Source organism: Paraburkholderia sp. Ac-20336 (assembly GCF_017105025.1).
GTDB lineage: Bacteria > Pseudomonadota > Gammaproteobacteria > Burkholderiales > Burkholderiaceae > Paraburkholderia.
The window spans coordinates 1-57,671 of sequence record NZ_JAAGPS010000002.1 but is presented as its reverse complement, the minus strand read 5'-3'; the positions used below and the strand labels follow the sequence as shown (position 1 = coordinate 57,671).

45 protein-coding genes and 1 pseudogene (1 of these 46 running past the window's edge) are annotated in these 57,671 nt (G+C 63.5%); 33 read left to right on the top strand and 13 right to left on the bottom strand.

All coding sequences use genetic code 11. The features are described 5' to 3' along the window. Window positions 1-1,052, top strand: the 3' portion of a protein-coding gene (locus tag GXB81_RS02135) for a hybrid-cluster NAD(P)-dependent oxidoreductase (RefSeq protein WP_205988188.1). 109 nt of this gene lie to the left of the window's left edge; 1,052 of the gene's 1,161 nt are visible here — the last part of the coding sequence; the start codon falls outside the window, past its left edge; it ends in the stop codon at window positions 1,050-1,052. Window positions 1,053-1,149: 97 nt separating this feature from the next. Continuing rightward, on the top strand, window positions 1,150-2,352 hold the full coding sequence (gene fdhA, locus GXB81_RS02130) for a formaldehyde dehydrogenase, glutathione-independent (RefSeq protein WP_167048208.1): 1,203 nt from the start codon (window positions 1,150-1,152) through the stop codon (window positions 2,350-2,352). Window positions 2,353-2,466: 114 nt separating this feature from the next. Here fdhA (GXB81_RS02130) and glyA read toward each other — a convergent pair whose 3' ends face one another. Beyond that, complete coding sequence (gene glyA, locus GXB81_RS02125; protein WP_205988187.1) at window positions 2,467-3,714, bottom strand: serine hydroxymethyltransferase; 1,248 nt, start codon at window positions 3,712-3,714, stop codon at window positions 2,467-2,469. Window positions 3,715-4,133: 419 nt separating this feature from the next. On the opposite strand from glyA, the gene GXB81_RS02120 reads away from it, so the two are divergent. From GXB81_RS02120 to purU, 7 genes are all read left to right on the top strand, one after another. Beyond that, on the top strand, window positions 4,134-5,519 hold the full coding sequence (locus GXB81_RS02120; protein WP_167048214.1) for an L-serine ammonia-lyase: 1,386 nt from the start codon (window positions 4,134-4,136) through the stop codon (window positions 5,517-5,519). A gap of 16 nt (window positions 5,520-5,535) precedes the next feature. Continuing rightward, window positions 5,536-6,780 carry a sarcosine oxidase subunit beta family protein gene (locus GXB81_RS02115; RefSeq protein ID WP_167048217.1) on the top strand — a complete coding sequence of 415 codons (1,245 nt, stop codon included), beginning with the start codon at window positions 5,536-5,538 and terminating at the stop codon, window positions 6,778-6,780. Between the two features lie 35 nt (window positions 6,781-6,815). Beyond that, window positions 6,816-7,124, top strand: coding sequence for a sarcosine oxidase subunit delta (locus GXB81_RS02110; RefSeq protein ID WP_167048220.1), 309 nt, complete (start codon window positions 6,816-6,818; stop codon window positions 7,122-7,124). Beyond that, on the top strand, window positions 7,121-10,129 hold the full coding sequence (locus tag GXB81_RS02105) for a sarcosine oxidase subunit alpha family protein (protein ID WP_205988186.1): 3,009 nt from the start codon (window positions 7,121-7,123) through the stop codon (window positions 10,127-10,129). The genes GXB81_RS02110 and GXB81_RS02105 overlap by 4 nt, the downstream gene beginning before the upstream one ends. Before the next feature lie 13 nt (window positions 10,130-10,142). Then, on the top strand, window positions 10,143-10,763 hold the full coding sequence (locus GXB81_RS02100) for a sarcosine oxidase subunit gamma (protein ID WP_346777768.1): 621 nt from the start codon (window positions 10,143-10,145) through the stop codon (window positions 10,761-10,763). Then, complete coding sequence (locus GXB81_RS02095; protein WP_167285683.1) at window positions 10,760-11,215, top strand: dihydroneopterin aldolase; 456 nt, start codon at window positions 10,760-10,762, stop codon at window positions 11,213-11,215. The genes GXB81_RS02100 and GXB81_RS02095 overlap by 4 nt, the downstream gene beginning before the upstream one ends. Before the next feature lie 150 nt (window positions 11,216-11,365). After that, window positions 11,366-12,235 carry a formyltetrahydrofolate deformylase gene (purU, locus tag GXB81_RS02090; protein ID WP_205988184.1) on the top strand — a complete coding sequence of 290 codons (870 nt, stop codon included), beginning with the start codon at window positions 11,366-11,368 and terminating at the stop codon, window positions 12,233-12,235. Window positions 12,236-12,266: 31 nt separating this feature from the next. Here purU and GXB81_RS02085 read toward each other — a convergent pair whose 3' ends face one another. Next, complete coding sequence (locus tag GXB81_RS02085) at window positions 12,267-13,301, bottom strand: GlxA family transcriptional regulator (RefSeq protein WP_205988183.1); 1,035 nt, start codon at window positions 13,299-13,301, stop codon at window positions 12,267-12,269. A gap of 514 nt (window positions 13,302-13,815) precedes the next feature. Between GXB81_RS02085 and GXB81_RS02080 the strand changes: the two genes are divergently transcribed. Next, window positions 13,816-14,793, top strand: a complete 978-nt coding sequence (locus tag GXB81_RS02080; RefSeq protein ID WP_346777767.1) for a choline ABC transporter substrate-binding protein — start codon at window positions 13,816-13,818, stop codon at window positions 14,791-14,793. Window positions 14,794-15,002: 209 nt separating this feature from the next. Continuing rightward, window positions 15,003-16,589: pseudogene (locus tag GXB81_RS02075) on the top strand (APC family permease); the annotation flags it as partial. Between the two features lie 269 nt (window positions 16,590-16,858). Here the strand turns inward: GXB81_RS02075 and betA are convergent. Genes betA through betI form a run of 3 tightly spaced genes read right to left on the bottom strand, consistent with a single transcriptional unit; the run spans window position 16,859 to window position 20,678 of the window. After that, complete coding sequence (gene betA, locus GXB81_RS02070; RefSeq protein WP_205988180.1) at window positions 16,859-18,550, bottom strand: choline dehydrogenase; 1,692 nt, start codon at window positions 18,548-18,550, stop codon at window positions 16,859-16,861. 11 nt (window positions 18,551-18,561) lie between these two features. Beyond that, window positions 18,562-20,043 carry a betaine-aldehyde dehydrogenase gene (betB, locus tag GXB81_RS02065; protein ID WP_205988179.1) on the bottom strand — a complete coding sequence of 494 codons (1,482 nt, stop codon included), beginning with the start codon at window positions 20,041-20,043 and terminating at the stop codon, window positions 18,562-18,564. 20 nt (window positions 20,044-20,063) lie between these two features. Beyond that, on the bottom strand, window positions 20,064-20,678 hold the full coding sequence (gene betI, locus GXB81_RS02060) for a transcriptional regulator BetI (protein ID WP_205988178.1): 615 nt from the start codon (window positions 20,676-20,678) through the stop codon (window positions 20,064-20,066). A gap of 369 nt (window positions 20,679-21,047) precedes the next feature. Between betI and GXB81_RS02055 the strand changes: the two genes are divergently transcribed. Together GXB81_RS02055 and fdhA (GXB81_RS02050) are read left to right on the top strand one after the other, a co-directional pair. Then, window positions 21,048-22,193, top strand: coding sequence for a porin (locus tag GXB81_RS02055; RefSeq protein ID WP_167048241.1), 1,146 nt, complete (start codon window positions 21,048-21,050; stop codon window positions 22,191-22,193). A gap of 171 nt (window positions 22,194-22,364) precedes the next feature. Further along, window positions 22,365-23,561 carry a formaldehyde dehydrogenase, glutathione-independent gene (gene fdhA, locus GXB81_RS02050; protein WP_167048242.1) on the top strand — a complete coding sequence of 399 codons (1,197 nt, stop codon included), beginning with the start codon at window positions 22,365-22,367 and terminating at the stop codon, window positions 23,559-23,561. Between the two features lie 142 nt (window positions 23,562-23,703). On the opposite strand, the gene GXB81_RS02045 is transcribed toward fdhA (GXB81_RS02050), so the two are convergent. Then, window positions 23,704-24,759: a GlxA family transcriptional regulator gene (locus GXB81_RS02045; protein WP_240162962.1), complete on the bottom strand. Its 1,056-nt coding sequence runs from the start codon at window positions 24,757-24,759 to the stop codon at window positions 23,704-23,706. Between the two features lie 386 nt (window positions 24,760-25,145). Here GXB81_RS02045 and GXB81_RS02040 point away from each other — a divergent pair, with 386 nt between their 5' ends. The 12 genes from GXB81_RS02040 to GXB81_RS01985 all read left to right on the top strand — a co-directional run bounded on the left by GXB81_RS02040 (window position 25,146) and on the right by GXB81_RS01985 (window position 39,659). Next, window positions 25,146-26,126, top strand: a complete 981-nt coding sequence (locus GXB81_RS02040; protein WP_205988177.1) for a dipeptidase — start codon at window positions 25,146-25,148, stop codon at window positions 26,124-26,126. Between the two features lie 99 nt (window positions 26,127-26,225). Then, window positions 26,226-26,759 carry a DUF5943 domain-containing protein gene (locus GXB81_RS02035; RefSeq protein WP_205988176.1) on the top strand — a complete coding sequence of 178 codons (534 nt, stop codon included), beginning with the start codon at window positions 26,226-26,228 and terminating at the stop codon, window positions 26,757-26,759. Window positions 26,760-26,821: 62 nt separating this feature from the next. Continuing rightward, entirely contained in the window at window positions 26,822-28,885 is a 2,064-nt protein-coding gene (locus tag GXB81_RS02030; protein WP_205988175.1) for an NADH:flavin oxidoreductase, read from the top strand. 3 nt (window positions 28,886-28,888) lie between these two features. Continuing rightward, window positions 28,889-30,817: a (Fe-S)-binding protein gene (locus GXB81_RS02025; protein WP_167050476.1), complete on the top strand. Its 1,929-nt coding sequence runs from the start codon at window positions 28,889-28,891 to the stop codon at window positions 30,815-30,817. 4 nt (window positions 30,818-30,821) lie between these two features. Next, window positions 30,822-31,991: an electron transfer flavoprotein subunit alpha/FixB family protein gene (locus GXB81_RS02020; protein WP_205988174.1), complete on the top strand. Its 1,170-nt coding sequence runs from the start codon at window positions 30,822-30,824 to the stop codon at window positions 31,989-31,991. Beyond that, a complete protein-coding gene (locus GXB81_RS02015; protein WP_205988173.1) occupies window positions 31,988-32,806 on the top strand; it encodes an electron transfer flavoprotein subunit beta/FixA family protein in 819 nt (272 codons plus the stop codon). Before GXB81_RS02020 ends, GXB81_RS02015 begins: the two co-directional genes overlap by 4 nt. 50 nt (window positions 32,807-32,856) lie before the next feature. After that, window positions 32,857-34,098, top strand: a complete 1,242-nt coding sequence (locus tag GXB81_RS02010; RefSeq protein ID WP_205988172.1) for an aromatic ring-hydroxylating dioxygenase subunit alpha — start codon at window positions 32,857-32,859, stop codon at window positions 34,096-34,098. Between the two features lie 42 nt (window positions 34,099-34,140). Further along, entirely contained in the window at window positions 34,141-35,298 is a 1,158-nt protein-coding gene (locus GXB81_RS02005) for a hybrid-cluster NAD(P)-dependent oxidoreductase (protein WP_167050468.1), read from the top strand. 112 nt (window positions 35,299-35,410) lie between these two features. Then, window positions 35,411-36,271, top strand: a complete 861-nt coding sequence (locus tag GXB81_RS02000) for a glycine betaine ABC transporter substrate-binding protein (protein ID WP_205988171.1) — start codon at window positions 35,411-35,413, stop codon at window positions 36,269-36,271. A gap of 282 nt (window positions 36,272-36,553) precedes the next feature. Further along, window positions 36,554-37,723 (top strand): glycine betaine/L-proline ABC transporter ATP-binding protein, encoded by a 1,170-nt coding sequence (locus GXB81_RS01995; RefSeq protein WP_167050464.1) that lies wholly within the window; start codon window positions 36,554-36,556, stop codon window positions 37,721-37,723. After that, entirely contained in the window at window positions 37,716-38,612 is an 897-nt protein-coding gene (choW, locus tag GXB81_RS01990; RefSeq protein ID WP_167050462.1) for a choline ABC transporter permease subunit, read from the top strand. Before GXB81_RS01995 ends, choW begins: the two co-directional genes overlap by 8 nt. Window positions 38,613-38,663: 51 nt before the next feature. Further along, window positions 38,664-39,659, top strand: a complete 996-nt coding sequence (locus GXB81_RS01985; RefSeq protein ID WP_345889953.1) for a GlxA family transcriptional regulator — start codon at window positions 38,664-38,666, stop codon at window positions 39,657-39,659. Between the two features lie 65 nt (window positions 39,660-39,724). Here the strand turns inward: GXB81_RS01985 and GXB81_RS01980 are convergent, their stop codons facing one another. The 7 genes from GXB81_RS01980 to GXB81_RS01950 all read right to left on the bottom strand — a co-directional run bounded on the left by GXB81_RS01980 (window position 39,725) and on the right by GXB81_RS01950 (window position 47,701). Continuing rightward, entirely contained in the window at window positions 39,725-40,315 is a 591-nt protein-coding gene (locus GXB81_RS01980) for a dimethylsulfonioproprionate lyase family protein (RefSeq protein WP_205988170.1), read from the bottom strand. Window positions 40,316-40,351: 36 nt separating this feature from the next. Then, a complete protein-coding gene (locus tag GXB81_RS01975) occupies window positions 40,352-40,924 on the bottom strand; it encodes a PAS and helix-turn-helix domain-containing protein (protein WP_205988169.1) in 573 nt (190 codons plus the stop codon). Window positions 40,925-41,011: 87 nt separating this feature from the next. Then, window positions 41,012-41,536: a DUF5943 domain-containing protein gene (locus tag GXB81_RS01970; RefSeq protein WP_167050456.1), complete on the bottom strand. Its 525-nt coding sequence runs from the start codon at window positions 41,534-41,536 to the stop codon at window positions 41,012-41,014. Window positions 41,537-41,561: 25 nt separating this feature from the next. Beyond that, window positions 41,562-42,533 (bottom strand): dipeptidase, encoded by a 972-nt coding sequence (locus tag GXB81_RS01965; protein WP_205988168.1) that lies wholly within the window; start codon window positions 42,531-42,533, stop codon window positions 41,562-41,564. 86 nt (window positions 42,534-42,619) lie between these two features. Next, window positions 42,620-43,975: an MFS transporter gene (locus GXB81_RS01960; RefSeq protein WP_167050454.1), complete on the bottom strand. Its 1,356-nt coding sequence runs from the start codon at window positions 43,973-43,975 to the stop codon at window positions 42,620-42,622. A 137-nt stretch (window positions 43,976-44,112) separates the two neighbouring features. Continuing rightward, entirely contained in the window at window positions 44,113-46,503 is a 2,391-nt protein-coding gene (locus GXB81_RS01955; RefSeq protein ID WP_205988167.1) for a PAS domain S-box protein, read from the bottom strand. Between the two features lie 58 nt (window positions 46,504-46,561). Further along, window positions 46,562-47,701 (bottom strand): EAL domain-containing protein, encoded by a 1,140-nt coding sequence (locus GXB81_RS01950; protein WP_167285745.1) that lies wholly within the window; start codon window positions 47,699-47,701, stop codon window positions 46,562-46,564. 804 nt (window positions 47,702-48,505) lie between these two features. On the opposite strand from GXB81_RS01950, the gene GXB81_RS01945 reads away from it, so the two are divergent. The 8 genes from GXB81_RS01945 to GXB81_RS01910 form a co-directional block, all read left to right on the top strand. Next, a complete protein-coding gene (locus tag GXB81_RS01945; protein WP_167050447.1) occupies window positions 48,506-49,003 on the top strand; it encodes an RNA polymerase sigma factor in 498 nt (165 codons plus the stop codon). A gap of 47 nt (window positions 49,004-49,050) precedes the next feature. Then, window positions 49,051-50,097 (top strand): FecR domain-containing protein, encoded by a 1,047-nt coding sequence (locus tag GXB81_RS01940; RefSeq protein WP_205988166.1) that lies wholly within the window; start codon window positions 49,051-49,053, stop codon window positions 50,095-50,097. Window positions 50,098-50,285: 188 nt separating this feature from the next. Continuing rightward, window positions 50,286-50,684 carry a hypothetical protein gene (locus tag GXB81_RS01935; protein ID WP_205988165.1) on the top strand — a complete coding sequence of 133 codons (399 nt, stop codon included), beginning with the start codon at window positions 50,286-50,288 and terminating at the stop codon, window positions 50,682-50,684. 71 nt (window positions 50,685-50,755) lie between these two features. Further along, window positions 50,756-50,950, top strand: a complete 195-nt coding sequence (locus tag GXB81_RS01930; protein ID WP_167050441.1) for a hypothetical protein — start codon at window positions 50,756-50,758, stop codon at window positions 50,948-50,950. Continuing rightward, entirely contained in the window at window positions 50,950-51,261 is a 312-nt protein-coding gene (locus tag GXB81_RS01925) for an H-NS histone family protein (RefSeq protein WP_167050439.1), read from the top strand. Before GXB81_RS01930 ends, GXB81_RS01925 begins: the two co-directional genes overlap by 1 nt. A 103-nt stretch (window positions 51,262-51,364) precedes the next feature. Further along, the gene (locus tag GXB81_RS01920) at window positions 51,365-53,809 is read left to right on the top strand and encodes a DUF3772 domain-containing protein (RefSeq protein ID WP_205988164.1); all 2,445 of its coding nucleotides are present in this window, start codon (window positions 51,365-51,367) and stop codon (window positions 53,807-53,809) included. A gap of 25 nt (window positions 53,810-53,834) precedes the next feature. Next, window positions 53,835-54,638, top strand: a complete 804-nt coding sequence (locus tag GXB81_RS01915) for a dienelactone hydrolase family protein (RefSeq protein ID WP_167050435.1) — start codon at window positions 53,835-53,837, stop codon at window positions 54,636-54,638. A gap of 707 nt (window positions 54,639-55,345) precedes the next feature. Beyond that, window positions 55,346-57,671, top strand: a 2,326-nt coding sequence (locus GXB81_RS01910) for an ESPR-type extended signal peptide-containing protein (protein ID WP_346777766.1), incomplete at its 3' end; no start/stop codon positions are given.

The following is a 57,671-nucleotide window of genomic DNA, read 5'->3' as shown; positions in this document are numbered from 1 at the left end:
TCAATTGCTGTCGTGTGACGCGGGAAACGCATGACGTGAACAGCTTTGAGTTTCAAACCGGCGACGGTTTGCCCGTGCGTTTTGAGCCGGGCCAGTTCCTGACGGTATCCGCCGTCGTGAACGGACAAGCGGTGCAGCGCTGCTATACCCTTTCTTCTCCCCCGACGCGCCCGTATCTGATTTCGATCACCGTCAAGCGGGTGCCGGGCGGTGTCATGTCCAACTGGCTTCACGACAACATGCGGCCGGGGGGCCAGTTGCGTGCGTTCGGGCCGTCCGGCGTATTTACGCCGACGGTATCATCCGCGCCCAAGTCGTTGTATTTGTCGGCGGGTTCTGGCGTGACGCCGCTGATGTCGATGACTCGCGCGAGCATCGACCTCGGGCTCGACCGCGATATCGCGTTCGTTCATAGCGCCAGGACGCCTGCCGATATCGTTTTTCGCGAGGAATTGCATCGGCTCGCGACGCTATCGCCACGTCTTCGTCTTTTCTTCGTTTGCGAGGGCATCGGAGAAGAACAGGACTGGACGGGCGCGACGGGGCGACTGAGTTTGCCGCAACTCGCGCAATGGCTGCCCGACTTCAAGGAACGCGAGGTCTTCACCTGCGGCCCTGCCGGCTATATGAGTGCGGTACGGCACATGTTGCGCGAGGGCGGTCACGACCCGGTGCGGTATCACCAGGAGAGCTTCGATATTAGCGAAGGGGTTGCATCTGCGCCGGTATTTGAGCCTGTATCTGAGCCCGCACCCGAGTCCGTGCCTTCCGAAAGCTCTGTCGAGCAGGACACTTTCACCGTGAGACTGTCCCGCTCTTCGAGATCTTTTACGATGCACGCGTCCGAAACGGTATTGGCCGCGGCGAAGAAGAACGGCGTGATGATTCCATCGTCCTGTAGTCAGGGGCTTTGCGGCACCTGCAAGACAAAACTGCTCGACGGCACCGTCGATATGAAACACAACGGCGGCATTCGCGAACGGGAGATTCAGAAAGGGTTCCGTCTGCTGTGTTGCAGCCGGCCCATGTCGGATCTCGTTCTCGAGTTGTGAGATCGCAAACGCGCATTGACACCTGGACTGACACCCGCATTGACGTTGTACGGCTTCGAAACCGTGAACGGTTTGGCACACCCAACTGGGAGGCACTATGTCAGGAAATCGTGGAGTTGTTTATATCGGACCGGGGAAAGTCGAGGTTCAGAACATCGCATTCCCCGAATTGATCGACCCGGCCGGTCGCAAGGCCAATCATGGCGTCATTCTGCGTGTCGTCGCGACCAATATCTGCGGCTCGGACCAGCATATGGTTCGTGGACGGACAACGGCACCGGCCGGCCTCGTCCTCGGCCATGAAATTACCGGCGAGGTGATCGAGGTCGGCTCGGATGTCGTGACCCTGCAGAAGGGCGATCTGGTGTCCGTGCCGTTCAATGTGGCATGCGGCCGCTGTCCGATGTGCAAGTCGCAGAACACCGGTGTCTGCCTCACGGTGAATCCCGCGCGTGCCGGCGGTGCCTATGGCTATGTCGACATGGGCGGCTGGATTGGCGGCCAGGCCGAGTTCGTGATGGTGCCGTTCGCCGACTTCAATCTGTTGAAGTTCCCCGATCGCGATCGCGCCATGGCGAAAATCCGCGACCTCACCTGTCTCTCCGACATTCTTCCCACGGGCTATCACGGCGCCGTCACCGCGGGCGTGGGTCCGGGGGCCAGCGTGTATGTGGCGGGCGCGGGGCCGGTGGGGCTGGCCGCGGCGGCTTCGGCGCGTCTTCTCGGCGCGGCGGTGACGATTATCGGAGACGTGAATCCGGTGCGGCTCGCACATGCACGGCGCGTCGGGTTCGAAACCGTCGACCTCTCGAAGGACGCTTCATTGGCGGACCAGATCGCCGGGCTGGTCGGCGAGCCCGAGGTGGATTGCGCGATCGACTGCGTCGGCTTCGAGGCCCGAGGCCACGGTCATGCGGGTTCGCAGGTCGAGGCGCCCGCCACCGTGCTCAATTCGCTGATGGAAGTCACGAGAGTCGCGGGGAACATAGGCATCCCAGGTTTGTACGTCACCGACGACCCGGGTGCCGTCGATGCCGCTGCGCGGCAAGGCAGTCTGTCCGTGAGATTGGGCTTGGGCTGGGCGAAATCGCACTCGTTCTTTACGGGGCAGACTCCGGTCATGAAATACAACCGGAATCTGATGCGGGCAATCTTGTGGGACCGCCTGAACATTGCCGAGGTCGTCAACGTCACGGTCATCAAGCTCGATGATGCGCCGTCCGGTTATGCCGAATTCGACTCGGGGGTGCCGAAGAAATTCGTCATCGATCCGCACGACAGTCTGAAGGCGGCTGCATAAGGACTACCTGAGACTACCTGAGGCAGCGCTTGACAGCCATGCAGGCATGACCGGAAACGAGGGGGCGCGAGCGCGTATAAAGCACGCTCGCGCCCCTCTCGTTTCGCCCGGACCTTAGCGATACACCGGGAAACGCTGCGTCAACTCGGCGACCTGCCCACGCACGCGCTCGATCGTCGCGGCGTCTTCCGGGTTGTCCAGCACGTCGGCGATCAGGTTGCCGACCTGCTCGGCTTCCTTCACGCCGAAGCCGCGCGTGGTCATCGCCGGCGAACCGAGGCGCACGCCCGAGGTCACGAACGGCTTTTCCGGATCGTTCGGGATCGCGTTCTTGTTGACCGTGATATGCGCGGCACCGAGCGCCGCTTCCGCCGCCTTGCCGGTGATCTTCTTCGCGCGCAGGTCAACCAGCATCACGTGGCTTTCCGTGCGGCCCGAGACGATACGCAGACCGCGCCTGACCAGCGTTTCGGCGAGCACACGCGCGTTCTCGACGACCTGCTGCTGATACGCCTTGAACTCCGGCGACAGCGCTTCCTTGAACGCGACGGCCTTGGCGGCGATCACGTGCATGAGCGGACCGCCCTGGATGCCCGGGAAGATGGCCGAGTTGATCTGCTTCTCGAACTCGGCCTTCATCAGGATCACGCCGCCGCGCGGGCCGCGCAGGCTCTTGTGCGTGGTGGTCGTGACGAAGTCGGCGTGCGGCACCGGGTTCGGGTAGACGCCCGCAGCGATCAGCCCGGCGTAGTGCGCCATGTCGACCATCAGGTACGCGCCGACCGACTTCGCGATCTTCGCGAGGCGCTCGAAATCGATGCGCAGCGCGAACGCGGACGCGCCCGCCACGATGAGCTTCGGCTTGTGTTCCTGCGCGAGCTTTTCGGCCGCGTCGTAGTCGATGTCTTCGGCTTCGTTCAGGCCGTAGCTGACCACGTTGAACCACTTGCCCGACATGTTGACCGGCGAACCGTGCGTGAGGTGGCCACCATGCGCGAGGCTCATGCCCATGATCGTGTCGCCCGGCTTGAGCATGGCGAAGAACACGCCCTGATTGGCCTGCGAACCGGAGTTCGGCTGCACGTTGGCGGCTTCGGCGCCGAACAGCTGCTTCACGCGGTCGATCGCCAGTTGCTCCACCACGTCCACATATTCGCAGCCGCCGTAGTAGCGCTTGCCCGGATACCCTTCGGCGTACTTGTTCGTGAGTTGCGAGCCCTGTGCGGCCATGACCGCGGGCGAGGTGTAGTTTTCCGACGCGATCAGCTCGATGTGTTCTTCCTGGCGGCGGTTCTCGAGTTCGATCGCCTTGAAGAGTTCGGGATCGACGTTTTCTACGGTGCTCGTTGAACGGTTGAACATGTTGAGGTCCGGTTCGTTGAAGGATGCGTTGGAGGAATCTCGTACCGATTGCGTCGCGATGCGCGAGCCTGACGTGATTCTGGTAATTCGAAATTCGTGCGACTAGAAGAATTGCGACAGCGCGCTAGTACGCCGATACCGGCGATGAAAACGACCGACCAGGGCTTTCCCGGAGTGCACACGGCTCAAGCATACGGTCCGCATGTGGCTTGCGTGTGGCCTGCGCGTTGCCTCTGTATACGGCCTGCATGCGGTTTTCCACGCGCGCCCGGCGGCACACCGGAACGAAGAGCGTCCACGCCACGCGCCCAATCGGGAAAGTTACACGCGCATGTCGTTTTCCTTCTATCGGAAGTCTTTTGGCGTTGGTGTACTACGCACACTGTCATTAACCGCTGAGTCCACGAGGGGAGCGTCGCATGAACGTCAGCGTTTTCGATCTGTTCAAGATCGGCATCGGTCCGTCGAGTTCGCACACGGTCGGCCCGATGATCGCGGCCTGCCGCTTCGTTTCGCACATTGACGAAGCGAATCTGCTGCGCTTCGTCTGCCGCGTGAAAGTCGAGCTGTACGGCTCGCTCGGCGCGACGGGCAAGGGCCACGGCACCGACAAGGCAGTGCTGCTCGGCCTCGAAGGCCATCTGCCCGACACCATCGATCCCGACCAGATCGAGCCGCGTCTCGCCGCGATCCGCGCGCAGAAGTCGCTGTCGCTGCTCGGCCGGCAGACGATCCGCTTCGAGGAAAAGGAGTGCATCGGCTTCTACCGCAAGCTGATGAGCGGCACGAGCATCGTGCATCCGAACGGCATGCGCTTCCAGGCCTTCGACGAGAACGGCCAGTTGCTGGTCGAGAAAGAGTATTACTCGGTGGGCGGCGGCTTCGTCGTGAATCGCGACGGCGAGCGCGTGAACGGCCAGCGCGGCGCGCACGACGTGCCCTGGCCGTTTCGCACCGGCGACGATCTGCTGCGCGTGTGCAAGGAGAGCGGCCTGTCGATCGCGCAGATCGCCCACGCGAACGAATGCGCCTCGCGTTCGCCCGAAGCCGTGCGCGAAGGGCTGATGACGCTCTGGCACACGATGGCCGCATGCGTCGAGCGCGGCTGCCGGATGCACGGCGAGTTGCCGGGCCCGATGCACGTGCGCCGCCGCGCCGCCGATCTCTGCGCGCATCTGCGCGCGCGCTCCGAAGAGTCGCTGCGCGATCCGCTCTCGATGCTCGACTGGGTCAATCTCTACGCGATGGCCGTCAACGAGGAGAACGCGGCGGGCGGGCGCGTCGTCACGGCGCCGACCAACGGCGCGGCCGGCGTGATTCCCGCCGTGCTCCATTACTACGTGAAATTCGTGCCGGGAGCGAACGAACAGGGCATTGCCGACTTCCTGCTGACGGCCGCCGCGATCGGCATCATCTACAAGGAAACGGCCTCGATTTCCGGCGCCGAAGTGGGCTGCCAGGGCGAAGTGGGCGTCGCGTGCTCGATGGCTGCCGCCGCGCTCGCGGCCGTCATGGGCGGCACGCCGTCGCAGGTCGAGAACGCCGCCGAGATCGGCATGGAGCACAACCTCGGCATGACCTGCGATCCGGTGGGCGGCCTCGTGCAGATCCCGTGCATCGAGCGCAACGCGATGGGCGCGATCAAGGCGCTGAACGCGGCGCGCATGGCGCTCAAGGGCAACGGCCAGCACTACGTCACGCTCGACAACGTCATCAAGACCATGCGCGAAACGGGGGCCGACATGAAGACCAAATACAAGGAAACGTCGCGCGGCGGTCTGGCCGTGAACGTCATCGAATGCTAACGAAGGAAACCGCGAAATGAGCCGCTATTCGATATTCAGTCTGTTCCGCAACGGGTTGTCGTATCACGAGAACTGGGAGCGGCAATGGAAGAGCCCGGAGCCGAAGAAGGAATACGACGTGGTGATCGTCGGCGGCGGCGGCCACGGTCTCGCGACCGCGTATTACCTCGCGAAAGAACACGGCGTGAAGAACGTGGCGATTCTGGAGAAAGGCTGGATCGGCGGCGGCAATACCGCACGGAATACGACGATCGTGCGCTCGAACTATCTGTGGGACGAGTCGGCGGCGCTCTATGAAAAGGCCATGAAGCTCTGGGAAGGGCTCGCGCAGGACCTCAACTACAACGTGATGTTCAGCCAGCGCGGCGTGATGAACCTCGCGCACACGCTGCAGGACGTGCGCGATACCGAGCGCCGTGTGAATGCGAACCGCCTGAACGGCGTCGATGCCGAATTCCTCACGCCCGCGCAGATCAAGGAAATCGAGCCGACCATCAATCTCAACAGCCGTTACCCGGTGATGGGCGCGTCGATCCAGCGGCGCGCGGGCGTGGCGCGTCACGATGCGGTCGCGTGGGGCTTCGCGCGCGGCGCGGACCGTCTCGGCGTGGACATCATCCAGAACTGCCAGGTAACCGGCATTCGCCGCGACGGCGCGCGCGTGACGGGCGTCGATACCGTGAAGGGCTTCATCAAGGCGAAGAAGGTCGCCGTGGTGGCCGCCGGCAACACCACGACGCTTGCCGACATGGCCGGCGTGCGCCTGCCGCTCGAAAGCCATCCGTTGCAGGCGCTCGTGTCCGAGCCGATCAAGCCGGTCGTCAATACGGTCATCATGTCGAACGCGGTGCACGCCTATATCAGCCAGTCCGACAAGGGCGATCTCGTGATCGGCGCGGGGGTCGATCAGTACACGGGCTTCGGCCAGCGCGGCAGCTTCAACATTATCGAAGGCACCTTGCAGGCGATCGTCGAAATGTTCCCGGTGTTCTCGCGCGTGCGCATGAACCGGCAGTGGGGCGGCATCGTCGACGTGTCGCCGGACGCCTGCCCGATCATCAGCAAGACCGACGTCAAAGGGCTCTATTTCAATTGCGGCTGGGGCACGGGCGGCTTCAAGGCGACGCCGGGTTCGGGCTGGGTGTTCGCGCACACGATCGCGAACGACGAGCCGCATCCGCTGAACGCAGCGTTTTCGCTCGACCGCTTCTATACCGGCCATCTGATCGACGAGCACGGCGCTGCCGCCGTCGCGCACTGAGTGCCGCACGCACCCGCTTACCAGGAGAAAACCACATGTTGCTGATCGAATGTCCGTGGTGCGGCCCGCGCGCCGAAGCGGAATTCACCTGCGGCGGCGAAGCCGAGATCGCGCGCCCGCTGGAGACCGAACAACTCACCGACAAGGAATGGGGCGACTACCTGTTCATGCGCCATAACCCGCGCGGCGTGCACAAGGAGCAATGGCTGCACGCGCAGGGTTGCCGTCGCTGGTTCATGGCGACGCGCGACACCGTCACGTACGAAATTCTCGGCTACGAGACGTTCCGGCGCGGCGGCGCGACGGGCGACTCGACCACGCCGGCGCAAGGAGACAAGGCATGAGCCAGAAGAACCGACTCGGCACGGGCGGGCGCGTCAACCGCGCGATTCCGTTGAACTTCACGTTCAACGGCCGCACGTATCAGGGCTATCAGGGCGACACGCTGGCCTCGGCGCTGCTCGCCAACAACGTGCATTTCGTCGCGCGCAGCTTCAAGTATCACCGGCCGCGCGGCATCGTCACGGCCGACGTCGCCGAGCCGAACGCGGTCGTGCAGCTCGAACGCGGCGCGTATACCGTGCCGAACGCGCGCGCGACCGAGATCGAGCTGTATCAGGGGCTTGTCGCGACCAGCGTGAACGCGGAGCCGTCGCTCGAACAGGATCGCATGGCGGTCAACCAGAAGTTTGCGCGCTTTCTGCCCGCGGGTTTCTACTACAAGACCTTCATGTGGCCGCGCAAATGGTGGCCGAAGTACGAGGAGAAGATTCGCGAGGCGGCGGGTCTTGGCAAGGCGCCCGAGGCGCTCGACGCCGACCGCTACGACAAGTCTTTTGCGCATTGCGACGTGCTGGTGGTCGGCGGCGGACCGAGCGGCCTGCTCGCGGCGCTCACCGCGGCGCGCAGCGGCGCGCGCGTGATGCTCGTCGACGATCAGCGCGAACTGGGCGGCAGCCTGCTCGCGGGCAAGACCGAGATCGACGGGCGTCCCGCGATTCATTGGGTCGAAAAGGTCGAGGCCGAACTCGCCGCGCTGCCCGACGTGACGATTCTGTCGCGCAGCACCGCATTCGGCTATCAGGATCACAACCTCGTGACCGTCACGCAGCGTCTCACCGAGCATCTGCCGGTGTCCGCGCGCCGCGGTTCGCGCGAAGTGCTGTGGAAGATCCGCGCGAAGCGCGTGATTCTCGCCACCGGCGCGCAGGAGCGCCCGCTCGTATTCGGCAACAACGATCTGCCGGGCGTGATGCTGGCCTCGGCGGTGTCGGCGTATATCCACCGTTATGCGGTGCTGCCGGGCCGTAACGCGGTCGTGTTCGCGAACAACGACGCGGGCTATCAGTGCGCGCTCGATCTGAAGGCATGCGGTGCGGCGGTGACGGTCGTCGATCCGCGCGCGCAAGGCGCGAGCGAGCTGCAAGCGGCGGCACGCCGCCAGGGCATCAAGGTGATGAACGGCGCGGCGGTGGCGAGCGCGCGCGGCAAGCTGCGCGTGTCGTCGGTCGAGGTCGTCGCGTGGGCGAACGGCCGCAGCGGTGCGAAGCAGGCCGAGCTTCCCTGCGATCTGCTCGCGATGTCGGGCGGCTTTAGCCCGGTGCTGCATCTGTTCGCGCAATCGGGCGGCAAGGCGCACTGGAACGAGGCGAAGGCGTGCTTCATGCCCGGCAAGCGCGTGCAGCAAGAGGTGAGCGTGGGCGCGGCCGCCGGCGAATTCGGTTTTGCGCGGGCGCTGGCGCTCGCGATCGACGCGGGCGTCGATGCGGCCAAATCGCTCGGCTTCGCGGTCGAGCGCCCGCCGCTGCTGAAGCTCGTCGATCATGCCGAGGCGCCCATCCAGCCGCTCTGGCTGGTCGGCAGCCGCGAGGCCGCGGCGCGCGGGCCGAAGCAGTTCGTCGATTTCCAGAACGACGTCTCGGCGGCGGACATCCTGCTCGCCGCGCGCGAAGGCTTCGAATCGGTCGAGCACGTCAAGCGCTATACGGCCATGGGCTTCGGCACCGATCAGGGCAAGCTCGGCAACATCAACGGCATGGCGATTCTCGCCGATGCGCTCGGCAAGTCGATTCCCGAAACGGGCACGACGACGTTCCGCCCGAACTACACGCCCGTCACGTTCGGCACGTTCGCGGGGCGCGAGTTGGGCGATCTGCTCGATCCGATCCGCAAGACCTGCATTCACGAATGGCACGTCGAGCATGGCGCGATGTTCGAGGACGTCGGCAACTGGAAGCGGCCCTGGTATTACCCGCAAGGCAGCGAGGACCTGCACGCGGCCGTCAAGCGCGAATGTCTCGCGGTGCGCAACGGCGTCGGCATGCTCGACGCGTCGACGCTCGGCAAGATCGACATTCAGGGACCGGACGCTGCCAAGCTGCTGAACTGGGTCTATACGAACCCGTGGAGCAAGCTCGAAGTCGGCAAGTGCCGCTACGGCCTGATGCTCGACGAAAACGGCATGGTCTTCGACGACGGCGTGACGGTGCGCCTCGGCGAGCAGCACTACATGATGACCACCACGACGGGCGGCGCGGCGCGCGTGCTGACGTGGCTCGAACGCTGGCTGCAAACGGAATGGCCCGACATGAAGGTGCGGCTCGCGTCCGTCACCGACCACTGGGCGACCTTCGCCGTGGTCGGCCCGAAGAGCCGCAAGGTGCTGCAAAAGGTCTGCGCGGACATCGACTTCGCGAATGCCGGGTTTCCGTTCATGTCGTATCGCAACGGCACGGTGGCGGGCGCGAAGGCGCGCGTCATGCGCATCAGCTTCTCGGGCGAGCTGGCCTATGAGGTGAACGTGCCGGCCAACGCGGGCCGCGCGGTCTGGGAAGCGCTGATGCAGGCGGGCGCCGAATTCGGCATCACGCCGTATGGCACGGAAACGATGCACGTGCTGCGCGCGGAGAAGGGCTACATCATCGTCGGCCAGGATACCGACGGCTCGGTGACGCCTTTCGATCTCGGCATGGGCGGGCTCGTTTCGAAGGCGAAGGACTTCCTCGGCAAGCGTTCGCTCTCTCGCTCGGACACGGCGAAGGAAGGCCGCAAGCAGTTCGTCGGCCTGCTCACCGACGACGCGCAGTACGTGCTGCCCGAAGGCGGCCAGATCGTCGCGCCCGATGCGGTGACGCGTGCCGACGGGACGACGCCGATGCTCGGCCACGTCACGTCGAGCTATTACAGCCCGGTTCTCGACCGCTCGATCGCGCTCGCGGTGGTGAAGGGCGGTCTCGGCAAGATGGGCGAGAAAGTCGTGGTGCCGATGGCCGATGGCCGTCGCGTTGCCGCGACGATCGCGAGCCCGGTTTTCTATGACACGGAAGGGGTGCGTCAGCATGTTGAATGAAACGATCGAACCGGTGCCCCTCGGGGAACGCGCGGTGACGGTGCTGCTGGAGTCGCCGTGCGTGGGCGTGGCCGCGCTGCTCGACGCGCATGAAGCGCAAGGCGAGCGCGTGACGAAGGCGTTCGCGATGCGCGAGCTGCCGTTCCGCGATCTCGTGACGGTGCGCGGCGAGCCCGGCGATGCCGCGTTTGCCGAGGCGTTCGCGCGGGTGGTCGGCTGTGCGGTGCCCACGCAGCCCAATACGCGGGTGTCCGCCGCGCAGTACGACGTGCTGTGGCTCGGTCCCGACGAATGGCTCGTGCGTTCGCGCGAAGCGGTCAACGCAGGCGTGCTCGAAGACGCGCTCGTGCGGGCGTTGAACGGCATGTGGGCGTCGGCGGTCGATGTCGGCAGCGGCTATACGGTGCTGGAACTGAGCGGCGCGCGCGTGCGCGAAGTGCTCGCGCGCGGCTGTCCGCTCGATCTGCATCCGCGCATGTTCGGCGAAGGCCAATGCGCGCAGAGCTTCTATTTCAAGGCGTCGATCATGCTGATTCCGACCGGCGCGGAGCGCTTCGAAGTGGTCGTGCGGCGCAGCTTCGCCGACTACTTCTGCCGCATCATGCTCGACGCCGCGGCGCCGCTCGTGTCATGAAGCTCGTCGAGGGCGCGTTTGCGCGGCCGTTCGATGCCGCATTCGCGCAGACGCGAGGGCGCGGCTGGAGCGTGTTCGTCGAGGCGTTGAGCGTGCCGGTGCACGTGGGCATCCACGCGCACGAACACGGCGCGCCGCAGCCGGTCGTGATCGACGCACGGCTCGGCTACGGCGGCGCGCCCGACGAGTCCGGCGAGTGGATCGACTATGACGGCTGGTGCACGCGCATTGCCGACTTCCTCGCGCACAAGCCGCATACGCGGCTGCTCGAAACGCTCGCGGTGGACGTGGCCGCGCTTTCGTTTCGCGAGTGGCCCGCGTTGCAGACGCTCGAACTCGCACTGCACAAGCCGAAGATCCGGCCCGGCACGCGCCGCGTGGGTATCGCACTCGACTGGACGCGCGAAGACTGGATCGCGTGGCGCGGTTCGCAAGCGCTCGCGAGCCAATAAAACCGCCGCGCTCGCCGCTTCTCCATGCAGCCGGTACGTAGTCGATATGCAATCGACAAGTAATCGATAAGCAGGCGCACAACTGAAGGTTCAGATTCCCGTGCCCGCGCCGCGTGCACGGATTACGCGTCTTATTGCGCAGGTACTCCCATGATTGGCGAAAACAAAGAGCAATTCATTCTCACCCTGTCATGCCCGAGCGGGCCGGGACAGGTCGCGGCGATGGTCAGGGTACTGGAAGCGCATCATTGCTATATCGACGCGCTCAATGTTTTCGACGACGATCTGAGTGGCCGCTTTTTCGTACGCTGCGTATTTCATGCGGCCGGCAGCGAGCCGCTGTGCGTCGATAAACTCAAGCAGCAGTTCGCGCCGGTCGCGGCCGACTTCAACATGGAGTGGGCCGTGCATAGCGCCGAGGTGCGTCCCAAGGTGCTCATCATGGTGTCGAAGCTTGAGCACTGCCTCGCCGATCTGCTGTTTCGCTGGCGCATGGGCGAACTGAAAATGGATATCGTCGGCATTGCGTCGAATCATAACGATCTGGCCGCGCTCGCCGAATCGCACAAGCTGCCGTTCCATCATTTTCCGATTACCGGGGCCGGCAAGGAAGCGCAGGAGAAGCAGTGGCTCGACCTCGCGGAGCGCACAGGCGCGGAACTCGTCGTGCTCGCGCGCTATATGCAGGTGCTCACGTCCGACGCCTGCGAGAAGCTCGGCAATCGCGCGATCAATATTCATCATTCGTTTCTGCCCGGCTTCAAAGGCGCGAAGCCTTATCACCAGGCGCATGCGCGCGGCGTGAAACTGATCGGCGCGACCGCGCATTTCGTCACCGACGATCTCGACGAAGGGCCGATCATCGAGCAGTTCGTCGAACGCGTCGATCATGCGCTGCGTCCCGAGCAATTGCTGGCCGTGGGCCGCGACGTCGAATGCATCACGCTGGCGCGCGCGGTCAAGGCGTTTACCGAGCGCCGGGTATTTCTCAACGGCGACCGCACCGTCGTCTTTCAGTGACGATCGTCGCAGCCGGCGCGGTGCGATCGGCTTATTCGACGCTCACGTCCGGCGTCAGCCCCTGCGATCGCGCCACGCGATACGCATGGGGCGTTTCGCCATATTCCTTGCGAAATTCGCGGCCGAGGTGCGATGCATCGGAAAACCCGCATGACGCGGCGATTTCCGTGACCGAGCGGTCGGAACTCGTGAGCATCCACGCGGCCATTCGTACGCGCAATTGCCGGCCATAGGCATGCGGCGATTTGCCGGTTTCGGCCGCGAACAGTCTTTCGAGTTGCCGCACTGACAGATTGACCCGATGCGCGATATCAGCGAGCGGCAGAGGATGCCCGACATGCTGCTCCATGATGAGGATCGCGCGCCGCACCTGCGGATGCGTGGTCGGTGCGAGGCCGGCCGGATACGGCTGCGGCGCGTTGCCCTTTTGCGCCTCGTCGACGATCAGGATGCGCTGGGCTTTCTGCACGATGCTCGCGTCGAAATGCCGAAGCAGAATGGCCGCGGCAACGTCGATCGACGCGCGGCCGCCCGAGCAGGTGATGCGCCGCCGGTCCATGACGAAGAGCCGGTCCGCGATCAGGCTCGATTCCGGAATCGACGGGAAGCGCTCGACGAAATCCCAATAGTGAAACCAGCTGACGCAGATGCGGTAGCCGTCCATCACGCCCGCGCGCGCCAGTGAAAAAGCGCCAGTGCAGATGCCGACAAGCGTGGTCGGCCGCGCGGCGTTTTCGCGGATGAAGCGCAAGGTCGCGTCGCTGGCGGACGGGCCGGAGTGCAGCAGTCCGCCCACGACGACCAGATAGTCGAAGGTGCCCGCTTCCTCATAAGTTGCCCACGGTGTGACCTGAATGCCGCAGCTTGCGCGGATCGGCACGAGCGTTTCGCCGATGATGGTCCACGAGCACCGCACGGGGCGGCTCATGTCGCCATCGTCGCCGGCGAGACGCAGCAGATCCACGAAACCGGAGAAGGCGGTCAGCGTGAAATTGGGAAGCAGGACGATGCCGAAGCGTAACGGCGGTTTTTGGCCGTCGCGAGGCGGGACTGTCTGGGGCTGCATGGAAGGCATTCCGAGCGAAAGTGTGTGATGCGTGCTAGCCGTAAGCCCACGGTGAGGACGCAGCTATTTTATTGAATATGGTGGGTTGGAGTGCTTGCGTCGGCGCTGTCACTCCGTTCTGAATCTCCCCCGTAAGAATACACGACCTGCCGTGCGCCGGAGCCTTCCAGCGCGGCTTTAAAGCGGGCCTGGCTCGCTGCCCGACACGCGCCGCGCGTACCCATGACATTTTCAGAATGAAAGGAATCGGGCATACGTCCGAATCCCTGCCCCGCACCTGCTGGCTTTTTGTAAATTGATCGTTCAATCAACTTAAAGTCCTGTCCTGTCGGTATTGGCGGCAACGTTTGTCGCTTCTGCGCAATTGCCCGTCGCAATTGCTACGTTGATCGGCTTTTTGCCGGACAACCATGTGTCATGGGACGCACCCCATGACCGGTGCCCCATTCACGCCGATGAGCCGCACGCCGGATTCGATGCGATTTCCCTACGACGGGCCCGGCGGCGCGGCTTCATGACCCGAATTGCCAAGGAGACAACGATGTGCCGATTCCCCGTGCTTAAAACAGGCGCGCTCGCGTGCGCCGCGGTTCTCTGTGCCAACGCGTATGCCGCCGATCCGCTGGCGTGCAAGGACGTGCGCTTCGCCGACGTGGGCTGGACCGATATCGCGGCGACGACCGGCGTCGCCTCGACGATTCTCGGCGCCCTCGGCTATGCGCCGACGAAGACGATCGCCTCGGTGCCGATCACGTTCGCGGGGCTCAAGAGCAAGCAGATCGACGTGTTCCTCGGCTACTGGTCGCCCACGATGGACCCGATCGTCGAGCCGTTCACGAAGTCGGGCTCGATCAAGGTGCTGCCCACGCCCAATCTCACGGGCGCCAAGTACACGCTCGCGGTGCCCGATTACGTCTTCCAGGGCGGGCTGAAATCGTTCCAGGACATCGCGAAGTATGCGGACAAGCTGCAAGGCCGCATTTACGGCATCGAGCCCGGCAATGACGGCAATGCGCTCATCGAGAAGATGATCGGCGCGAACCAGTATGGGCTCGGCAAATTCAAGCTCGTCGAATCGAGCGAGGCGGGGATGCTCGTGCAGGTCAACCGCGCGATTCGCGACAAGCAGTGGATCGTCTTCCTCGGCTGGGAGCCGCATCCGATGAACGTGCAGATGAAGATCGACTACCTCTCCGGCGGCGACGCCGTATTCGGTCCCGACTACGGCGCGGCGCGCGTGTTGACGGCGCAGCCGCCCGATTATGCGGCGCGCTGCCCGAACGTCGCGAAGTTCATCGCCAATCTGCGCTTCACGACCGACATCGAAAACCATCTGATGGTGCCGATCGCCAACAAGGTGGACCCGAACAAGGCCGCCGCCGACTGGCTGCGTGGCAATCCGCAGGTGCTCGACGCCTGGCTCGCGGGCGTGACGACGCTCGACGGCAAGCCCGGCTTGCCCGCCGTGCGCGCCTCGCTGGGCGTGCACTGACAGGCGTTCACCCGTGCCGTGGGGCGCCATGGGGCGCCACGTGGGTGGCGAGGCGCGACGCGTGCGTCGGATGCGCGTCGCGCTGCCCCTGAACATCCCTATTGGCGCGGCAATTCTGGTCGATTAACGTTCCGGACAGGAGGCGGCAGATGGAGCAGGCGGGAATCGGTGCATGTGGCGCGCAGGAAGAGACCGTACGAGGCGGGCAGGGTCATGGGCTGCAACGCGGCCTGAACTGGAAAGACGCGTTCTGGGTGACGAGCGGCGTGCCCGCCGGCGTGCTGTTCACGATCGGCGGCGTGTGCGCGACGATCGGCCAGCCGGCCTGGGCTATCTGGATCGCCTCGATTACGATGGGTCTCGTGCAAAGCGCGACCTACGCGGAAATCTCCGGGCTCTTTCCGCATAAGTCGGGTGGTGCTTCGGTGTACGGAGCGATCGGCTGGGTCCGCTACGGCAAGATGATCGCGCCCGTTTCCGTGTGGTGCAACTGGCTGGCGTGGTCGCCGATGCTCGCGCTCGGCTGCGGGCTTGCCGCGAACTATGCGCTCACGACACTGTTCGCGCCCGACGCGGCCATCGTGCAGTGGCACTGGACGCTCGCCAACCTCGGCTTTATCAAGCCCGGCCTGACCTTGCGCATCAACGCCACGTTTCTGATTGCCGCGGCTTTTCTGCTCGTCACGTTCAGGCTTCAGCATAGCGGCGCTTCGAAGGCGGCGAAGACGCAGAAGATACTCGGCATCGCTTCGCTCACGCCGCTGCTGATCGTCGGCCTCGTGCCGATCATCACGGGCGACGTGCCCGCCGCACATCTCTTGCCGCTGCTGCCGCTCGGGCGCGACGCGCACGGCAATCTCACCGCCGCGTATTTCGGCAACTGGAACGGGCAAGGCGTGGTGATGGCGCTGGGCGCGATGTTCATGGCCGGATGGGCGTCGTATGGATTCGAAACGGCGGTCTGCTATACGCGCGAGTTTCGCGATCCGCGGCGCGATACGGCCAAGGCAATCTTCTGGTCGGGCGCGCTCTGCCTCGTGGTGATGACGCTCGTGCCTCTCGCGTTTCAAGGCGCGCTCGGCACGCCGCTGATGCTCGATCCGCGCATCGGCGACGGCACGGGCGTGGGCACCGCCATGGCCGCGATGGTGGGCGGCGGCGCGTGGGTCGGCAATGCCATCGTGGTGATGCTGATGCTCTCGATCCTGCTGATCGTGATGACCTCGATGATGGGATCGTCGCGCACGCTCTATCAGGCGTCGGTGGACGGCTGGCTGCCGCGCTACCTTTCGCGCGTGAACGGGCACGGCGCGCCGACGGCGGCGATGTGGACCGACCTCTGCTTCAATCTCGTGCTGCTGGCGATGTCGGACTATATGACGGTGCTGTCGATCTCGAACGTCTGCTATATGTTGTTCGTGTTTCTCAACCTGCAGTCGGGATGGATTCATCGCATGGATCGCGGCACGCGCGTGCGCCCGTTTCGCTGCCCGACGTGGCTGCTCGCGCTCGGTGCGCTGTGTGGTTATGCCAACCTGGTGTTCGTCGGCGCCGGCGCCGATCTGCAAGGCGAGGGCACGCTGCGCAATGGTCTTCTCGCAATGCTGCTGATCGTGCCGGTATTCGCTTACCGGCACTACTGGCAGGATCGCGGGCGTTTTCCGGCGGGCAGTGCGTCAGATATGAACGTGAGTGTGCCGGCGCGCAGCCGGTGGTTGAATCTGGCGCCGTATGGGGCGCTTGCCGCAGCCGTGCTTACGGTGGCCGTTTCGCATTGGCTGGCGGCTTCGGTTTGAAGCAGCCGCGGAGTTTGGTGGTCGGCAGCGTCATGCGGGAAACCGTTGCGATCGATCGGGATGCCGACGAACCCCACGTCGGCATTCGGCCTGTAAAGGCTATCGTCTTGTAGTGATCCGGGACGGAGTTGAAGATGAGGAAGACTGGCGCTTTTTTGATCCCGCTTCCGATGCGAAGCACTTCGTGATCGAGGACGGCAAGGTCGATCCCTGGTCTTTGTCGTGACCATGCGCCGTCACACCCGCGCCCGGATGTGCGGCGTGGATCGTCACGCTCCTGCCGTGGCCGGCTTCACCGCCCGCGCCGGCGCGCCGTTCGCCACGAAGTACGCGGCGTGCGAACGCGCCAGCGGCGCGCGTCCGCGAATCCTGTCCGCAATCTTTTCCGCGAGCATGATCGTCGGCGCATTGAGATTGCCGGTGGTGATGCGCGGCATGATCGACGCATCGACTACGCGCAGACCGTCGATGCCGTGCACGCGGCCTTCGCCGTCCACCACGGCCATGTTGTCGTAGCCCATCGCGCACGAGCAGGACGGGTGATACGCGGTTTCCGCGCGGCTGCGCACGAATGCGTCGATCTCCGCATCGGACCGGAGCGCCGCGCCGGGGCTCAATTCGCGGCCGCGGAAACGATCGAGCGCCGGCTGGGCGATGATCTCGCGCGTGATGCGGATCGCGTCGCGGAACTCGCGCCAGTCGAGTTCTTCGGCCATGTAGTTGAAGAGAATCGACGGGTGCTCGTGCGGATCGCGCGAGCGCAGCTTCACGCGCCCCCGGCTCGGCGAACGCATGGAGCCTACGTGCGCCTGGAAGCCATGCATTTTGATCACGTTGGTGCCGTTGTAATTGATCGCGACGGGCAGAAAGTGGTACTGGATATTCGGCCAGGGATCGTCGTCGCGCGTGCGGATAAAGCCGCCCGCCTCGAAGTGATTGCTCGCGCCGATGCCGGTGCCGCGCAGCATCCATTCGAGACCGATAGCCGGCTGATTGCGCATCAGCAGCGCCGGATAGAGCGAGACGGGCTCCCGGCACTCGTACTGCATATACATTTCCAGGTGATCCTGAAGATTCTGCCCGACCCCGGGCAGATCGAGCACGACAGGAATGTCGAGTTCGCGCAGCCACGCGCCGGGGCCGACCCCCGAGCGTTGCAGGATCTGCGGTGAAGCGATCGCGCCCGCGCACAGCAGCACTTCGCGGCGCGCATGGCGGGTGATGCGCGTGGCGCCGTCGAGAAAGACGACGCCGCAGGCGCGCTTGCCGTCGAACAGAATGCGATCGGTAACCGCATGCGTGACGATCTCGAGGTTCGGCCGTTGTCTCGCCTGGTCCAGGTAGCCGCGCGCGGTGCTCGCGCGCCGGCCCTTTCCCGTGACGGTGCGATCCATCGGGCCGAAGCCTTCCTGGCGATAGCCGTTCAGATCGTCGGTGCGCGGATAGCCGGCCTGCACGCCGGCCTCGATCATCGCCTCGAAGAGCGGATTGACGCCGGGCTTGCTCGTCGTCACATGCACGGGGCCGTTGCCGCCGTGATAGTCGTTCGCGCCGACGTCGCGCGTTTCGGCCTTGCGGAAATAGGGCAGGCAGTCCAGATAGCTCCAGTGCTCCAGCCCCTTGCGTTCGGCCCAGCCGTCGTAGTCGAGCGCATTGCCGCGGATGTAGCACATGCCGTTGATGAGCGACGACCCGCCGAGCCCCTTGCCGCGCCCGCATTCCATGCGCCGGTGGTTCATATGCGGCTCGGGCTCGGTTTCGTAAGCCCAGTTGTAGCGGCGGCCCTGCAGCGGGTAGGCGAGCGCCGCCGGCATTTGCGTGCGGAAATCGAAGCGGTAGTCGGGGCCGCCGGCTTCGAGCAGCAGCACCTTGATGTCGCTATCCTCGGTGAGGCGGGTGGCGAGCACGTTGCCCGCCGATCCCGCACCGATGATGATGTAGTCGTACTCTTGCGCGGCCATGCGGGACTCCCTCAGAAAACGGGCTGATACGGTCCCAGTTCCACCTGGACCGATTTGATGCGCGTGTAGTGCTCGAGTGTCGTGATGCCGTTTTCGCGGCCCACGCCGGATTGCTTGTAGCCGCCCACGGGCATTTCAGCCGGCGACTCGCCCCATGTGTTGATCCAGCAGATGCCCGCTTCGAGCCGATGGATCACGCGATGCGCGCGCGCGAGGTTGTCGGTCACGACGCCGGCCGCGAGGCCGTAGAGCGTTTCGTTGGCGCGCGCGATCACTTCGGCTTCGCTCGCGAACGTGAGAATGCTCATCACCGGGCCGAAGATTTCTTCCTGGACGATCCGCATGTCGTCGCGGCAACCGGAAAACACGGTGGGCTGCACGTATTGGCCGCGCGCGAAATCGCCTTGCGTGAGGCGTGCGCCGCCCGCGAGCAGCCGCGCGCCCGCGCGCTTGCCGCCCTCGATATAGCCGAGCACCTTGTCGAGTTGCGCGGCGCTCGCGAGCGGCCCGAAGTTGGTGGCGGGATCGGCGGGATTGCCGACGCGAATGCGCTGCACGCGTTCGAGCACGCGCGCTTCGAACTCGGCGATCACGGCTTGATGCACGAAGACGCGCGTGCCGTTGGTGCACACCTGGCCCGAGCTGAAGAAATTGGCCGTCACGGCGATATCGGCGGCGCGATCGAGGTCGGCGTCTTCGAAGACGATAAGCGGCGATTTGCCGCCTAGCTCCATCGTGACTTCCTTGAGCGTGGAGCCGCCCGCTGTCGCCATGACCTTCTTGCCGGTTTCGACGCCGCCCGTAAACGAAATCTTCTCGATGCCCGAATGCATGGCAAGCATCGCGCCCACGCGCCCGTCGCCGTGAACCACGTTGAAGACGCCCGGCGGCACACCCGCCTCGATATAGATCTCCGCGAGTTTCGTCGCCGACAGCGGCGTGACCTCGCTCGGCTTGAAGATCATTGCGTTGCCGGCGGCGAGCGCGGGCGCCGATTTCCAGCAGGCGATCTGGATCGGATAGTTCCACGCGCCGATGCCGGCCGTGACGCCTAGCGGCTCGCGCCGCGTGTAGACGAACGAGGTCTCGCGCAGCGGAATCTGCTGGCCTTCGAGCGCGGGGGCGAGGCCTGCGTAATACTCGATCACGTCGGCACCCGTGACGATGTCGACGGCGCGCGTTTCGGCGCTGGGCTTGCCCGTGTCGAGGGTTTCGAGGTCCGCGAGTGCGTCGTTGCGCTCGCGTAGCAACTCGACCGCGCGGCGCAGCACGCGCGAACGCTGCATGGCCGTCAGTGCGGCCCAGGCGCGCTGACCGGTGCGCGCCGATTGCACGGCGCGGTCGATATCGGCCGCGCTCGCGTGTTGCACCGTGGCGAGCTTCTCGCCGGTGGCGGGGTTGAAGGTGTCGAACGTTTCGCCACTGGTGGCGTCCGTGTAGGCACCGTCGATAAAAAGGCGTTGCACGGGGAAAAGAGGCGTCGAAGAGGGCATCGAAGTGGCTCCGGGACGGGTTATCTGGATGACTTGCCCGGGCGCGCCTTGGCGCGCGTGTCGAGCAGCAGGTCGATGTAGTCGTTGGCGATGCGCAGCGCGGTTTTCGTGTCGAACGGCTCGCCCGTCAGCGCGCCGCGCAGCCAGAGGCCGTCGATCAGCGCGGCGAGGCCGCTCGCGGCACGGCGGGCCGCCGTGTTCGGCAAGACCCGCTCGAATTCCGCGCACAGGTTCGAATGAAGCCGCCGCGTGTTGATGCGCTGCAGCCGGCGCAGCGCAGGTTGATGCATGCTCTCGGCCCAGAACGCGAGCCATGTTTTCATGACGGGCGAGTTCACCTGCGAGACGTCGAAATTGGCGGCGACGATCGCGCGCAGCCGCGCGCGCGGCTCGTCTTTCGCGGCCTGGCGCCGGCGCATCGTTGCTTCCCACAGGTCGTGCAGCACATGGCGCATGGTGGCTTCGAGCAGGCCGTCCTTGCCGCCGAAGTAGTGGCTCACGATGCCGGTGGAAATGTTCGCGTGCTGCGCCACGCTCGCGAGCGTCGTGCCTGAAAGACCCGACTGGTCGATCGATTGCAAGGTGGCGTCGATGAGTTGCGCGCGACGTATGTCGCGCATTCCGATCTTGGGCATGGTGGTTCGGGACACTCCTGGAAGGTTCTCACTTTAGGTTTTTTTTATTGATTGTTCAATCAATAAAAACGCAATAAAGGCGGGATCGGCGGATTTCATAAAGTCGATGTCGGATTGCCGATGATCGCGCTGTCGAAGTGCCAGGAAAGCCCGCCGCATAACGTTTTGTGCCTGTTTTGCAGGGGGTTTTGCGTTGCCGGGTGTCGTTCCTGCACCAGCGGATGTCGTGTCCGCGCAAGTCGGCCGAGATTTGGACTTGTACGTTCTGTTCGTCCGCGCCGGACTTTATGGCCGTTTTTCAGGGCTGTTTTTCATGCCGGCCTGGCGCGGCCCGACAACCGTATCGCGAGACAGGAGAGAGACGACACCATGAGAAAAACAGGAAACGCGGTGGCACTGACCGGTATGGCGCTGGCATTAGCCGCCGTCCCGAACGCGAGTTATGCGCAGAGCAGCGTCACCTTGTACGGGATCATCGACGCCGGCGTGACCTACGTGAGCAATGCGGGCGGCTCGCACCAGGTGAAATTCGACGACGGCATTGCCCAGGCGAACCGCTGGGGTCTCAAGGGCACCGAGGATCTCGGCGGCGGCATGAAGGCCGTGTTCGAACTGGAGAGCGGCTTCCATCTCGGCAACGGACAGATCGCCAACGGCGGCTCGCTGTTCGGCCGCGCGGCGTATGTCGGATTGCAAAACGATTGGGGCACGCTCACGCTCGGCAATCAGCCCGACATGACGCAGGAGTTCGTCTATCTCTACAACGCCTCGGCATGGGCGAGCGGCTACGCGATCAACCAGGGCGACTTCGACCGCATGAATGGCGACCATTTGCAGAACTCGGTGAAGTTCATGTCGAATACGTTCGGCGGATTCCAGTTCGGCGGCATGTACTCGTTCAGCAACAAGGCGGGCGACTTCCATAACGGCAGCGCGTGGAGCGTCGGCGCGCAGTATCAGCACGGCCCGTTCGCGATGGGTACCGCGTACACGCAGCTCAATAACCCGTCGGGCATCTACGGCTTCGACCCCTACGCGATGATCGGCGTGCGGACCTTCTTCGGCCGGCCGACCGTCAGCGTCGATCCGGCTACGGGCACGGTAACGTCGCTCTATGCGGACACGCCGTTTCCGGTGGACAAGCAGGCCACCTTCGGCGCGGGCGCGAGCTATGCGATCGGCAACGTCACGCTGATGGGCGCTTTCACCTACACGCAGATCACCGCATTCGGCGAGAGCCGGCACATGCAGGTAGGCGAAGGCGGCGCCAACTGGCAGATGACGCCTTCGTTCAGCATGACGGGCGGCTACCAGTACACGCACTTCGACGGCCACCACTGGAACCAGCTTTCGGCGGGCATGCATTACCTGCTGTCGAAGCGCACGGACGTTTATCTGTCGGGCGACTGGCTCAGGGCTTCGCAGGGCGTGGACGCGGTGATCGGCTATGGCTTCACGCCTGCGTCGACCACCACGCAGGCCGACGTGCGCATCGGCCTGCGGCATCTGTTCTGAGCGCGGCCTCATGACGGAGCGTGTCGCGGGATGGCGGCGCCGTTCAAGTGCGCGTCGCTTTTTGCACATCGCCGGGTACGGGCGGCACGCTACGCTCGAAACGTCGTTGCGTTGCGCGCTTGGCATGAGGCAACGCGTTCCCATGTACAGCATCGAACAGGAGACAGCGAGATGAGCGGTAATCGAGGCGTCGTGTATCAGGGGCCGGGCAAGGTCGAAGTGCAGAACATCGCGTATCCGAAGATGGTCGATCCGAGCGGGCGCTCGATCGGCCACGGTGTCATTCTCAAGGTGGTCAGCACCAACATCTGCGGCTCGGATCAGCATATGGTGCGTGGGCGCACGACCGCGCCGGTCGGCCTCGTGCTCGGCCACGAAATCACCGGCGAAGTGGTCGAGGTCGGCAAGGACGTCGAGACGCTGAAAATCGGCGACCTCGTTTCGGTGCCGTTCAACGTGGCATGCGGGCGCTGCGCGATGTGCCGCGAACAGCACACGGGCGTGTGCCTGACCGTGAATCCGTCGCGCGCAGGCGGCGCCTATGGTTATGTCGATATGGGCGGCTGGATCGGCGGGCAGGCGGAATACGTGCTCGTGCCGTACGCCGACTTCAATCTGCTGAAATTCCCCGACCGCGACCAGGCGATGGCGAAGATGCGCGATCTCACCTGCCTCTCGGACATTCTGCCGACCGGCTACCACGGCGCGGTAACGGCGGGCGTGAAGCCGGGATCGACCGTCTATATCGCGGGGGCGGGGCCGGTCGGGATGGCGGCCGCGGCGTCGGCGCGCCTGCTCGGTGCGGCCTGCACGATCGTCGGCGATATGAATGCGGAACGGCTCGCGCATGCGAAGGCGATGGGCTTCGAGGTGGTCGATCTGTCGAAGGACGCCTCGCTTGGCGAGCAGATCGAGCAGATTCTTGGCAAGCCGGAAATCGATTGCGCGGTGGATTGCGTGGGCTTCGAGGCGCACGGCCATGGCGCGGCCGGCCATGCCGAGGAAGCGCCCGCCACGGTGCTGAATTCGCTGATGGAAATCACGCGCCCGGCCGGCATGATCGGCATTCCGGGTCTTTACGTCACCGACGACCCCGGCGCCAGCGACGTGGCCGCGCAGCACGGCAGCCTGAGCATCCGCTTCGGCCTCGGCTGGGCGAAGTCGCATTCGTTCCATACGGGGCAAACGCCGGTGCTCCGCTACAACCGCAACCTGATGCAGGCGATCCTGTTCGACCGCCTGCCGATTGCGAAGATCGTCAACGTCTCGGTGATCTCTCTCGACGAAGCGCCGGAAGGCTACAAGAAGTTCGATGGCGGCGCGCCGCGCAAGTTCGTCATCGATCCGCACGGTTTGCTGGCGGCGTAGTCGAGCGTCGTCGAATCGTGCGAGCATGCGAAACGGGCCGCCAGTTTTTCTGGCGGCCCGTTTTGCTGTTGGGCGTGATAAAGCCGGAACGCCGGAATAGCCGAGGCGCTTTTTATCGCGCCTGCTATGTTTATGCGTGCGTCTAGGCGTGCACCGGTGCTATTGCCAGAGGTGCCGCCGGCGTGCCCATGCCCGAAAGCGGTGCAATGCGCTTGCGGCGCTCGCCGGTCGGCGCGCTGCCGAAGGCGTCGCGGTAGCTCTTGCTGAAGTGGCAGGCCGACTGGAAGCCGCACGCCATCGTGATCTGCATGATCGACATGTCGGTTTGCAGCAGCAGTTCGCGCGCACGGCGCAGGCGCAGCGTCAGATAGTAGTGCGTGGGCGTCATGCCGAGATGCTCGTGAAAGATCCGCTGCAATTGCCGCTGCGACAGGTTCGCGAGACGCGCGAGTTCCTCGCGCGAAAGCGGCTCTTCGATGTTGTTCTCCATCAGCGAGATGACTTCGAAGAGCGATTTGTTGGCGGAGCCGAGCCGCGCGACGAGCGGCATGCGCTGCTGGGCGGACGTGTCGCGCACATGCTCGATGACGAATTGCTCGGCGATCTGCGTGATGCGGGCAATGCCGACGCGCGCCGCGATCAGGTGCAGCATCATGTCGAGCGGCGCGACGCCGCCGGTGCAGGTGACGCGGTCGCGGTCGATGACGAACAGTTCCTTGAGAAAGCGCGTAGACGGAAACTCTTCCTTCAGCGCCGACATGTTTTCCCAGTGGATCGCGCAGGCGTAGCCGGCCAGCAGCCCGGCTTTCGCGAGCGCGTAGGTGCCCGTGCACAGGCTGCCCAGCACGATGCCCATGCGCGCGAAGCGGCGCAAGGCGGCGAGATGGGCGGGCGTGGTGGCGCGCTGCACGTCGATACCGCCGCACACGAACACGATGTCGGGCTGCCCCGCGCATTCGGCCGGGCCGGTATCGATGGCAAGACCGTTGCTGGCCGTCACGAGGCCGCCGTCCGGACTGATGACCGACCACCTGTAAAGCGGCTGGCCACTGAGGTAGTTCGCCATGCGAAGGACTTCTATCGCGTTGGTGAACGCGATCATGGTGAAGTCGGGCAGCGGCATGAACGCGAAGTGCGCTAACGACGCCGTGCGATCCGGCAACATGGGGACTATTCCTTTGTGGTCAATCTGGGTCAATCGCCTGCTGGCCGGGGGATGGCTGGCTACGGCTGCCGCAATTCTGGGATCTGGCGGGGCAAGTGTGCCATGCGGCAAAACCCTGAGTCATCTGAACAAAAAAGAACGACTTCCGCGGGAAAGAACGGCGGCGCGATGCGGCTTGAATTAACGCGGGCCGAACACTTGTGAAAAACGGACGCGAATGGCGGAAAAGGCAAAGAACGCGTCTGAATTCCGACAATGGGCGTTTATTCGAACGACAAGAATAGAGCCGTCGGTTTCGTGCAGGTCGACCGGTGGAAAGCCGGATCGAAATGATCGCGCCGGAAACAATCGTTCCGTGCGTATCTTTCATTTACTGCATTGAATACTTTCAAATTCATGCGATAGTCCTGGAGCGGGTCATGAGCACGCAGAGCACACTGCACGACAACAGCATCATCATCGACGGTCTGAACATTTCGAAATTCGAACGCTCGGTATTCGAAGACATGCGCAAGGGCGGCGTCACCGCCGTGAACTGCACGGTCTCCGTGTGGGACGACTTCCAGAAGACCATCGACAACATCGCGGAAATGAAGCAGCAGATCCGCGAGTACGGCGAAATCCTCACGCTCGTGCGCACGACCGACGACATCCTGCGCGCCAAAAAAGAGAATAAAACCGGCATCATCTTCGGCTTCCAGAACTCGTATGCCTTCGAGGACAACCTCGGCTATATCGAGGTCTTCAAGGAACTCGGCGTGAACGTCGTGCAGCTTTGCTACAACACCCAGAACCTCGTCGGCACCGGCTGCTACGAGCCGGACGGCGGCCTCTCGGGCTACGGGCGCGAAGTGATCCAGGAGATGAACCGCGTGGGCATCATGGTCGATCTCTCGCACGTGGGCGGCAAGACTTCGTCCGATGCGATCGCCTGCTCGAAGAAGCCCGTGACGTATTCGCACTGCTGCCCGTCGGGCCTGAAGGAGCATCCGCGCAACAAGAGTGACGAGCAGTTGCGGGAAATTGCCGATGCGAACGGCTTCGTGGGCGTGACGATGTTCGCGCCGTTTCTGAAGAAGGGGCCGGACGCGACCGTCGAGGATTATCTCGAAGCGATCGAATACGTGGTCGATGTGATCGGCGAGGACAAGGTGGGGATCGGCACGGACTTCACGCAGGGCTATACGACGGAGTTCTTCGACTGGATCACGCACGACAAGGGCCGCTACCGCCGTCTGACGGATTTCGGCAAGGTGGTGAATCCGGAGGGCATCCGCACGATCGGCGAATTCCCGAACCTGACGGCGGCGATGCAGAAGGCGGGCTGGAGCGAGACGCGCATCCGCAAGGTGATGGGCGAGAACTGGCTGCGCGTATTCGGTGAAGTCTGGAACGGCTGATTAGCTGAGCGGCTGAGCGAGCAGTTTTAAAGCCGCGAAGAAGGACCATCCAGATTATTAAGAATGACTGAATAAATAAGATTCCCGGAGACTTACGACATGCAACCGCAACTTCCGATCGACGTCGATCCGCACACCGGCGTCTGGACCACCGACGCGCTGCCGATGCTATACGTGCCGCGCCACTTTTTCACGAACAATCACACGGCGGTTGAAGAAGCGCTGGGCCGCGAGGTCTACGCGGAGATTCTCTACAAGGCCGGCTACCAATCCGCGTACCACTGGTGCGAGAAGGAAGCGGAAAAGCACGGCATCGCCGGCATGGCGGTGTTCGAGCACTACCTGAAGCGTCTTTCGCAGCGCGGCTGGGGCATCTTCACGATTCGCGAGGCCGATCCGGCCGCGGCGCGCGCGAAGATCGAACTGCGCCATTCGTCGTTCGTGCTCGCGCAGCCCGGCAGGCACGGCAAGCTCTGCTACATGTTCGCGGGCTGGTTCGCCGGCGCGATGGATTGGGTCAACGACACCACGGAAGGCGGCAAAGGCGCGCCGCGCGCGCGGTCGTCGGAAGTGCAATGCGCGGCCGAAGGCCACGCGCACTGCATTTTCGAAGTCTCGCCGATCGCCGCCTGAACGGCGGCGCGACCCGCCCTACAAGACTTATCGAAAGACACGAACGCCAGAGGTCGTCTGCGATGCGCTACCCACACCTGTTCAAACCCTTGACGCTCAATCAGCTCACGCTGCGCAACCGCATCGTCAGCACGGCCCACGCCGAGGTCTACGCCGAGCCGGGCGGCCTGCCGGGCGACCGCTATATCCGCTATTACGAAGAGAAGGCCAAGGGCGGCGTGGGCCTTGCGGTGTGCGGCGGATCGAGCCCGGTGTCGATCGACAGTCCGCAGGGCTGGTGGAAGTCGGTGAATCTCGCGACCGACAGGATCATCGATCCGCTCGCGCGTCTTGCCGAAGCGATGCACCGGCACGGCGCGAAGATCATGATTCAGGCTACCCACATGGGGCGCCGTTCCGCGTTTCATGGCGAGCACTGGCCGCATCTGATGTCGCCGTCGGGCGTGCGCGAACCCGTGCATCGCGGCAATGCCAAGATTATCGAGGTCGAGGAAATCCACCGCATCATCGGCGACTTCGCGACGGCTGCGAAGCGCGTGAAGGACGCGGGCATGGACGGCATCGAGATTTCGGCGGCGCACCAGCATCTGATCGACCAGTTCTGGAGCCCGCGCACGAACTTTCGCACCGACGAATGGGGCGGTTCGCTCGAAAACCGCCTGCGGTTCGGCGTGGAAGTGCTCAAGGCCGTGCGCGAGGCCGTAGGCAAGGACTTTTGCGTCGGCCTGCGCATGTGCGGCGACGAGTTCCACGAAGACGGCCTCGATCACGAGCAGTTGAAGGAAATCGCCCAGGCGATGGCGGAAACGGGGCTGATCGACTATCTCGGCGTGATCGGCTCCGGCGCGGACACGCACAACACGCTCGCCAACTGCATGCCGCCGATGGCGCTGCCACCCGAGCCGTTCGTGCATCTCGCGGCCGGCATCAAGTCGGTGGTCAAGCTGCCGGTCATGCACGCGCAGAGCATTCGCGATGCGGGCCAGGCCGAGCGTCTGCTCGCGAGCGGCATGGTCGACCTGGTCGGCATGACGCGCGCGCAGATCGCCGACCCGCACATGGTCATCAAGATTCGCGACGGCCGCGAAGACGAGATCAAGCAGTGCGTCGGCGCGAACTATTGCATCGACCGCCAGTACAACGGTCTCGACGTGCTGTGCGTGCAGAACGCGGCGACCTCGCGCGAGGCGACCATGCCGCACGTCATCGAGAAGTCGCGCGGGCCGAAGCGCAAGGTCGTGGTGGTCGGCGCGGGACCGGCGGGGCTGGAAGCCGCGCGCGTTGCGCGGCTGCGCGGCCATGACGTGGTGCTGTTCGAGAAGAACGACGCCGTGGGCGGCCAGATTCTGCTGGCGGCGAAAGCGCCGCAGCGCGAGCAGATGGCGGGCATCGTGCGCTGGTTCGACATGGAGACGAAGCGCCTCGGCGTCGATCGCCGTCTCGGCGTGACGGCCGACGAGAAAACGATCCTCGCGGAAAAACCCGACATCATCGTGCTCGCCACGGGCGGTTCGAGCTTCACGCAGCAGGTGGGCGCATGGGGCGTGGAAGACGGGCTCGCGGTCAGTTCATGGGACATCCTGGCGGGCCGTGTCGAGCCGAAGCAGAACGTGCTCGTCTACGACGGCGTGAGCACGCATGCGGGCGCCGGGGTGGCCGATTTCATTTCGAGCCGCGGCTCGAAGGTCGAAATCGTCACGCCCGACGTGAAGGTTGCCGACGACGTGGGCGGCACCACGTTCCCGATCTTCTATCGCCGCCTCTATGCGCAGGGCGTGATCCATACGCCGAATTACTGGCTCGATCGCGTGTACGAAGAAGACGGCAAGATGATTGCCGTGCTGCGCAACGAGTACACGGAGGAGCAGGAGGAGCGCGCCGTCGATCAGGTGGTGATCGAAAACGGCAGCACGCCCAACGACGCGTTGTACTGGAAGCTCAAACCCGAATCGGTGAATCGCGGCCAGGTGGACGTGCACAAGCTTTTCGTCGCGGAGCCGCAGCCTTGCCTCGGCGAAGAACTCGGCAATGGCCGCTTCCTGCTGTTCCGCGTCGGCGACTGCATCTCCATGCACAACATCCACGGCGCGATTTACGACGCGCTGCGGCTCGCGAAGGACTTCTGAACCATGAATCCGTCCTGGCTCATTACCGCGCTGCTGTGGGTGTCGATGGCGGGGCTCGCGTTCGCGGTCGCGAAACGCGCCGCCTTCTGGCGGGTGGGGCGTGCCGCCGTGCCCGGTTCCGTTGGCGTCAGCAAGCTGTTCAGTATCCCCAAGCGTTATTTCGTCGATCTGCATCATGTGGTGGCGCGCGATCCGTATATCGCGAAGACGCACGTCGCCACCGCGGGCGGCGCGATCGCGGCGCTGGCGCTCGTGTTCGTCAACTACGGGCTCGCGATCTATTCGCCGTGGCTCGACCGGCTGATCTTTCTCGCGGCGCTCGCGATGCTGATCGGTGCGGTGTTCGTCTGGCGCCGCCGTCATGCGAGCCATGTGCCGGCGCGCCTTTCGCGCGGGCCGTGGAATACGCTGCCGTGGCTGCTCGGCTCGTTCGCGCTCGGCGTGGTGCTCTTCACGATGGTGCCCGCCGGCGCGATGTCGGGCGGATTCGCGGTAGTGTGCGCGGTGCTGATCGGCGTGGGCGCCTTCGCAATGACATTCGGCGCGGCCAACGGCGGGCCGATGAAGCATGCGGTCGCCGGGCTTCTGCATCTGGCATTCCATCCGCGCCAGGAGCGTTTCGCGGCAACGCGCGAGGGTTGGACCGGCAACGGCACGGCCACGCCGCCGACCGCGCTGAAGCTGCCCGATATCGAACAGAAGCAGGAATACGGCGTGGCGAAACCCGTGGAGTTTCGCTGGAACCAGTTGCTGAGCTTCGATGCCTGCGTGCAGTGCGGCAAATGCGAGGCCGCGTGCCCCGCGTTCGCCTCGGGCCAGCCGCTCAATCCGAAGAAGCTGATTCAGGACCTCGTGGTCGGCATGGCCGGCGGCACCGACGCGGCGTACGCGGGCAGTCCCACGCCCGGCATGGCGGTCGGCCGGCATCGCGGCGCGCCGGACGGTCCGATCGTCTCCGGCCTGATCGAAGCGCAGACGCTCTGGTCGTGCACGACCTGCCGCGCCTGCGTCGAGGAGTGCCCGATGCTGATCGAGCACGTCGACGCCATCGTCGACATGCGCCGCAACCAGACGCTCGTGCATGGCGAGGTGCCCGGCAAAGGCCCGGAAGTGCTGGCGAACCTACGCGAAACGGGCACGGCGGGCGGCTACGACAGAACGGCGCGCTACGACTGGTCGGTCGATCTCGATGCGCCGGTCGCGCAGCCCGGCCGGCGCGTGGACGTACTCGTGGTGGCTGGTGAGGGCGCGTTCGACATGCGCTATCAGCGCACGCTGCGCGCGCTCGTGACGGTGCTCAACAAGGCCGGCGTGAATTACGCGGTGCTCGGCGCGCGGGAAACGGATACCGGCGACGTGGCGCGCCGTCTCGGCGACGAAGCGACGTTCCAGCGCATGGCGAAGCAGATGATGGCGACGCTCGCCACGCTCGACTTCGCGCGCATCGTCACCGCCGACCCGCACGTCATGCACAGCCTGCGCAACGAGTACCGTGCGCTCGGCGCGCGCTACGAAGTACTGCATCACACGACCTTCCTCGCCGAACTCGCCGCGAGCGGACGCATCGCGCCGAAGGCCGTGCAGGCGCTCACCGAAAAGCGCACCACGTATCACGATCCCTGCTATCTGGGCCGCTATAACGGCGAGACCGAAGCGCCGCGCAAGCTGCTGAAAACGATCGGCATCCAGGTCGTGGAGATGGAGCGTCACGGCATGCGCGGACGCTGCTGCGGGGGGGGCGGCGGCGCGCCGCTCACCGACATCCCCGGCAAGCAGCGCATTCCCGACATTCGTATGGCCGACGCACGCGCACTCAACGCCGAGGTCGTTGCCGTGGCGTGCCCGCAATGCACGGCGATGCTCGAAGGCGTGGTGGGTCCGCGTCCCGAGGTGCTCGACGTGGCCGAACTCGTGGCCGCCTCGCTGGAGTGAATCGATGAATACGATCAAACGAATCGATCCGCGCCGCCCGTTCGTTGTGACCGCGGCGGGTCTCAGGCGCATTATTCTCGGCGAGACCGGGAGTGCCGACGCGAACGCCGCGCATTGGCCCGCGCAGCACGGGCACGGCAATGCCGCGAAACCGCGCCGCACCATTAGCGATCCGAAGCACGTGCTGCTCGTTGCCGCTCATGCCGAGCGCGGCGCTCTCGACGAGCATGCGCGCCAGGCCGTCGCGGCCGCCGCGTTGCTCGCCGATGCGCAAACCGAAGTGGCGCTGCTCGTGTTCGGCGAACTGAAAGACGACGCGGCGGCGCTCGGCGTCGACAAGCTGATCGAGCTGCCGGGCTTCGAGCGCCGCGCGTTCGCGCCGGACAGCGAACTGCGCGCGTTGCAGGCGTGTGCGGCGGCGCTCGCGCCGAAGCATGTGTTCCTGCCCGACAACGCGAGCGGCGACGGCGATCTTGGCCGGCGCTACGCGGCCTCGGCCGGGGCCAGCGTGGCGACGCAGGTGGTCGAGATCGACGCGCGCCATGTGGGCGTGTACGAACAGGCGAAGCGCGCATGGGCCACGCGCGCGCTGCCCGAGGTGATCCTGCTCGCGCCGAACGTGGTCGAGGCGAAGCTGCCGTTCGTCGGCGCGGGCGAGCGGCTCCCGAGCGACTTCATCCGGCCCGCCGTCGATCTGGCGTCGTCGTATCGCGATCTCGGTCTCGAGGAAATCGATGCCGCCCGGGTCGCGCTCGAAGAAGCCGATTTCATCGTCTCGGCGGGCAACGGCGTGACCGACATCGCGGCATTCGAACAGCTCGCGGGCGTGCTCGGCGCGGCGATCGGCGCGAGCCGCGTCGCGGTCGACAACGGCCACTTCACGCGCGACAAGCAGGTGGGCGCGACGGGCAAGACGGTCGAGTCCAGTGTGTATATCGCGTTCGGCATTTCGGGCGCCGTGCAGCATCTGCAAGGCATCAAGGATTGCCGCCACGTGATTGCCGTGAATCTCGACGGCAGCGCGCCGATCGCGAAGCGCGCGAACCTGACCGTGGTCGGCGACGCCCAGGGCACCATCGCCGCGCTGATCGGTGAGGTAGAGGCCGCGCGCGCGAAACGCGGCGCGCCGGGCGCCGTACGTGACGACATGCATTCCGCAGGAGTGGCCGCATGAATGCCCGCAATGATTCCCGTAACGATTCCCAACGGCGCATCGAACGTATCGCCGTGCTCGTTTCCGTCGGCCGCCACCCCGTGAGCGGCGTGCCGCGCCATAGCCGCAACGACGCGCTCGCACTCGATCTCGCGCGTACGCTGGCGCAGCGTCACCATGCGCGCCTCGACGTGCTGCATGCGGGCGACGCCGACGACCCGGCGCTGACCGAATACCTCGCACTGGGCGCGACCGAAGTCGAGGTGCTGAGCTGCGCGCCGTCCGACGACGCGGCGCGCAGGCTGGCCGAGCGCGTGCGCGGCTACGACCTCGTGCTGACCGGCACGCGGGCCGAAGGCGCGCACGACAGCGGCATGCTGCCGTATAGCGTGGCCGCGGCGCTCGGCGTGCCGATCGTCGGCGGCGCGGTCGATATCGACGCAGAGAGCGGCGCTGTGGCCGTGGTGCGGCAATTCCTGCCCAAGGGCCTGCGCCGGCGCGTGCAAACGGCGCTGCCCGCCGTGATCGCCGTGCATCCGCTCGCCAATGCGCAGCCCCGTTACGCCTATGCGCGGCTGCGCGCCGGCGCGATCCGGCCGCAGCGCGCCGCGAGCATGAGCATGAGCGCTGCCGAAGCGTCCGCGTGGACGGTCGGCCCGATCGAGCGCAAGCCCGTGCGCCTCGTCGCGGCGGAGAAGCGCTCCGGCCATGCGCGCATGCTCTCGGCGACCACGACCGAAAGCCGCGGCGGCAACGTCGTAAACGAAGGGAGTTCGGTCGAAAAAGCACAAGTGATCCTCGCGTATTTGCGCGAGCATCAACTTATCGACTACTGATTTTGACGATCTGTCGGCAACAACCTGGAATGGAAAATCCGGAGCACACGATGAAAGTATCGGCAGAAATTCGCGCGCTGATCGAGCGCCGCAAAGAGGGGTACAGCCTGGAGGCGCCGTTCTATTTGAGCGAGGAGATTTTCGCGCTCGATATGGAAGCCATCTTCCGGCAGCACTGGATCGAGGTCGCCACCGAGGCCGAGATTCCGGAGCCGGGCGACTATGTGACCGCCGAGCTGGCGGGCGAATCGATTCTGATCGTGCGCGACGACGACATGGCGGTGCGTGCGTTCCACAACGTATGCCGCCATCGCGGCTCGCGCCTGTGCAACGACTCGAAGGGCACGGTCGGCAATATCGTGTGCCCGTATCACAGCTGGACCTATAACCTCTCGGGCGAACTGATGTTCGCCGAGCATATGGGCGAGCAGTTCGACCGCTGCAAGCACAGCCTCAAGCGCGTCCATGTGGAAAATCTCGCCGGGCTGATCTTCGTGTGCCTCGCCGACGAGCCGCCCGCCGACTTCGCGCAGATGCGCGCCGCGATGGAGCCGTATCTGCTGCCGCACGATCTGGCGAACTGCAAGGTCGCCGCGCAGATCGACATCATCGAGAAAGGCAACTGGAAGCTCGTGATGGAGAACAATCGCGAGTGCTATCACTGCGTGGCGAATCATCCCGAGTTGACGGTTTCGCTCTACGAATACGGCTTCGGCTACGAACGCACGCCGGCCAACGCGGAAGGGATGGCAGCCTTCGAGCGCGCCTGCAACGAGCGCGTGGAGCAGTGGGAAGGGTTGGGCCTGCCTTCGGTGGAAGTCGAAAAACTGCTCGACGTGACGGGTTTTCGCACGCAGCGCCTGCCGCTCGATCGCAGCGGCGAATCGCAGACGCTCGACGCGAAAGTGGCCTCGAAAAAGCTGCTCGGCGAGTTTCGCTCGGCGGATCTCGGCGGTCTGTCGTTCTGGACCCAGCCGAACTCGTGGCATCACTTCATGAGCGATCACATCGTGTCGTTCTCGGTCGTCCCGCTTTCCGCCGGCGAGACGCTCGTGCGTACACGCTGGCTGGTCCACAAGGACGCGCGCGAAGGCATCGACTACGACGTCGAGAATCTGACCGCGGTCTGGAATGCGACCAACGACCAGGACCGCACGCTCGTCGAGTATTCGCAGCGCGGCGCGGCGAGCAGCGCCTACGAGCCGGGTCCGTATTCGCCGTACACGGAAGGTCTCGTCGAAAAGTTCTCGGCCTGGTACATCGGCCGCCTTGCCGGACAGATTGGCGCATAACGTCGCGCCGCGCGCGGCCAAAGCAAAAGAGCGGAGTTTGTCATGATGCGAGATGCAGCCCAACTCGACCCCATGGACAGCCGGGTCACGCGCCCGGCGTTCTGGAGCGCGCTGCCCGAACGGTGGACGAGCGACGTCGAGGAAACGCTCGTGTGCTGTCATGTCGTGCAGGAAACGCATGACGTGAAGAGCTTTTTTCTGCGCTCGCCAGAGGGCCGCACGTTCTCGTTCGAGCCGGGGCAGTTCGTCACGCTCGAACTCGAGATCGACGGCGAGCCGATCAATCGCTGCTATACGATTTCGTCGTCGCCGGCGCGGCCGCACACCATTTCCATCACGGTCAAGCGCGTGCCGGGAGGCAAGGTGTCGAACTGGCTGCACGACAACCTGAAGCCCGGCGTCGAATTGCGCGTGCTCGGGCCGGCCGGTGACTTCACCTGCGCGCGGCACCCGGCACCGAAATATCTGTTTCTTTCCGCCGGGTCCGGCATCACGCCGCTGATGTCGATGAGCCGCGCGCATCACGATCTCGCCGAAGATCGCGACATCGTCTTCGCGCATAGCGCACGCACGCCCGACGACATCATCTTCGCGCGCGAACTCGAACTGATCGCGTCGAGCCGGGCGAACTTCCGCACGTCATTCGTGTGCGAGCGGGTGGGGGCGCGTACCGGATGGCCGGGCGTCACCGGTTTTCTGTCGCTGCCGCTGCTGAAGCTGATCGCCCCCGATTTCATGGAGCGCGAAATCTTCACTTGCGGTCCCGCGCCGTATATGAAGGCCGTGCGCGATCTGCTCGACGAAGCCGGCTTTGCGCGAGAGCGCTATCACGAAGAGAGCTTTTCGTTCGAAACGTTGACGGCGGCCCATGCGCTGCTTGAAGCAGACCCGGCCGACCCAGCCGACCCGGCCGCGACAGAGCCGGCCGTGCCGACCGAAAGCTTCACGGTCACGTTCGCGAAGAGCCGCCGCGAGATCCAGTGCGGCTCGCAGCAAACCGTGCTCGACGCGGCTCGCCAGGCGGGCGTGAGGCTCGCCTCGTCGTGCAGCCAGGGCATGTGCGGCACCTGCAAGGTCAAGCTGGTTTCGGGGCAGGTCGAGATGAAGCATAGCGGCGGCATTCGCCAGCGCGAGATCGATCAGGGGATGGCCCTGTTGTGCTGCTCGAAGCCGCTGTCCGATCTCGTCGTCGACAAGTAGCAAGGGTGTCGCCGTACAACAAGAAAGTGTCGTAAATCGAGGGGACCGGTAAATTGCGGCGGGCGAATCTGGAGACACACGAAACGCGTGCCCGAATCATAGGAGATGAATCATGAAGCTGTCCGCGAAACTCTTTCTGGCCGGTGTGCTGTTCGCAACGGTGAGCGTCAGCGCCCCGGCGTTTGCCGACGGCAAACCCACGCTGAAGATCGGCTACGTCGAAGGCTGGGACGATAGCGTCGCCACGTCCAACATCGCTTCGCGCATCATCGAGAAGCGCCTCGGCTATCCGGTGCAGCTCGTGCCGGTGGCCACGGGCATCATGTGGCAGGGCGTGGCGCGCGGCGACCTCGACGCGACGCTGTCCGCATGGCTGCCGGTGACGCAGGGCGCGTACTGGGACCAGTTCAAGGACAAGGTCGTCGATCTCGGCACGAATTTCCCCGGCGCGAAGATCGGTCTCGTGGTGCCCGACTACGTGAGCGCGAAGAGCATCAACGATCTCAACGCGGAAAAGGCGGCGTTCGGCGGGCGCATCGTCGGCATCGACGCGGGCGCGGGCGTGATGCGCAAGACCGACGAGGCCGTCAAGCAATACGGTCTCAACTACAACGTCATGCCGAGTTCGGGCAGCGCGATGACGGCCGAACTGGCGCGCTCGATCGGCACGAAGAAGCCGGTGATCGTCACGGGCTGGACGCCGCACTGGATGTTCGCGAAGTACAAGCTGCGCTTCCTCGACGATCCGAAGAGCGTGTACGGCGCGGCCGAGCACGTGGACAGCGTCGCCAATCCGGGGCTCGAAAAGAAGGCGCCGCAGGTCGAGTCTTTCCTGAAGAAATTCCAGTGGAAGCCGGGCGAGATCGACGGCGTGATGCTGGCGATCCAGAACGGCGAAAAGCCCGAGGCCGCCGCCGATGCCTGGATCGCCGCGCACGGCGATCGCGTGAACGAGTGGGTCGGCCAGCAGTAAGCGCGGCAAGAGAAATCCGGACCGGCGAGTCCTGTTTTGCTGCGGCTGCGGTTCGCCGCGCCGCGTTTCATCCGGTCAGTCCTGTACTACGCACACCCTGCCTTGCGCCGAGGCAGGCGGGAAGCCGCGCCTGGCACCGCAGCACAGGTGCCTTGTTGCCGACGCAGCATGTCGCTTTTGAGCAAGCGTTTGTCGCAATTCGCTATCCCGGCAGGGTTTTTTCCGACAACCATGTAGACATACCGAGCGGGCCGGCGCCTGCCGTTCGAGGAGACGGAGTCGATGAAATCCCCCAAGATCGTAGTCGAAGGACTATGCAAGGTTTTCGGGCCCAACCCGAAGCTCGCGCGCGAGCTGCTCGCGCAGGGCGCAACGAAGGACGAACTGTTCGCCAAAACCGGCTATGTGCTCGGCGTGAACCACGCGTCGTTCGAAGTGCACGAGGGCGAGATTTTCGTGCTGATGGGTCTCTCCGGCTCGGGCAAGTCCACGCTGATCCGGCTCATCAACCGGCTCGTGGACCCCACGGCGGGCAAGATCGTCATCGACGGGCGCGACGTTGCGGCCATCCGGCGCTCGGAACTGGTGGCGCTGCGCCGCACCGACATGAGCATGGTGTTTCAGTCGTTCGCGCTGATGCCGCAACGCACGGTGCTGTCGAACGCCGCATTCGGTCTCGAAGTGGCGGGCGTGGGACGCAAGGAGCGCGAGCGGCGCGCGCTGGCGGTGCTGGAGCAGGTCGGCCTTGCGCCGTTTGCGCAGAAGTTGCCCGCCGAGCTGTCGGGCGGCATGCAGCAGCGTGTGGGCCTTGCCCGTGCGCTGGCCGTGAATCCCTCGCTGATGATTATGGACGAAGCGTTTTCGGCGCTCGATCCGTTGAAGCGCAAGGAAATGCAGAACGTGCTGCTGCAACTGCAGAAGGAGCAGCGCCGCACGATCATGTTCGTGTCGCACGATCTCGAAGAGGCGCTGCGGATCGGCAGCCGCATCGCCATCATGGAAGGCGGGCGCATCGTGCAGATCGGCACCCCGCAGGAAATCATCAGCAATCCTGCCGACGACTACGTGCGCGCGTTCTTCGACGGCGTGGACACCAGCCGCTATCTGACGGCCGGCGATCTGATGCAGCGCGAGGCGGTGCCGCTGATCCGCTCGCTCGACGCGACGAGCGTGGAGTCGTCGCTCAACGGCAGCGCGGACTACGCCTTCGTGCTCGATGCGCAGCATCGCATCAGCGGTTTCGTGACGCGCGACTCGATTCGCGCCGCGCGGCCGTCGCTCGAGAAGGTCGAATGCATTTCGCTCGGCGCGCCGCTGGAGCAGGTCGTCTCGCGCGTCTGCGCGAATACGACGGCGCTGCCGGTAGTGGACGACGAAGGCCGCTATTGCGGCTCCATCGATCAGGCCGCCGTTCTGAAGGTCATTACGCGTAACCGAGGTGCTCATGTCTGAGATCATTCCCGTCGGCCAGTGGGTCGACCAGGCGGTTCACTATCTACTCGATCACGACGCGAGCAGTTTCGACACGGTCGGCCGGGCGATCGAAAGTTTCGCCGCTTTCGTCGAACATAGCTTGCAGGCCATTCCGATGTGGGCGCTGATGGCGTTCTTCATCCTTATCGGTTTGTGGCGCGTGGGCTGGCGCTTTGCGATCTTCGCCGCCTGTTCGCTGTTGCTGATCTATGCGACGGGCTTCTGGGACCAGACCGTCGTCACGCTCGGGCTCACGCTGTCGTCCACCGTCATCAGCCTCGTGGTGGGTATTCCGCTCGGCATCTGGACAGCGAAAAGCCGGCTCGTGCAGACGATCGTGCGCCCGATTCTCGATCTGATGCAGACAATGCCGGCCTTCGTTTACCTGATTCCGGCCGCCATGCTGTTCGGTCTCGGCCGCGTGCCCGGCATTCTTTCCACGGTGATCTTCGCCATGCCGCCCGCGGTTCGCCTGACGAGTCTCGGCATCAAGCACGTGAATCGCGAGATTGTCGAAGCCGGGCAGGCGTTCGGCTGCACGCCATGGCAGCTGTTGTACAAGGTGCAGTTTCCGAATGCCCTGCCGTCGATCATGCAGGGCGTGAACCAGACCATCATGATGGCGCTGTCGATGGTGATCATCGCCTCGATGGTGGGCGCGGGCGGTCTCGGCAACGACGTGCTGGCGAGTATTCAGCGTCTGGATATCGGCCTCGGTTTCGAAAGCGGGCTTTCCGTCGTGTTGCTGGCGATCATCCTGGACCGCATTACCGAGAGCTTCGGTCGTGCGCCTGGCGCGCCAAAAGTGTCGCCGTTCGCGGGGCTCAGGCAACTCATGCGCGCGCGTCCCGCTGTCGCCGAGGTCTGATCCGGTTTTCAACTGCGGGGTTTTCAACCGTTGTTTCCCGAGGAGCGCGATGTGACGACAGACATCGCCGCAGCGTCCACCGTCGACGCGCATGCGGCATCGTCTCTCAGGCATTTCGGTTTCCTGACGTTGCAGAACTTCTCGATGATCGCGTTTTCGAGCGCGGTCGAAGTTCTGCGTATGGCGAACTATGTCGGGCGCGCGGACCATTACCGCTGGTCCATCTACTCGCTGGACGGCGCGCCCGTCCACGCGAGCAATGGCATCGCGGTACGCCCGGCGCAGCCGCTCGATCCGGCGTCGCTGCCCGACGTGCTGATCGTGTGCGGCGGCGTGCGCATACGCGAGATCGTCGACGACAGCCTGCGCGCCACGCTGGATGGGGTGGCGCAGCGCGGCGTTCCGCTCGGCGGCATCTGCACGGGCGCTTATGCGCTGATGGCGAGCGGGCTGCTCGACGGTTACCGCTGCGCCGTGCATTGGGAAGACCTCACGGCTTTGCACGAGGAATTTCCGCGCGTGCGTTTCGCCGACGAGCTGTTTGTGGTCGATCGCGACCGGCTGACCTGCACGGGCGGCACCGCGCCGCTCGATCTGATGCTCGATCTCGTGGGCGCGCGGCTCGGCCGCGGCCTGGCTGCCAAGGTATCCGAACAGTTTATCGTCGAGCGGATTCGCAGCGCCACTGACTTACAGCCAATACCTGTCGATGCGCGCGTGGGTTTTTCGCGCGCGGAACTGGTCGAGGTCGTGCGGCTGATGGAAGCGAACATCAAGGAGCCGCTGTCGCTGGAAGAACTGGCGCGCCTCGTGCGGCTTTCGCAACGGCATTTGCAGCGCATGTTCAAGGCGTATCTGAACGTCTCGCCAACGCACTACTACCTCACGTTGCGCCTGAAACGGGCGCGCGAACTGCTGCGCACGACCGATGCGTCGATCGCTCGCGTAACGTCGGTGTGCGGATTCAATTCGCCGTGCCATTTCAGCAAGGCCTACCGCGTGCAGTTCGGCCACGCGCCGAGTCATGAGCGGCGTATGACGAAGTGAGAGAGGGGGCCTCGTGTCGGCGCGCCTGTCGTGCGAAGGCGCGCCGCAATTCGCCGGCTCGACCGTCAGATCAATAAACACCAGATGGCAAGAAACGGATCGGACAGCGATCTCATTGCGTGCAGGCTGCCTCGCGCGTTGTGGATGCCGCCGCCGATTCCGGGGTTGAACCAGTCGCCGTCTTTCTGGCGAAACTCGCCGGCGGTCAACAGTACATAGGCCTCTTCGGGCGGATGGCGATGGTCCGGATACCGCACGTTGGGCGCCATCACCGAAAAACCGAGTTGAACGTCGTAGCGGCTCTCGGTGCCGCCGGGCCCGCAGATCATGCCGTGCACATGCTCGTCGATATAGTTCTCGCTGCCGTGCGAGCCCGACGTGCGGCGCCACCATCCGAGCACGGGTTCGAGCGTTCTGATGGCTCTTGCCGCCGCGCCGAGGTGAGTCGGTTCGTCGATGATCGCCGACAAGGCCGGTTCGATCCAGCGGCGTGCCGGATAGCTCGTGTCATGTCTCTTGCCGTCGTCCGATACCGTTTGCAGCCGCTCGAACACGCGTGCTGCGACTTCTCTCCCGGCGTCGGGAAGCTTCTCCGATTGAAAGAGGGTTCGTGCAATGTCAATGAACGCCGCTACATTTTCGGGCCGGGTCGACATGGTGTGCATGGTGAGAGAAGAGAAGTCGTACGCGGTTCAGGCCAGCAACCGCGCGATGAGATCGGGTGTCGCCCGTACGCCGTATTTGCGCAACAGGCTCGCGCGGTGAATGTCGACCGTGCGCGGGCTGATATTCAGTTCCTTGCCGATTTCCTTGCTTGTCATGCCGTGTACGAGGAATGCGGCGACGTCGCGTTCGCGCTCGGTGAGCGTGCTGGCGATGTCGGCTTGCTTCGTGCTGTCCGATAGATCGGTGAAGGTCCAGATCGCCAGCTCGAAAGGCCGCTTCGGGTTATATCCGAAACCGCACACGGTGACCCAGAAATGGCTTCCGTCGATGCGGCGCATGATGCGGTCGTCGCTAAACACGGCATGTTTCGCGAGGAGCGGCGCCAGGCGGCGGCCGGTGGTGGTGAAGTCCTTCTGCTGCGGATACAGCACGGAAAACGACCGATCGACGATATCGCTGCGCCGGGCCTTGAAGAGCGCGAGGGCTCGGGCATTGCAGTCCACCATGACTCTTTCTCTGGCCACGATGACCGCAACGGGCAGATGCCTGAAGAGATCCTCGTAGTCGAGACTGGAGATCGTGTCGGTCCTTTTCGGCATTGCTGTATCGCTGTTGGCTGTGCCCCGACCCGGGCCTGGGGATGCATGGACTCCTTTCCAGGTGATTGTAGCGTGTGTCCGGCGCGTTCACGTCACGTGAAAGACGCAGCAGTCGTGACCTTCGCCCGCGCATTGCATCTCGGCCGATTTCGCTCGCGGGCCTTTTGCGGCGCCTTCCGGTGCGGTGTCGTTGACCCAGTCCATCGCGCCGGCGAACCAGCCGGCGAACATGTAGCAGAGCTTGCCATGTTTGCCGGGTTGCGCGAGCACGAACGACGAGTGATGAAGATGGATGCGCGCATTCGACGTTGCCGGGTCCGCCTCGACGATCGAGAAGAGCCCCCAGCCGCGCTGCGAAAGACGCTTCAGATAGTGCTCGAATACCGCCATGCCGGCAATGCCGTGCTTTTCCGCTTCCTTCTCGCACCAGTGGTACGCGGATTGGTAACCGGCTTTGTAGAGAATCTCCGCGTAGACCTCACGGCCTAGTGCTTCTTCGACCGCCGTGTGATTGTTGGTGAAGAAATGGCGCGGCACGTACAGCATCGGCAGCGCATCGGTGGTCCAGACGCCGGTGTGCGGATCGACGTCGATAGGCAATTGCGGTTGCAAGTCGAACTCCTGCTTTCTATTCGATTCAGCCGTTCCAGACTTCACCGAACACGCGCAGCCAGTTCTCGCCCATCACCTTGCGGATGCGCGCCTCGCTCCAGCCCGCCTTCTGCATCGCCGCCGTCAGGTTCGGGAATTCGCCGATCGTGCGGATGCCCTCCGGATTCACCACCTTGCCGAAATCCGTCAGACGGCGGTAGCGGCCCTTGTCGTGCGTGATCCAGTCGAAGAACTCCGTCGTATAGCCCTGCGTGAAGTCCGTGCCGATCCCCACCTTGTCCTCGCCGATCACATCGACCACGTATTCGATCGCTTCGAGATAATCCTCGACGGTCGCGTCCGGCCCCTTCTTCAGAAACGGCGCGAACATCGTCACGCCCACGAAGCCGTTCGCATCGGCAATTTCCCGCAACTGCTCGTCACTCTTGTTGCGCGGATGCTCCTTCAGGCCCGACGGGCAGCAGTGCGAATACGTCACGGGCTTCTTCGAGCAGGCGATCGCATCGGACGAAGTCTTGCCGCCCACGTGCGAGAGATCGACCATGATGCCCACGCGGTTCATCTCCTGGATCACTTCGCGCCCGTAGCCCGAGAGGCCGCCGTCCGGCTCGTAGCAGCCGGTGCCGACGAGGTTCTGGGTGTTGTAGCAAAGCTGCACGACGTTCACGCCGAGTTCCTTGAAGACCTCGATATAGCCGAGGTTGTCTTCGAAGGCGTACGAGTTCTGGAAGCCGAAGATGATGCCGGTTTTATTCTCTTTTTTGGCGCGCAGGATGTCGTCGGTCGTGCGCACGAGCGTGAGGATTTCGCTGTACTCGCGGATCTGCTGCTTCATTTCCGCGATGTTGTCGATGGTCTTCTGGAAGTCGTCCCACACGGAGACCGTGCAGTTCACGGCGGTGACGCCGCCCTTGCGCATGTCTTCGAACACCGAGCGTTCGAATTTCGAAATGTTCAGACCATCGATGATGATGCTCGAATCGTGAAGAGTACTCATTGCCTAAATCCGTTCAGGTTTGCAGGTCAGCGTCAGAAGCAGGTCAAAAGCAGGTCAAAAGCGGGTCGGAAGCGCACCGAACGCGCTCAGACGGGCCGTTTGACGGCGTGCTTCACGGACGCCGCGTCGTTGTCGTGCGTCGTGCCGGCTTCCTCGAGTGCGGTGGTGGAAGTCTCTCGCAGCGAGAGGCCGCCGAGCATGGCGAAAATGGATACGGCGATCAGGTAATAGGCCGGCGAGAGGTTCGTTCCCGTCACGGAGATGAGCCAGGTCGCGACGAGCGGCGCGGTGCCGCCGAAAATCGTGTACGCGAGGTTATAAGTAATGGCCGATGCCGTATAGCGTGTTTGCGTGGGGAACACTTCCGACAGAAGCGGCGCAGTGACCACGCCCGAGAGAACGGCACCCACGGCAAGCAGCGCGACGCCGAGCAGCGACGGGGACAAGCTGCCGGAGCCGCCTAGCGTGAAGGCGGGATAAACCGACACGATGATGAACACGCAGGTGCTGGCAATCGTCGCGCGCCGGCCGACCCGATCGGAGAAGAGCCCGGCGAGCGGGCACAATGCCGCGGCGAAGAACAGCGCAAGAACGGTCACGAGGAGAGAGCTTCCGCGAGACAGATGCCCGGCGACCTGGAGATACGTGGCGAAATAGGTTGTGAACGTATAGAAGGAGAGCGCCGTCACCGAGATGAACGCGCCGAGCTTCAGTATGTTTCCGGACTGCGAACGCAGGGTTTCCACCAAGGGGGCGTGTGCGACTTTCTTCTTGCCTTCGAGTGCCTTGAAAGCCGGCGTCTCATGCAGATTCATGCGCAGATACACGCCGATAAGACCGACCGGCGCCGCGACCAGAAACGGAATGCGCCAGCCCCAGTCGACCATCGTCGCGGACGACAGCGAGGATTCGAGCACGTAAGTCACCACGGCCGCGCACGCGAACGAAGAAAAGGTCGAGACCGGCACGAAGCTGCCGAAGAAGGCACGCCGGCGGCGGGGCGCATGCTCCATCACATACGCGCACGCTCCCGCGTATTCGCCACCAGCGGAAAACCCCTGTACGCAGCGAATGATCGTGAGCAGCAGCGGCGCCCAGTAGCCGATGCGGGCATAAGTCGGGAGCAGGCCGATCAGCGTCGTGGCACCGGCCATCATCAGGATGGTGAGGGCGAGCGTTCGCTTGCGGCCGAACCGGTCGCCGATGACCCCGAAAAACAGGCCGCCGAGCGGACGCAGCGCGAAGGCGACCGCAAAGACCGCAAATGTCTTGAGAAGCCCGACCGTGGGATCGCTGCCGGGAAAGAATTCGCGAGTGAGGATGGTCGCGAGGAATCCGTACGCGGCGAAATCGAACCACTCGACGAAATTACCTATTGAAGCCGCCGCGATGACGCGTCTGAGCGTCCTGGTATCGACCTCTTGGGTTGCTTGATTCGACATCGTTTCCTATCCCTCTCAATGGCCGGTTTCGGACCGGGTTGAAAGCAGGGTAGGTGCACAAATTACCTAGGTCTACAGGTATCGGTTACCTAGGTAATCGATACCTTGAGCAGACGTTACCGTGTCGAACAGAACCCTTATTCGGCGCTTTTGCGTTCAGCCTGTTCATGTATCGCCGCAATCAGCGCCAGCAGTTGCTCTGCGGCAAATGGCTTGGGCAGCGAGGCGCAGTCGAAGCCGAGTTCTTCGGGAGCGGGGGCTTCCTGGCCGGACGCAAAAACTATTCTGATGTCCGCATGCTGCCCGAGCGCAGCGCGGGCGAGTTCAATGCCGGACATGCCGGGAAGCATGATGTCGGTGAGAAGCACGTCCGCTTTTCGCGTCGCCAATAGCCGCATTGCCGCTTCGGCGTCGGCGGCCTGTTGCACGTCATAGCCCATGCCGGCCAGCAACTCGCTGACGGCTTCGCGAGAAGCGTCGTCGTCGTCCACGATGAGAATGGAGAAGCCGGCTGGCGCAGGCGCCACGTTCGATGGCGTTTGTCCCGCAGAGAGGGGCGCCGTTGCCGTACCGGCGTTCGGGGCAGGGGACGGACCCAGCAGACGGCGGATCTTCGAGGCAAGCTGTTCCCGGCTGTAGGGCTTGCTCAGCAGATGCACGCCCGGGTCGAGCCGGCCGCCATGCACGATGGCATTCTGCGTATATCCCGAAGTGAAAAGGATCTTCATGTTCGGTAGAAACTGGGCCGCGAGCTTGACGAGTTCGGTACTGCGCATCGTGCCGGGCATCACCACGTCCGTAAACATCAGGTCGACGTGGATGCCGCTTTCCACGATCACCAGCGCGCTTTGCGCATCGTCTGCTTTCAGTACCGTATAGCCCAGTTGCCTGAGCGTTTCCACGACCGTTGCCTGCACGCGCCTGTCGTCCTCGACGACGAGAATGGTTTCCGAGCCTCCGGCGAGAACGATCGGGTGTACGGGTTCGCGCTCGGCGGCCTTATCCATCGAACGGGGCAGATAGATCTTCACGGTGGTCCCGTGTCCGGGCTCGCTGTAAATCCGGATATGGCCGCCGCTCTGCTTGACGAAGCCATACGCCATGCTTAAGCCCAGCCCCGTGCCTTTCCCTTCGCGCTTGGTCGTAAAGAACGGCTCGAAGGCGCGTTCCACGACATCGGGGGGCATGCCCGTTCCGGTGTCGGTAATGGCGAGCAGGACGTATTGTCCTTCGCGAACGTCCGCGGCAAGGGCGCTATAGTGGTCGTCGAGCATGGCGTTCGACAGTTCGAGCGTCAGCTTGCCGCCTTCCGGCATCGCGTCCCGGGCGTTGATGGCAAGATTCAGCACCACGTTCTCGAGATGGTTCGGGTCGACCAGCGTATTCCACAGGCCGCCGGCAATGACCGTTTCCACGTTGATCAGTTCGCCTAATGCTCGCCTGAGCAGATCGTCCATGCCGCGCAGCATGGCGGCGAGGTTGACGGCGATCGGCTGCAACGCCTGGCGGCGCCCGAAGGCTAGCAGCTGCGATGCGAGCTTTGCCCCGTGTTCGACCGCCTCGATCGCCTTGCCGAGCCGCTCCCGTGTCCACCCGTCGCGGCCGTGCCGGCCTTCGAGCAGTTCCAGGTTGCCGCGCAGCACCTGCAGGACGTTGTTGAAATCGTGCGCGACCCCGCCGGTCAGCTTGCCGAGCGCTTCCATCTTCTGTGACTGAAGCAGCGCAGCGCGGGATTTTTCAAGTTCTTCGTGAGCACTCTTGCGCTCCGTCACGTCGCGGGTCACCTTGGCGAAGCCGATCAGCTTGCCGTCCTCATCGCGGATCGCGTCGATCACGACATTGGCCCAGAACCGGCTGCCGTCCTTCCTGACGCGCCATCCTTCGGTTTCGAAGCGCCCCTCGTCGGCGGCTATGGTCAGGCCGCGCTGAGGCAGTTCGCGCGCGATATCTTCAGCCGTATAGAAGCGCCTGAAATGCGTGCCGACAACTTCGCTCGCCTCATAGCCCTTGATGCGCGCGGCCCCGAGGTTCCAGTTTGTCACGAGGCCTTCGGGAGACAGCATGAAGATCGCGTAATCGGTTACGCCCTGCACCAGCAGCCTGAACCGCCGCTCGTTGTCCAGCACCGCTTCGCAGGCGAGGCGTTTTTCCGTGGTGTCCTGTACGATCTCGCCGAAACCGATGGATGTACCGTCCGCGGCATCGAGCGCCACGATGACCACCGTGGCCCAGAACCGTGAGCCGTCCTTGCGCACGCGCCAGCCTTCCGTTTCATATTGACCCTGTTCCCGCGCCGCTTGCAGGGCCGCTTGCGGGATGCCGTCGAGCTGGTCGTCCTGCGTATAAAACAGGGAAAAGTGCTGGCCGATGATCTCCTCGCAATCGTATCCCGCGATGCGCCTCGCGCCGGGGTTCCAACTGGCAACGTCGCCCTGTTCGGTGAGCCTGAAGATTGCGTACCCCGACACGCGCGCAATCAGGGCGCGTGGCCATACGGAATCGGTATCGTGGTTCGGGTTGCCGTCCATCGGATCACTCGTTCGATTCACGGTACGACATGCGAAAGAGGCGAGGCGCTCACGACCGCTACCTGGAATGCGCGGGAGGCACCTGGTGCAACATGGCGCTCTCCACCTCGCCGTGCAAGTGACCTTGCGCCCACTCGAAACCGGCGCGCGTGACGATGTCCAGATCCATCTCGTCTTCCACGCCTTCGATGACGACGGTACGGGCCAATCCGGTCATGCGGTGAAGCCGTTCGAAGCCGTGGGACGTGTCTTTTGCATCCGTCAGGAACGAGGTATCCAGTTTGATGATGTCCGGCGTGCCGATGTCGATGGCGTTTTGCGTGCCATAGCGCGAACCGAAATCGTCGATCGCCACTTTGCAGCCGAGCCGGTTCAGGCAACGCGAGAACTCTTGCGCCTCGGCGGGCTTGAGCGGCGCGGTTTCGGTTATTTCGAGGACCAGCCGCCGGGCGATGTCCGGCCGACGCTTCAACCGGTCGATGATGGCGGTCCACCAGTGGGAGAGCGCGGCGCTGGCGGCGGAAATGTTGCAGCCGAGCATCAGCGTGTCATCGGCGGCCAATCGGTCGATCACCGACGACACGACGATCTGGTCGAATTCGTTCATGAGCAGTGCCCGCTCGATACTGGGGATGAAGCTGGACGGCATCATCGCGCAATGGGACTCCGGCAGAATCACTCGCGCGAGGCATTCGTCGTATAACGAACGGTCCTGCTCGCCGACGTTGAAAATCGGCTGCAGGGAAAGTGCCAGATGCCCGTGCGCCATGGCATTCAGGACCTCGGTGGCGTGTGCGAGATGCATGCGCCCTTCCGACGCCGGAATTCTCACGACCTTCGTATGAGGTCTGCCGTCGGGACGCTCGACGGTAACGTCCAGCGCGGCAAGCGGGAGCAGGCCATGAGCAGAGGCAATATGCCTGAGCAGCATCTCGATGCAGGCATGGGTTCTCGACAGGCTCATGCTCGCCTTCAGCATCCCGGTGACGCGAATGCATCCGGCGTCCACCCGGCAGATCGTTGCCTGGTCGTCGACGATACCTCTGATACGCTCGAAAAATTCTATATCCATTGCGCGGGAAATCATTTTCTGATATCGCCGCTCGATTTCCTTGAGGTTCGTTATCCTTATGACCATATCCAGCCACCCGTCATGGTAGTGGCAGGCCGATGGCGTACTCGAAGCGGGTTGGATCATGAATCGCCTACGGTTAGCATGCCTGAATGACTTTTTTAATGCCGCTTCGGTTTGCGCGGCTACGTGTTACCTGGGTCGATGCTGGATCTTGCTGGCCGGGTCTCCGGCCAATCAGGTAACCCCTCGTTACGCGACGTCATCGATGCTGGTATTTTTTTCAAATACTGGGCTTGTCGCGGCGCCCATTGCCGAACCTCATGCGATGCCCTCATTTTTCACGGACATCGTTCGTGTTTCACGGAATAAAAAGCGCGCGGGTGAGGTCAATCCGCGCAAAAGCACCCGGTGCGAGGGACACCGGATACGGTTAAATCGTCCTGGCAATATCGACAAACTATTTTCGATGCTCGTTTATCTGCAACCTATTCGTTTGCTCAACGTCGCGGCCGACGCTCTTCGTCCTCGCCGAAGTAAAAATGACTCAACTGCGGTTCAGCCGCTTCGTTGTATGGCCTTTAATAACCAAGGCGAACGGGATCGACAAATGGACCACCGGTTTCTCGAAAAAAATTGCTATCGACGGCGTTGCCTTGATTTTTGCGATCTATTGTCGCGATCGGTTCAGGGTTAACCACAGTCTTTCTGGGAAATTCCATGCGTTTTGTCGGATTTTTAGCCCCGCTTCCCGCCATTTGTCATTTCTTAACAGTCGAAAGCCCCATATTTGCCAAAATATTTTTGTTGGTTTAATGATTGGGAACGATAATGTCATCCAGAACATAGGACTTGTCTTATTCTTGAAATATCCAGGTGGGCGCGATGGCGTGCCTTCATGGCGGTTGATCGAAACACGGGGCGAAGAAGATGGCTGGCGTACTGGACGATCTTTTACGGGGCTACGGCGATCTTCGGCGCTATCTCTCCAAACGGTTGAGCAGCGAAGACGCCGCCGATATTGCACAGGCATCGTTCGAGGTGGCGTTGCGCTATGTCGGGCAGAACGAGGTGCAGTCGCCCGCGGCGTTGATCTTTCACGTTTCGCGCAATTTGCAGATCGATGCGGCGCGCCGGAGAAAATTCTTGCCCCAGCAATTGTGCGAAGACGAGACCGGGGACGATGCGCTCGACCGACTCGGACGCACCGATGTGACTCCCGAGCGGGAATGCATCGGCCGGCAGACGCTGGATCAGGTTGTTCAGGCGCTGGATGGGCTTCCGCCGCGCTGTCGCGAAGCGTTTATTCTGTGTAAACTGAATGGTCTCTCATACGAAGAAGCCGCTCACGAAATGGAAATCAGCCCGACGGTCATCAAGAAGTATCTGGTTCAGGCAATGAAGGCATGCCGTGAGGCCGCGCTATAAATACTAGATGACTGCGGGTTGCAAACCTTTGTGGTCGGCAGCATGACATGCCGCTAACCCAGGCCGAGATCGATGTAGCCGATGATCTCCTCGTTTCACTGGCATTTGGCAGTGACGAGGAGAAGTCGCGTGCTCGAACCGAACTCGACGAGTGGGCAAGCAGCGCGCCCGCGCGGCTTCAGTACGTTGCCGATCACCATGCGGCGGAACGCACCATCGACGCGCTGGCCGACGATCTGGGCCGGCTGTACCGCCGGCATGTCGACGTACCCGCTCGCGCTCGCTTGACCCCAGCCGCCCCAACCATCCCAACCGCCCCGACTCTTTCCCCGCCACACGGGAAGGTCGCTCCGCGAGCGCCGAGGCAAAACTGGTATCGGGGCGCGGCGGCCTATGGCGCCGGTTTGCTCTTCTGTTCGGTATCCGCGCTGTGGATCGTCAATCCGGTTTTGTCGTCCGAGCATCTGCAATCGGCGATCGGAGAACATCTCGATGCCACGCTCGCGGACGGCAGCCAGGTCGTGCTCAATACCGACACGGAGTTGACCTTCGTTAACCGGCTGCGCTCCCGCGACGTGACGATGCAGCGCGGCGAGGCCTTGTTCTCGGTCGTCCACAATGCGGTGAGGCCCTTCGAGGTCGCGGCGGGCACCGCCAGCGTGCGCGATATCGGCACCCGCTTCTCGGTGCGGAAAATGTCCGACGGCGTGGATGTCGCCGTGCTCGAAGGCAACGTCGAACTGTCCGCGGCGAGCGGGATCGCGCCGGTCGCGTTGAGCGCCGGACAGGCGGCCCGCGCGGATCGCCTGGGCAGTGTCGAGATTCAGGACCAGCAGCAGTTCGAGGCGATGACAAGCTGGAAAGACAATCGCCTGCAATTCAACGGCACGCCGTTGCGGGACGTCGTCGAAGAGGTGCAGCGCTACCGGAAAACGCCGGTCGTGCTTGCGGATAGCCGGATTGGCGATTATCGCGTGACGGGGGGATTTTCCAGTACCGATCCCGACCTTCTGTTGAAAACCTTATCGCAGGTCGTCCCCGTGACTGTCGAATTTCAGAAAAACGGCACGGCGGTGATTGCATCTCGTCGCTGAATGCCGCCTCGTCGGTTATGCGGCTCGTGGGAGCAGTCGTTGCAATTCATTCAAAACGCTCAATAAAAATATGAGCGGCCGACTGACTGGCTTATTCACCCATGTCGTTTGTCTTTATTCAAGGCAGATAGGGCGCGACGCAGCGTGAATATCGTGCGGGTCAAGCGCGACGCAATGGCGTGGGGAGGATGGGGAAGGGGAAATCCGCCGATACGGAGTTCGTGTTCTACAGGCTCGCCGGCGAGAATCGGGTGTCCAACTGGGTAACCGACAGCCATCTGAAAGCGGCATTCTCCATGGGACCGCTCAAGCAGACCATGCTGGCCGGCTTCCAGTACCCGGTCAATTGGAACAGCCCGAAGTCGACCGTGAATGTCGGCGATTACATCGGTGTGCCGTTTCCAGACCACCCTATAGCGGACCGTTCGCCTATTCCCCGGCTGGGAAAAATGACTTCGATAACGTCTATCTGCAGGATCGACTGCAATAGATTTCTTGGATCAAATGACGATTCGGATAAGATAATTTTCAAACGGATGACTGGTCCGTTTAGCCGCGTCGTTCGCCCTTACACGCAGGCGATGTAAAACGAAGCCGCGGACGGCGTGATCGCCGTCTAACGAAGACTCGTGTGAAAAATCACGACCAGGCTGCGTGAGTGAGCTTCATCGATCCGGGGAGAATGTTCTCGCCGCCGCGGGCGATCCAGACCGTGGCGCCGGCGGCTTTCCCATATGATCAGGATGCCATATCGATAAATTTCGACTTGTTTGTAGTGGAATGCAGCGTCGGGCAACACGAATTTCAAGCAATAGTCGCCGTTGAAAACGGAAATGAGCCGCCGGGTGTGTGATGAATAAATTTACCAGTTACATGCAGAGGAAGACGGATCTGGAGTCCCAGATCGCGAGGGATCGCGCGCTTGTTCGAGACGAGATACTGCTTGAAATCATGAGCGCGATCGAGGAATTCAACTTCGATCGGGAGGAGCTGTTTCCAAACGGCAAGCGACGAAAAATCAAACCGCGCTATTTCGACCCTCAAAGCGGCGCGGTATGGAGTGGTCGAGGACGCGAACCGCTCTGGCTGAAAGGCAAGGACCGGCGCGACTTCGAAGTGGAAACGGCGGGAGTGGACGATGCGCGGGAACACGACCAGCATTGAAGTGCCGTCGGCGGGTTCGGCTCGGACACCTGTGACGGTGCGTAAGAGCAGGCGCCCGTAGTCGGGTCCAGAGTGGGTGGACTCTCTGGCCACGATCGATTTCATGCGACGACTCTCTATTGGCGCGTGCCGGATCGCATCGATTGCACTGCTGCAACTCGCGGCAGTGGCGAGCGCATCGGCGTTTCCGTCCGCGGCTTCCGCTCCGGACGTGAGCACCGTCGATGCCGCGCCCGTTCCGGCCATTTCGCTGAGCGACGCGGTTGTGCAACTCGAGCAGATGCAGGTCGAACAGGACCGCATCAAGCAGCAGACTTCGACCGTCACCAGCGGCAAGGCACTCGACGCACTCGACGACGCCACTCAGCAACTGAGTACCGATGTCGGCAAGCTGCAAAGCGAACTCGTTCCGCAGCGCGCGCGGCTCCAGGCACAACTCGACGTGCTCGGGCCGCCGCCTGCCGCTGGCGCCGCGCCCGAAACCCCGGCCGTCGCGCAGCAGCGCGAAATCCTGAATGCGCGCAAAACACGGATCGACGCGGCGCTGAAGCAGGCCGCCGATCAGAAAACCAACCTCGCGAATCTGTCCGATCAGTTCGCGAAGCTGCATCGCAGCCTGCTTAAAAACGAACTCGTGTTCCGCTCGGGCAGCATCTTCGGCGCGCGGTTCTGGTTGCCGCTGTTTCGGCTTCCGCCGGAGGACGAGCGCAGGCTCGGTGCATTCGGCGCCGAACTGCGCGCGATGCTGCAGTCGTCCTGGGTGCCCGGACAACGCACGATCACCGTATTGCTGTTGATTGCCGCGTTCGCGATCTGGCTCGGCGGCCGCCGGCTCGTCGAGCATGCGCTCGCCTGGCTTTGCCTGAACCGCTTGCCGGCCACGCGTTTGCGCCGTAGTGCGCTGGCGTTGTCGACGGCCATTTCCACGCTATTGGCAACGGCTTTCGCCGTGCAGGTTCTTTATCTCGCGCTGGCGCGCCACAGCGAACTCACGCCGGCGATGGCCGATCTATGGGACCAGTTCGGCAAGCTGGCCGTGACCTGTGCGCTGATCGCCGGGCTCGGCCGCGCGCTGCTATGCACGAACCGCCCGAGCTGGCGGCTGCCGGCGCTTGCCGATTCGGTCGCCCTCGCGATGAAGCCGTTCGTGGGCGTGCTGGCCGCGCTGCTGCTGCTGTCGGGCGCGCTCGAATCGGTCAACCGGATCGCCGACACGAGCCTGTCGGTCACGCTGTTCGGCCGCGGCATCGTATCGCTCGTCGTCGCGCTGACGGTCGGCACGTCGCTGCTGCGCTCGAACCGCGTGCGCAGCGCGCTCGCGGCTGCTGGCGAGTCGCCCGAGCGACGCTCGACGCTCGCCGGGCTGATCCACGCCGGCGTGACGCTGGCGACCGCCGCGGCGCTGATCGCGCTGGCCGTGGGCTATATCACGGTCGCTCGCTTCATCACTTACGAACTCGTGTGGTTCGAGATCGTGCTGTGCAGCGTCTACGTGCTCACGCAACTGACGCGCGACGCAAGCCAAAGCCTGTTCTCCGCGAGCCTGCCGACGGGCCGGCAGATCCGGCATCTGTTCGCGCTCGACGACCGGCATCTTGCTCAGGCGCATACCGTGGTGTCGGGTCTCGGCACGAGCCTGCTGACGGTGGTCGCGGCCATCGCGCTGCTGATGGGCGGCTTCGGCACGACGCCGGACGATCTGCTCGGCAGCGTGCTTGCGATGATCGGTGGCCAGAAGCTGCAAAGCCTGAACATCATGCCCGAGCGCATCATGAATGCCGCGATCGGGTTCGCGATCGGCTTCTACCTGCTGCGCTCGGTACGCCGCTGGCTCGACGACGAGTTCATGCCCGCGCTCGGCATGGACACGGGGATGCGCCTGTCGCTGATTACGCTATTCACCAATGTCGGCTACGTGCTGCTCGTGTTGATGATGCTCGGGCTGCTCGGCGTCAGATGGAGCAACCTGGCGTGGATCGTCAGCGCGCTGTCGGTCGGTATCGGCTTCGGCCTGCAGGAGATCGTGAAGAATTTCATCTCGGGGCTGATCCTGCTGACCGAGCGGCCGGTGAAGGTTGGCGACATGATCAGCATTGCGGGCGTCGAAGGCGATATCCGCCGCATCAACGTGCGCGCGACCGAGATCCAGCTCGGCGATCGTTCGACGGTAATCGTGCCGAACTCGCAGCTGATCTCGCAGAACCTGCGCAACGTGACGATGGGCAACAGCACGCAAGGCGTCGCGACGCTCGTGCTGACGTTTCCGCTGAATACCGATCCCGAGCAGGTGCGCGACCTGTTGCTCGATGCCTATCGCGAGCACCCGGAGATTCTGGAGAAGCCCGCGCCGTCCGTCACGTTCAGTCAGCTCATGCCGGACGGAATCACGCTGAGCGTGACGGGCTACGTATCGAGCCCGCGAATCGCGGGTTCGACGAAGAGCGATTTACTCTTCGGCATCCTCAAGCAGTTGCGAGCGGCGGGCGTCATGCTGTCAAGCCCGCATAGACTCGTCGTGCAGAACATGCCACCAGGAGAGCCCTATTGAACACGTTGCGAATAGAGAGTCAATCATGACGATGCCCGCGCTTGACCAGGCCGATCCGCTCGACGATTTCGAGCATCGGGATATTCTGCTGCTCGACAACACACATCGCGTCTATGTGATGGGAAGCGGTCCCGCCGTTGTTCTGATGGCTGAAATTCCGGGAATCAATCCTTATGTCACGCGCTTTGCGCGTTGGGTTCGGGATGCGGGTTTCACGGTCTATATGCCGCATATCTACGGCAGGGACGGCGCGGTATTCCGCAAATCGAACGTGATGCTGACGATGTTCTACAACAGTTGCATCAGCCGCCAATTCCGCGCCTTCCAGTCCAATGCGAGTTCACCGGCCACGCAGTGGTTGCGGGCGTTGGCGGCATTGGCGCACAAGGAGTGCGGCGGGACGGGCGTCGGTGCAATCGGCATGTGTCTGACCGGCAATTTCGCACTGACGATGATGCTCGAACCGTCTGTGATCGCACCGGTGTTGTCTCAACCCGCGCTGCCGCTGAATAACCCCGCGGGCATGCATATCGCGCCGGGCGAACTGGCGGCGATCAAGGCGCGCATGGAGGCTGAAGATCTGACGGTGCTGGCCTACCGCTTCGATGGCGACAAACTTTGCACGGCGGCGCGTTTTGCCGCTTATCAGGAGGCGCTTGGCGATCGCTTCATCGGTCGCGTGCTGCCTGATAGCGCGGCGAATCCCGATAGCCCGATGAAGAATCCACACAGTGTCGTCACGACGCATCTGATAGACGAGGCGGGCCAGCCCACGGTTCGGGCGCGCGATGAAATCCTGGCGTTCTTCCGGAGGCGGTTGATCGGGTGAGTCTTGCGGCAAGCGCGGGTTGCTCGGCCATTTGTCCTGTACGACTCCTGACTGAATTTCACTATTCACGCGCAACGGCGACCGCGTTCGACCGACCGGCCGTTGCAATAGGCGATCGAAATCGTAATAAGTTTTTCGATAGCAATATTTTTAGCCGATCGGATGGTCCGTTCTTTTTTCTCGTTCGCCTTTACTACTAAAGGACACGTTCAGTCATGAGCGCGTTCCTGATAAACCTCGTTGGCGAGTAAAAGAACGTATTCACTGGATTCGGGTGTGGGGGCGGTAATTGAAATTCTTCGGCTTCAGATCATTGGTGAAAAATATCCATCAGAAATAAAAGCGGATTCGGGATGGGGAAATCAGGATCGGTCGCTCATGCTATGGCTCATTGACACGGGTTGCTGGCAGGACTTGTTGCGTGCGTAGTCGAGGCACCGTGAGTTCGTAAGCCGACGTGAGTAATGCGGTATAGGGATTTTCACGAAAAAAATTAATTAGCATTTTTTGCCATGGGGAATGTATCTGCCCCAGGGAGGTGTGCGCCTTTTGAATTGAACCGGGAGTCAATGCAATTGAGTGAATAAAACGAACGTATAAATCAGTTGATTTAATTCAGGGCATATAAGTCCGTTCGCTTGAACGAATTGACAAAACCATCGTTGGGTTTGCGTGGAAGTATTGAAAAATTAATGGCGGGGTGACCTGTGAACAAGAACTATCGCAGCATATGGAATGAAGCGTTGGCCTCCTGGGTCGCAGTTCCTGAAACAGCTTTGGCAAGGGGGAAGGGGGGAAGCAGCCATGTGACCGGACTCGAGCCGATTGCGCTCACTCGCCCGGATGACGAGGCAAATCAGGGCTTGCGCGTGTCGAAGCGCGCCATCGCTCTCGCGGTGCTGGCTGCCATCCTGATGCCGTCGGCAGCTTTCGCGCAATATACGGGGGGCTCGGGTGGAACCGGCACGATAGCCGATGACGTGGTCATTGGCCCCAATTCGTCCTCGGCTTCAGTGAACGGTGTTTATATCCAGATGGCCAACCGTACCGGTCCGGGGGTTTTGAACTATGCGGTAAGCAACGCCGACCTCATCTCCCAGCAGGTAGCGGCGACCATTCTTGGCGCGGGTAACGTTATCCAGGCCCTTGGTGCTACCGCTTCCGGTGGCGTTTTAATCGGCAATGGAAATCTTGCCACGGGGGCCATATCGGCTCCATCGTTTCTCATCGGTTACGGAAACATGTCGACAGGCGGGGGCTTTGCCGCAGGCACGGGCAATCTCCTCGCCGGCAGCGGCACGACCGCGATCGGTATAGCCAACACGGCGTCGGGCAATACGGCCATTGCACTGGGACGTCAGTCGACTGCCTCGGGCAATTTCTCTATTAGCCAGGGGAACGTGACTTCCGCGACGGCGGCCAACACCATTGCGATGGGCAATTCCGCTCAAGCGACGGCCCAGGGGGCCATCGCCCTCGGGGGCGGCACAACGCCGGGTACAGGCAACTTCGATGCAACCGGACCGAAAGCCACCGGGCAAAATTCGGTGGCGATCGGCACGAGTTCTCTGGCAGCGGCCGCGGGCGACAGCGCGCTGGGCTACAACGCCACGGCGAGCGGGGGCGGGTCGGTTGCGATGGGCCAGGCGGCGATTGCGAATGGCGCTGCCACTGTGGCGGTCGGCGAAAACGCCCAGGCCACGGGGACCAGCAGCGTGGCCGTCGGCCAGGGCGCGGGCATGGGCGGAGCCGCGGCGAATTCGGGCAATACGGCGGTTGGGGTCTTCTCCGGCCAGAACGTGACGGGCACGATCAATTCGGCGTACGGCTTCAATGCCGGCAACGCCGTTTTCGGCGCGAACAATACCGCCATGGGTGCGGGGGCGGGAGACACGGTCGGCAGTTCGGGCACGACAGCCAGCTACAACACGGCGGTGGGCACGGCCGCGGGCAACAACGTCAGCAGCAATCACAACGTGGCGATCGGCGACAGCAGCGGCTCGAACGTGTCGGGGGGCGACAACAACTTCGCGGGCGGCAGCACGTCGGGTACCAACGTGACGGGCGCGAACAACGTTGGATTGGGCTTCCAGTCCGGCCAGAACGTGACAGGCAGCAACAACATCGCGATGGGCCGCCGGGCGGGCAACGGCATCACGGCGAGCAATACGATTTCGCTGGGCAACCAGGCGCTGGCGGGTGCGAACAATGCGCTGGCGTTCGGACAGGGGGCGACGGCGAGCGGTACTTCGTCGATCAGCGTGGGCACGGGCAACGTGGTGACGGGCAACAACTCGGGTGCGTTCGGCGATCCGAGCGTGGTCAGCGGTTCGGGGTCCTATTCGGTCGGCAACAACAACACGGTATCGGGCAACAACGCGTTCGTGATGGGCAGCAACATCAACGACGCGGTGGATAATTCCGTGGTGCTGGGCGCGAATTCGACGGTCGGGACGGCGAATACGGCGTACTACAACCCGGGTACGGGCACGCTGTCGGGCACGGCAAGCGGCGTGGTGAGCGTGGGCGCGGCGGGCGCGGAGCGCGAGATCACCAATGTGGCGCCGGGCAGCAATGCGACCGATGCGGTGAACGTGAGCCAGTTGCAGTCGCTGGCGGGTGTGGTGACGAATACGGTCAGTGCTATCTCGTCGCTGTCGACGGGGTTGAGCACGACGAATAGCAATGTGGCTTCGTTGTCGACGTCGGCTTCGACGGTGGAAAGCTCGCTGTCCACAGGTCTGTCGACGACGAACAGCAACGTGGCGTCGTTGTCGACGTCGTCTTCGACGGTGGAAAGCTCGCTGTCGACGGGTCTGAGCACGACGAACAGCAATGTGGCTTCGCTGTCGACGTCGTCCTCGACAGTGGAAAGCTCGCTGTCGACGTCGTCCTCGACAGTGGAAAGTTCGTTGTCGACTGGTCTGAGCACAACGAACAGCAATGTGGCCTCGCTGTCGACCTCGGCGTCGACGGTGGAAAGCTCGCTGTCGACGGGTTTGAGCACGACGAACAGCAACGTCGCCTCGCTGT

Bases quoted from the DNA above. Each gene is read 5' to 3' on its own strand.
- GXB81_RS02025 (WP_167050476.1), top strand. From the start codon at position 28,889: ATGAATCCGTCCTGGCTCATTACCGCGCTGCTGTGGGTGTCGATGGCG.
- GXB81_RS01975 (WP_205988169.1), bottom strand. From the start codon at position 40,924: ATGCCGAAAAGGACCGACACGATCTCCAGTCTCGACTACGAGGATCTC.
- GXB81_RS02040 (WP_205988177.1), top strand. From the start codon at position 25,146: ATGAGCACGCAGAGCACACTGCACGACAACAGCATCATCATCGACGGT.
- choW (WP_167050462.1), top strand. From the start codon at position 37,716: ATGTCTGAGATCATTCCCGTCGGCCAGTGGGTCGACCAGGCGGTTCAC.
- GXB81_RS01945 (WP_167050447.1), top strand. From the start codon at position 48,506: ATGGCTGGCGTACTGGACGATCTTTTACGGGGCTACGGCGATCTTCGG.
- GXB81_RS02020 (WP_205988174.1), top strand. From the start codon at position 30,822: ATGAATACGATCAAACGAATCGATCCGCGCCGCCCGTTCGTTGTGACC.
- GXB81_RS01980 (WP_205988170.1), bottom strand. From the start codon at position 40,315: ATGTCGACCCGGCCCGAAAATGTAGCGGCGTTCATTGACATTGCACGA.
- GXB81_RS02035 (WP_205988176.1), top strand. From the start codon at position 26,226: ATGCAACCGCAACTTCCGATCGACGTCGATCCGCACACCGGCGTCTGG.
- fdhA (WP_167048208.1), top strand. From the start codon at position 1,150: ATGTCAGGAAATCGTGGAGTTGTTTATATCGGACCGGGGAAAGTCGAG.
- GXB81_RS02095 (WP_167285683.1), top strand. From the start codon at position 10,760: ATGAAGCTCGTCGAGGGCGCGTTTGCGCGGCCGTTCGATGCCGCATTC.
- GXB81_RS01955 (WP_205988167.1), bottom strand. From the start codon at position 46,503: ATGGACGGCAACCCGAACCACGATACCGATTCCGTATGGCCACGCGCC.
- betA (WP_205988180.1), bottom strand. From the start codon at position 18,550: ATGGCCGCGCAAGAGTACGACTACATCATCATCGGTGCGGGATCGGCG.
- GXB81_RS01950 (WP_167285745.1), bottom strand. From the start codon at position 47,701: ATGATCCAACCCGCTTCGAGTACGCCATCGGCCTGCCACTACCATGAC.
- GXB81_RS01925 (WP_167050439.1), top strand. From the start codon at position 50,950: ATGAATAAATTTACCAGTTACATGCAGAGGAAGACGGATCTGGAGTCC.
- GXB81_RS02015 (WP_205988173.1), top strand. From the start codon at position 31,988: ATGAATGCCCGCAATGATTCCCGTAACGATTCCCAACGGCGCATCGAA.
- GXB81_RS01965 (WP_205988168.1), bottom strand. From the start codon at position 42,533: ATGAGTACTCTTCACGATTCGAGCATCATCATCGATGGTCTGAACATT.
- glyA (WP_205988187.1), bottom strand. From the start codon at position 3,714: ATGTTCAACCGTTCAACGAGCACCGTAGAAAACGTCGATCCCGAACTC.
- GXB81_RS01935 (WP_205988165.1), top strand. From the start codon at position 50,286: ATGGGGAAGGGGAAATCCGCCGATACGGAGTTCGTGTTCTACAGGCTC.
- GXB81_RS02000 (WP_205988171.1), top strand. From the start codon at position 35,411: ATGAAGCTGTCCGCGAAACTCTTTCTGGCCGGTGTGCTGTTCGCAACG.
- purU (WP_205988184.1), top strand. From the start codon at position 11,366: ATGATTGGCGAAAACAAAGAGCAATTCATTCTCACCCTGTCATGCCCG.
- GXB81_RS01995 (WP_167050464.1), top strand. From the start codon at position 36,554: ATGAAATCCCCCAAGATCGTAGTCGAAGGACTATGCAAGGTTTTCGGG.
- GXB81_RS02085 (WP_205988183.1), bottom strand. From the start codon at position 13,301: ATGCAGCCCCAGACAGTCCCGCCTCGCGACGGCCAAAAACCGCCGTTA.
- GXB81_RS02120 (WP_167048214.1), top strand. From the start codon at position 4,134: ATGAACGTCAGCGTTTTCGATCTGTTCAAGATCGGCATCGGTCCGTCG.
- fdhA (WP_167048242.1), top strand. From the start codon at position 22,365: ATGAGCGGTAATCGAGGCGTCGTGTATCAGGGGCCGGGCAAGGTCGAA.
- GXB81_RS01920 (WP_205988164.1), top strand. From the start codon at position 51,365: ATGCGACGACTCTCTATTGGCGCGTGCCGGATCGCATCGATTGCACTG.
- GXB81_RS01940 (WP_205988166.1), top strand. From the start codon at position 49,051: ATGCCGCTAACCCAGGCCGAGATCGATGTAGCCGATGATCTCCTCGTT.
- GXB81_RS02115 (WP_167048217.1), top strand. From the start codon at position 5,536: ATGAGCCGCTATTCGATATTCAGTCTGTTCCGCAACGGGTTGTCGTAT.
- betI (WP_205988178.1), bottom strand. From the start codon at position 20,678: ATGCCCAAGATCGGAATGCGCGACATACGTCGCGCGCAACTCATCGAC.
- betB (WP_205988179.1), bottom strand. From the start codon at position 20,043: ATGCCCTCTTCGACGCCTCTTTTCCCCGTGCAACGCCTTTTTATCGAC.
- GXB81_RS02105 (WP_205988186.1), top strand. From the start codon at position 7,121: ATGAGCCAGAAGAACCGACTCGGCACGGGCGGGCGCGTCAACCGCGCG.
- GXB81_RS02055 (WP_167048241.1), top strand. From the start codon at position 21,048: ATGAGAAAAACAGGAAACGCGGTGGCACTGACCGGTATGGCGCTGGCA.
- GXB81_RS01960 (WP_167050454.1), bottom strand. From the start codon at position 43,975: ATGTCGAATCAAGCAACCCAAGAGGTCGATACCAGGACGCTCAGACGC.
- GXB81_RS02110 (WP_167048220.1), top strand. From the start codon at position 6,816: ATGTTGCTGATCGAATGTCCGTGGTGCGGCCCGCGCGCCGAAGCGGAA.
- GXB81_RS01915 (WP_167050435.1), top strand. From the start codon at position 53,835: ATGACGATGCCCGCGCTTGACCAGGCCGATCCGCTCGACGATTTCGAG.
- GXB81_RS02005 (WP_167050468.1), top strand. From the start codon at position 34,141: ATGATGCGAGATGCAGCCCAACTCGACCCCATGGACAGCCGGGTCACG.
- GXB81_RS02010 (WP_205988172.1), top strand. From the start codon at position 32,857: ATGAAAGTATCGGCAGAAATTCGCGCGCTGATCGAGCGCCGCAAAGAG.
- GXB81_RS02030 (WP_205988175.1), top strand. From the start codon at position 26,822: ATGCGCTACCCACACCTGTTCAAACCCTTGACGCTCAATCAGCTCACG.
- GXB81_RS02080 (WP_346777767.1), top strand. From the start codon at position 13,816: ATGACCCGAATTGCCAAGGAGACAACGATGTGCCGATTCCCCGTGCTT.